Below are 57,671 nucleotides of genomic sequence, written 5' to 3' on the forward strand. Positions count from 1 at the left end.
CTTCGAGCGCACCGACCCGATGCGCGGCGGGCGGCCGACCAAGGCCGCACCAGACAACTCGATCGTCTATCCGGACACCGACGGCACCGTCTACTACGTGGTCGGGGGAGGCGGCGCGGCGCACGGCACCTTCGCCGCGGGCGACACCTACCGCGGCAACGAGCAGCCCGACACCTTCGTGCCGGAGAGCACCCTGTGGGGCTCCGACGGCAAGGAGGGCAAGGAGGCCGTCGCCTGGTCGCGGGTGCGGTTCAGCCGCTACTCGTTCATTCGCGTGGACGTGCGGCCCGGCGTTTTCTCCAGCGAGATGGACGTGGTCGCGGTCGACGAGCACGGGCGCGAATTCGACACCGTGACCTACCGTCGCCTGGTCTCCCGCTAGCCGCGCACTGCCTTCCCGGGAGCCGTGCCGTCCCCCGCGGCGGCACGGCGCATACTGGGTCCCGTGCTACAGACCCGAACACCGCTGCAGCTGAGCAGTGTGGTGAGCTCCTGGCAGTGGGACACCTCGACCGTGCTGGTCATCGCACTCCTGGGACTCGCGTACGCGGCCTGCTTCCTCAAGGGGAGACAGCGCGGCGAACAGCTTCCGGTGAGTCGGGCCCTCTACTTCGGGCTGGCCGGACTGGGCGTGTGGCTGTACACCGGCGTCGGCATGATCGGTGTCTACTCCGACACCCTGTTCTGGGTGCGCGCGCTGCAGGTGCTCCTGCTGCTCTACCTGGTGCCCTTCGCACTCGCGGCCGGTGCGCCGTTCACCGTGCTGCGCGCGGCGCTGGGCCCGGCGGGCCGGAAACGCCTGGACGCCATGCTCTCCGGCAGTGCCGCCCGGCTGCTCACCCACCCGGCCACCGCCTCGATGCTGATCCTGCTGCTGCCCTGGGCGCTGTTCCTCTCGCCCTGGTACGAGTCGGTGCTGCGGCACGGGGGCGTCGACGCGGTCACCCGAATCATCGTGGTGGCCATCGGGTTCCTGTACTTCTACTCGCGCCTGCAGATCGATCCGGTGCCCAAGCACTTCACGCAGGGGCTGTCGCTGCTCATCACCATCGCGGAGTCCCTGGCCGACGGCATCCTCGGCATCGTGCTGTGGCTGGGGCCGCTGGTCGCCGCCGGCTACTACGGTTCGCTCGGCCGCACCTGGGGTCCGGACGCGCGCCTGGACCAGACCATCGGCGCGGGCATCCTGTGGCTGCTCGGCGATTTCCTCGGGCTGATCTACTCGCTGGTCGTCATGCGGGCCTTCGCCGCCGACGAGAAGCGCAGGGCCGGGGAGATCGATGCCGAGCTGGATGCCGCCGAGGCGGCGCGGGCGCGGCGGAAGGCGGTGTCGCGCACCGCGACCCGGGCCGCGGAGGCGGACGACGAGCCGGTGTCCACCGGACTGTGGTGGGAGAACGACCCGCAGCTGCGCGACCGCTTCCGCCGCTGATCCACTGAAAGGTGACCTGGCGCCCCGGTGGGGGTGTGAGCCGGGCCTCTTCATCTGCCGAAAGGTTGCCTGGGTCACTCATAAACGGCTCAGCGAACGCTGTCTTTACGCAAAACATACTTCAAGGAGTGTTTTCGCTACGGTTTGGCAACAAGTAGGCAACATTTGCTGACTTATCTTGATCCGGGTGCTCGATGAGGACCTCGCTCCCAGGAGGGAAGCGCCCGATCAAGAAAGCGACGAGAAGTATGCGTTTCACGAAGTTTGCCGCCACCTCGGCCCTGGCCATCACGGCGGTCGGTATCTCCGCAGGTACCGCCTATGCCGATCCCGCGGCCGCCGCTCCCGGGATCCACTGGGACACCAGGATCGACGGCGCTTCGGTGGTGCTGAAGACCGATGCGGGCTCGCTGACCACCCAGGACGGCCAGTTCCAGGTGCGTGACAACAACGGTGGCCTGGTCACCCAGTTCCCGCTCAATATCATCACCGGTGACGTCGCCCACCCGGTCGCCGCCGAGATCGACGGCAACACCGCCACCTTCACCCCGAACATGGACCCGGCCGCCGGCTTCCCGGCTCCGGCTCTCCCGGCCCCCGTGGTCAAGGACGTGGCCAGCCAGGCCGACCAGGACGCCGCGTTCGGCGCCGCGGTCAACCAGTTCGGCATCGCCAGCTCCATGGGCACCCTGATGGGCACCCTCATCGGCGGTGTGGCCGGCTGCGCCATCGGCGCGCTGGGCGGCGCCATCGCCGGTGTCGTGATCATGTCGGTTCCGACCGGCATCGCGGGCTGTGTCGCCGGCGCCGCGATCGGCATCCCGCTGGGCGCCGCGGCCGGTCTGGTCGGTGTCGGCGGGCCCGCCGCCATCGCGGTCGGCATCGGCCTGTTCAATCGCCTGAACGCGCCGGACTCCACCCCGGCCAGCTAGCCGGTGAACGACTGCCGGACCGGGGCCACCACGGTCCGGCCGGGGCGCGGCAGCGGCGCGCCCGCCGCGGCGAGCAGCAGTGCCGGTGCAGGAGGCATTGCGTGACAGCAGAATTCGGGCCGGATCGCTCGGGGGCGATCCGGCCCGAATTCGTCGGTGCTGCCGAAAGGGTCCGGCAAAACCCGAATGCCCCACGGACGTTGTCCGTGGGGCAAGGGATTCCGTTTCGAACTAGCGCGGGCGGCGCGACACGATGGAGTCGCGGATCAGCACGAAGGCGATACCGACCGCGAACAGCACCAGGAAGATGTAACCGACATTGCCGGTGCCCGAGGAGCTGCCCTGCTGGTTCTCGAACAGCATGGCCAGCAGGATCACGACGACGACCCAGCCGGCGGCGCGAGCGGCACGGCGCGACTCGCCGCTCCAGCCCCACGCGGCGGACGGAACCTCGGCGGTGTCGACCTTGGTGACAACCTCAGAGGGGTGCGCGGGTTCCAGTTCCGTGGCGGCCACTGTGGCTCCTTTACGGCTCGAATCGATTGCTGGCCAATATCGTGACATACGACCCAGCGTCGTAGCGAGCAGGGGGCAGGGGACAATGGATCCGTGTCCGACGTTGTGAGAGTTCTGCTGCTGGGCAGCACCGGTTCGATTGGTACGCAGGCACTGGAGGTGATCGCCGCCAACCCCGACCGCTTCGAGGTGGTGGGTCTCGCGGCGCGCGGGGGCAATGCGGACCTGCTGGCACAGCAGATCGCCGCCACCGGGACCGGCAACGTGGCGGTGGCCGATCAGGCGGCGGCCGCGAAACTCGGTGTGGCGCTGTCGGGTCCGGACGCCGTGACCGAACTGGTGCGGCGCACCGACGCGGACGTGGTGCTCAACGCGCTGGTCGGCTCGCTCGGGCTGGAACCCACCCTCGCCGCGCTGGAATCGGGGCGGCGACTCGCCCTGGCCAACAAGGAATCTCTGGTGGCGGGCGGCTCGCTGGTGACCCGGGCGGCCAGGCCGGGACAGATCGTGCCGGTGGACTCCGAACATTCGGCGCTGGCCCAGTGCCTGCGCGGCGGCAGCGCCGACGAGGTCGCCAAACTGGTGCTCACCGCCTCCGGCGGACCCTTCCGCGGCTGGACCACCGAGATGCTGGAGTCGGTGAATCCGGCCGAGGCCAAGACCCATCCGACCTGGTCCATGGGACCGATGAACACGCTGAACTCGGCGTCGCTGGTGAACAAGGGCCTCGAGCTGATCGAGACGCACCTGCTGTTCGGCATCGACTACGACCGCATCGACGTCACCGTGCACCCGCAGTCCATCGTGCACTCCATGGTCACCTTCACCGACGGCTCGACCCTGGCCCAGGCCAGCCCGCCCGATATGAAGCTGCCCATCGCGCTCGCCCTGGGCTGGCCGGACCGCGTTCCCGGCGCGGCCGCCGCGTGTGACTTCTCCACCGCCTCCACCTGGACTTTCGAGCCGGTCGACAACACGGTCTTCCCGGCCGTCGAGCTGGCCCGCCAGGCCGGTAAGGCCGGCGGCTGCGTGACCGCGGTCTACAACGCGGCCAACGAGATCGCCGTGCAGGCATTCCTCGACGGGCTCATCCGATTCCCCGATATCGTGCGCACCGTCGCGCGCGTCGTGGAGTCCGCCGACCGTTGGAGCGCCGAACCCGGTAGCTTGGACGAGGTGCTCGCGGCCGATACGTGGGCGCGCGACACCGCACGCACGATCGTGCGCGGCTGACAGCAGGAGGGCTCGGAACCGGATGGTCTACGCGATCGGCTTCGTACTGTTCGCCCTCGGGATCACGGCCTCGGTCGCCCTGCACGAATGCGGCCACATGTGGACCGCGCAGGCCACGGGCATGAAGGTGCGGCGCTACTTCATCGGTTTCGGGCCCAAGGTCTTCTCGTGGCGGCGCGGCGAGACCGAATACGGTCTCAAGGCGCTGCCGCTGGGTGGGTTCTGCGATATCGCGGGCATGACCGCCCTCGACGAGCTCGAACCCGAGGAGCTCGACCGGGCCATGTACCGGCAGGCCACCTGGAAGCGGCTGCTGGTGATGTCCGGCGGCATCCTGATGAACTTCCTCATCGGCTACCTGCTCATCGTGCTGCTCGCGGTGGGCTGGGGGCTGCCGCGTTTCGACCAGCCGCCGGCCACCCAGCTCGGGGCGATGAGCTGTGTGGCCAATATGGGCCCGGACCAGAAGGCGCTGCCCTGCACCGGCGACGGTCCTGCGCAGCTGGCCGGATTGCAGCGCGGCGACCGGGTGACCGCGGTCAACGACGTCAAGATCAAGACGTGGAACGAATTCCGCGCCGAGACGGAGAAGCAGACCGGCCCCTTCACCTACACCGTCGAGCGTGACGGCCGGACCCTCCAGATCCCGGTCACCCCGCAGATGGCCGTGGTCTACCCGGAGAAGAACGGCACCCCGAAGACGGTCGCCAAGGTCGGTGTCGGCCAGGACTATTACGCGCCGGTGCAGCACAACATCCTGTCCGCCATCCCCGCAGCGGGCGCGTTCACCGGCCAGATCGCGGTGCGCACCGTGGAGTCCCTGGCCCAGATGCCGTCCAAGGTGGTCGACCTGTGGCACGCCGTCACCGGCGGCACCCGCGACCCGGAGACCCCCGTCAGCGTCTACGGCGCCTCCAAGATCGGCGGCGAGACCGCCGAACACGGCCTCTGGTCGATGTTCGTCCTGACCCTGGCCAGCCTGAACTTCTTCCTCGGCGCCTTCAACCTGCTCCCGCTGCTCCCCCTCGACGGCGGCCACATGGCCGTGGTCATCTACGAGAAGCTCCGCAACCTCTTCCGCAACCGCAAGGGCCTCCCCGACGGCGCCCCGGTCGACTACCTGAAGCTGCTCCCGGCAACCTACGTCGTGGTCGTCATCGGCGGCGCCTACATGATCCTCACCCTGGTCGCCGACATCGTGAACCCGGTCAAGCTGTTCCCCTGATCCTGAAAACGGCTGGCTTCCAACGGAACCGGCGTCGGTTGACCTGAGCGGTCCGCGGCTGGGTGTCGGTGCGGCTGGGTAGTCTGTCTCGCCAAGGCCGCAACTGGGCTCGGGTGCGGATCGGAAATCCAAAGTTCCTGGCGCAGAGCGCGGCTCGGAATCGACTGCGCACGAGGAACGGGGTCTGGGTCGTGGAGTTGGCGCGTGGTGCAAATGCGCTCGTGGCCGCGTCGGCGGTATCGCTGGTGGTGGAATGGGATGGCGATCGGGAAGTCGACCCGCATGCTCTGCTGCTGGCCACGACGGGGAAGATCCGATCCGACGATGATTTCGTCTTCTTCAATGCGCCCCGCCATCCGTCCGGTGCCGTTGTGCTGGAACAGATCACGACCGGGCGGGCCGGACTGGCGGTGCACCTGAGCGAGATCGATCCCGGGGTGGACCGCGTGGTGATCGCGGGATCCGTCGCGACCGGTTCCCTCCAGGATGTTCCAGCGCTGAAGATCAGCGTTCAGGATGCCGGCCGCCGGCTGTTCGACTACCGCGTTTCGAGCCCGGAATCGGTGCAGGCCATGGTGTTCGGTGAGTTCTATCGCCGTGACGGCGGCTGGAAGTTCCGCGCGGTCGGGCAGGGCTGGTCGAGCGGATTACGTGGCCTCGCCGAGGAGTTCGGCGTTGCGGTGGACGACGATCAGCCGCCGCCATCGCCACCGGCCGTTCCAGCGGTAACGCCTCCCACGGCAGCGGCCCCGGAGCCCGCGCCCGCCATGGCGCCCGGCTGGTACGTGGCGCCGCAGCACCCGGGCCAGGTGCAGTGGTGGAACGGGGTGGCCTGGACCGAGGACCGCCGTCCGCAGCATTCGCCGCACGATCCAGCGACCTGCGGGCGCTGTGGTCGGCCGAGAGCGGTGCGTCGAATGGGCGGTGCGCCGCCGTGTCAATGGTGCCTGCGCGAGGTCCACCAGCTGATGGAGACCTGGCGGGGCCGGGCCTGGCAGGTGTTGACCGCGGACGGGCCCCGAGGGCGGCGCTGGGACGAACTGTGGGTGATGCTTCGGTTCCACATGGTCAGCGAGGACACCGGGCGCGAGGCGTTGCGGCCGCTGGCCATTGCCCACCTGGAGCGGATGGTCGCCTTCGCTTTCGCCGACGACCAGATAGACCAGGAGGAGCTGGACGAGTTCGACCGGACCGTCTCGGAGTTGCAGGCCGCCGCCGATCTGTCCGCCGCGGGATCGCTCATCCACGGTTTGCGGCAACGGATGCTCCGCGGCCGGTCGCTCACTCAGGTGCGGGCCGGGGATCTACCTCGGGTGAGTCGGCCCGATCTGCATATCGAGATGGACGAGCTGCTGCACGTGGACGTCGACGCGGAGCAGATCAGATACCTGGCCAGCGGTCCGAAACAGAGCTCGGGGCGGTTGATCGGCAGCAGCCGGAAGCTGCGTTTCATCGGCGCCGGTGCGGGGAGCGAACTGGCGTGGGCCAAGATCGTGTCCGTTCGGCACGAGTACGACACGGTGGTGATCGATGCGACGACGGCCCGGGGTGGCGGTCGCTACCGCGTGCGGGATGCCGAGTACGTCGCCGCCGTGCTGGAGGGCTCGCTGCGTGTCGCCAAACGTCTGGTGCTCGCGCCGGGACAACGCGACTCCCGTGCGATTCCGCAGGACGTGAAGTCACAGGTCTGGCAGCGTGACGGCGGGAAGTGTGCCGAATGCGGCGCCCAGGAGTACCTCGAGTTCGACCACGTCATTCCCTGGAGCCGAGGCGGTGCGACAAGTGTCGACAACCTCCAGATCCTGTGCCGGGGCTGCAACCTGGCCAAGGGCGCACGCATGTGACGGTGCCCCGCGCCTCAATGCCGTGAAGTTGTTCCGGTAGCGGAGATTTCGCGGAGGAGCCGGCGGCAGAGATGATCGGCGCGGCGTGTGGTTTCGGGCTGTCGGAATTCGGGGGTCAACGAGAGGACCTCGCTACAGGCGGTATCCAGGTCGATCAGGTGACCGACCGAGACGTAGACCGGTTTGACGTCGGTGCGGGTGCGCAGGGCGCGGCCGACCGGGTCGCCGTCGATGGTGATGACGCTGGAGGCGCCACGTTCGCGGGCGGGCTCCTCGAACTCGCCCCAGGCGTTCTTGGCGACCCCGATGGTCGGCACGCCGGTCAGCAGGCCGAGGTGGCAGGCGAAGCCGAAACGCCGCGGGTGGGCCAGGCCCTGTGAATCACAGACGAGCAGATCCGGTGTGACGGTGAGGTTTTCGAGGGCGGCCAGGGTGGTGGGGAGCTCCCGGAAGGCGAGCAGGCCCGGCACGTACGGGAAATCGGTGGTGCCGCGCGCGGTGGCGGTCTCGACGGTCTCGAGCGTGGTGGCGTGCAGCACCACAATGGCGGCCGCCACATTGCCGTCGTCGTCATAGGCCGAGTCGAGCCCCGCGATCGTCCGGAATTCCGGTGGCCGGGGGTTGGCGGCGATCACCCGCGCGCGCAGCCGATCTTGCAGTGCCACGGCCTCTTCCGGCGTCGCCGGCCACGGATCTGGATTCGCTACCTTCACTTTTCGGAGCGTAAACCCCGGCGTCGATTGCAACGAATATGAACCGTAGGCCCAGGGCCGATTCCGAGTCCCGCAGCCCGCGCGGGTACCCTTGTCGCCGCCGTCACAGGGCGACCGGTATTCGAGTCTCGGTAAGCTCGGAGCCGGTAAGGGTGAGGACTTAGTCGAAAGTAGGCAGCCGATCGTGAGCAGTGCCATCGCTTTGGGGATGCCGGCCGCACCGGCGGCCGTCCTCGCACCGCGGCGCAAGACGCGCCAGCTGATGGTGGGCAATGTCGGAGTGGGGAGCGAGTTCCCCGTCTCGGTCCAATCGATGACCACCACCAAGACCCATGACGTCAATGCCACCCTGCAGCAGATCGCGGAGCTGACCGCGTCCGGCTGCGACATCGTGCGCGTGGCCTGCCCGCGTCAGGAGGACGCGGACGCGCTGGCGACCATCGCCCGCAAGTCGCAGATCCCGGTGATCGCCGACATCCACTTCCAGCCGCGCTACATCTTCGCCGCCATCGACGCGGGCTGTGCCGCGGTGCGCGTGAACCCGGGCAACATCAAGGAGTTCGACGGCCGCGTCAAGGAGGTCGCCAAGGCGGCCGGTGACGCGGGCATTCCGATCCGCATCGGCGTCAACGCCGGCTCCCTCGACAAGCGGATGCTCGAGAAGTACGGCAAGGCCACCCCCGAGGCGCTGGTCGAGTCCGCGCTGTGGGAGGCGGGCCTGTTCGAGGAGCACGGCTTCGGCAATATCAAGATCTCGGTCAAGCACAACGACCCGGTGATCATGGTCGAGGCCTACCGCCAGCTCGCCGCGCAGTGCGACTACCCGCTGCACCTGGGTGTGACCGAGGCCGGCCCGGCCTTCCAGGGCACCATCAAGTCGGCCGTCGCCTTCGGCTCCCTGTTGAGCGAGGGCATCGGCGACACCATCCGCGTCTCCCTCTCCGCACCGCCCGCCGAGGAGATCAAGGTCGGCACCCAGATCCTGCAGTCGCTCAACCTGCGCCCCCGCAAGCTGGAGATCGTCTCCTGCCCGTCCTGCGGTCGCGCTCAGGTCGACGTCTACACCCTGGCCAACGAGGTCACCGCGGGCCTCGAGGGCATGGAGGTCCCCCTGCGCGTCGCCGTCATGGGCTGCGTCGTGAACGGCCCCGGTGAGGCCCGCGAGGCCGACCTCGGCGTCGCCTCGGGCAACGGCAAGGGTCAGATCTTCGTCAAGGGCGAGGTCATCAAGACCGTTCCCGAGCACCTCATCGTCGAGACCCTCATCGAGGAGGCCATGCGCCTCGCCGAGGAAATGGGCGACACCACCGAATCCGGCGCCCCGGTCGTGACCACCGGCTAGCCACACCCCGGCCCGGCCCGGTCCGCTCCGGCATCACTGCCGCTGCCGTCCGGGCCGTTCGTCGTTCACGCCTCGGCCCGGGATCCGTACCGGCCGCCGTGTGCGGTGGTGTGGGGCGGATGTGTACCGAGGGGTTGGATTGGGTTGGGGGGTTTGGGCTTTTGCCTGATGGGTCGGCGGTTGGGGACAATCGTGCGGCGCGGGGCGGGAAGTTCTGGCAGGCTGTCAGCGTGCGGAGTGTGCTGGAGCCGACTCGCAGGGGCCGGGCGTCCGGGGTCCGTCAGCTCGCGAACCGCGATCTGACGCAGGTCTTGCGTGTGCTCGACACCGATCCGGTGGCGACCTGTATGGTCGCCGCGCGTCTGCAGGAGTACGGGCTGGACCCGCGCGGGGTGTACGGCGAACTGTGGACCCGGGGCGGGCCGGCGGAGTCGCTGTGCTTCTCGGGCGCGAATCTCGTTCCGCTGCGCGGTGGTCTCGACGACATGAAGGCCTTCGCGGAGCGTGCGATCAAGGGGCCGCGCCTGTGCTCGTCGGTGGTGGGGCGGCGCGAGCTGGCTCTGCCGCTGTGGGAGTTGCTGGCCGAGCACTGGGGGACGCCGCGGGAGGTTCGCGAGGATCAGCCGCTGCTCGCGCTGGAACGGCCCGCGAGTATTGCGCCGGATTTGCGGGTGCGCCGAGTGCGGCCCGAGGAGATCGACCGGTATCTGGTCGCGGCGGTCGCCATGTTCACCGAGGAGATCGGGATCGACCCGCGCACGGGCGACGGCGGGCGCAGTTATCGCCGCCGGGTGTCGGGGCTCATCGAATCCGGCCGGGCCTGGGCGCGATTCGAGGACGGTGAGGTCGTCTTCAAGGCGGAAGTCGGCGCGTTGTCGCGACGCACCGGACAAATTCAGGGCGTATGGGTCCATCCGGACAAGCGCGGCCAGGGCTACGGCACCGCGGGGACCGCGGCCGTGGCCAATGTGGTGGTCTCCTCCGGGCGCACGGCCAGCCTGTATGTCAACTGCTACAACACAATTGCGCGCCGCGCGTACAGCAAGGTGGGCTTCCGTCAGGTTGCCACCTTTGCGACAGTGCTGCTGGATTGAGTTTAAAACCGCGCGCGGGGGGCGGAGCGGGATGTCAGCGTGAAATCCGTTCCGGTGCAGTGTGTCGCGCCGGTTTGCCGATAGTTGGCTCTAGCATCTGACTTGATGTCAACACGGGTCTTCACCACGCTGATCGCCGCCGCGGTCGCCCTCCCTGTCACCGTCGCCGCGGCCGGTTGCTCGTCGGGTCCGCAGGGTCCCGCGCAGGCAGCCGAGGCCTTCGTCTCCGCCTTCGCCGACCATGAGGTGCAGGCGGCGGCCGACCGCACCAGCCAACCCGAAAAGGCCGGTGCCGCACTGGCTTCGGCGTGGGACCAGCTACAGGCGGAGAAGCTGGTGGCCACCACCGGCGCCGCCCGCGTCACCGGCGACACCGCCATCGTCGACTACACCTACGAATGGCATCTGCCCAAGGACCGCGTCTGGAAATACCAGGGCCAGCTGCAGATGGGCCGCGCCAACGGGCAGTGGCAGGTGCGCTGGTCCTCCGCCGACATCCACCCGCAACTGGGCAATACCCAGACGCTGCAGCTGCGTTCGAATCCCGCGCCCCGGGCGCGGGTGAACGAACGCTCGGGCAGTGACGTGATGGTGCCGGGCTCGCTGTACCGGGTGCTGTTCAAACCGTCGGCATCGGCCGACCCGGCCAGGGTCTCCGCGGCGCTGGCCAACGCCCTGCACCGCTTCGACGAACACCTCACCCCGGACTCGCTGTTGCGCGCGGCCCGCAAGGACGACGGCGCCTACACCGCGGCGCTGCTCTCGGAATGGGAGTTCGGCGAGGTGAATTCGCAGCTGCTGGGGCTGTCCGGGGTCACCTTCAGCAAGGAATTCGATCTGGTCCCCACCGACCGCCGCTTCGCCCCCGACCTCATGACCCAGGTCCGCAAGACCGTCATCGACGAGGTGGACGGCAAGGCGGGCTGGAGTGTGGTGACCGTGAATGCCAATGGCGTCGACACCGATGTGCTGCAGGAGGTCGATCCCCAGACCTCCCCGTCGTTCTCGCTCAGCGTCGACCGCTACATCCAGAACGCCGCCCAGAGCGCGGTGGATGCCCGCACCGAGCAGACCATGATGGTGGTGCTGCAACCCTCCACCGGCGCGGTGCTGGCCATCGCCCAGAACGAGGCGGCCGATGCCGACGGCCCGGTCGCGGCGATCGGCCTCTATCCGCCGGGCTCGACCTTCAAGACGGTGACCGCGGCCGCGACCATGACCGCCGGCCACGCCACCCCGGACACCGTGGTGCCGTGCCCGAGTCGGATCGTGGTGGGGGAGCGCACGATTCCCAACTACGACCTGTTCAGCGTCGGCAATGTGGCCATGGCGACCGCCTACGAGCGTTCCTGCAACACCTCGTTCGCCAAGCTCGCCTCGGAGCTCGGCGGCCAGGATCTGCGTACGGCCGCGGCGGCGCTGGGGCTGGGCCCGGACTACACGGTGGCGGGCCTGCCGACGGTGTCGGGTTCGGTGCCCTCCGACGATGATCCGGTGCAGCGCGCCGAGGACGGCATCGGTCAGGGCAAGGTGCTGGCCAGCCCGTTCGGCATGGCGATGGTGGCGGCAACGGTGGCGCACGGTTCGACGCCTGTGCCGTATCTGATCGCGGGCCATCCGACCCAGGTGTCGGGTGATCGGCCGCAGCTGAAGCCCGGGGTCATCGACGGGTTGCGGTTGATGATGCGCAAGGTGGTGCTCGGCGGCACGGCCGAGCGCATCGTCGATCAGGGCGAGGTCTACGGGAAGACCGGTGAGGCCGAGGTGGACGGCGGTTCGCACTCGTGGTTCATCGGCTACCGCGGCGATCTGGCCTGGGCGACCCTGCTGGTGCGCGGTGGCAGTTCGGACAATGCGGTGGCGGTGACGCGGGACATGCTCGTGGCCCTGCCTCCGGGCTACTGAGGACCATCGCCCGGCAGGGTCAGCGCTCGCTGTAGGTGTCGAGTCGCGAGCAGGCGACGGGATGGATCACGCCGACGTTGTCGGTCACGAAGCGCTGGTCGGCAAGGGCTTGCACGGGTGGTCCGGCACTGGACGCGTCGCCGAGGATCTCGGTGACGCCGGCGCCGGCGAGGATCATGCCTGCGGTGGTGATCAGCAGAAGGGCCGAGCGCTTCATGTCCCTCTCCCTTGTTTGGGGATGAGTTGGGAGACCCGAACGTTCGCCTCCAGCGGCGAACACGGTGGTGATCCGGTGCTCATTAAGGGTTGGCTGATTATTTGCCAATGGAAGAAACGGTAATCGGTCACTTATGCCGAGGCAACCCTCAAATGTGCTGCCGCACTCCGGTTATCCGGAGATGCGGCAGGTCACGGGCGAGGTTGGAACGCGAAGTTCAGTGTCAGTTCGCACGCTGCATGGTCGCCGCGAGGTGGTGGGTCAGCGGTTGCTCGACCGCGGCCATGCGCAGCGAGTACTCGAGGGTGTCGCCCGCGACGGTGATGCTGCGGCCCAGCGCGGTTACCGATTTCGCGGTGCTGCTCAGGCCGATGGCGGTGGAGTCGAGTTCCAGGCGCAGTTCGCCGTCCTCGGTCACCAGGGTCCCCTCGCAGATCTCGGTGATGCCGGTCGGGTGGGCCAGGATCAGCTCGACGCGGTCGGGGCTGATGGCCCGCAGATAACCCGCCTCGCTGTGCATGGGCCGGCTGCCGTCGGCCGCGCGGGTGCGCTGCCGGTAGGTGAGGAAGGGCCGGCCGACGTGGCCGAAGTGCACTTCCTCCAGGTACTCGAACGGTTCGATGGTCGGGTATTCGCCACGGCCGCGGCCGCGCCAGGTGCCCAGCAGCGGGGCGAGGTGGGCGATATCGGGGTGGGGCGCGACGGCGGTTTCGGGTTCGAGCACGGCGGACAGCTTAATCCGCTCGGCGCGCGGTGGCGGGAGGTCCACCCGTCCGAGCGCCGACATTCCCGGTAAGGGGTATTGATCTCAGCGCCGGCTGGCCCGGCGGTAGCCGTAGGCCGCGGGGATCGCGAACACGACGATCAGGCCGACGGTCCAGGCCAGGGTCTGGACGAGTGGGCGCGCCACCGGGCCGCCCTCCGACAGCGCGCGCATGGTGTCGACGGCCACCGACATGGGCTGATTCCGCACCACCGGTTGAATCCACTTCGGATAGGCCACGAGGGGCACGAATCCGGTGCTGAAGAACATGAGCAGTGAGGACAGCAGCGCGACGGCCTCGACGAGCGTGGACTTGGCGGTGAACACGGCGATGGCGGTGACCATGGTCGCGAACGCCAGCCCGAACAGCACCGGAATCCACAGGTAGGCGAACGTCTGCAGCGATCCCTGGCGGAAACGGAAGCCGAGGGCCATACCGAACAGGATGATCACGACGGTCCCCGCGAAGATGCGGCAGCCCTCGGCGATGATGCGGGCGGCGAGCCCGGAGGCGCGGTGCACCGGCAGCACCCAGAAGCGCGACAGGATGCCCGCCTCGCGTTCCCGCCCGAGCATGATCCCGCTGGCCACGGTTCCCGACAGCGCGCCGACGAGAGTCACCATGGGCGTGGATCCGTAGAGCGCGCTGTGCCCGGAGAACTTCTGGATCTGCGAGCCGACCACGATGTTGAGCATGAGCAGCAGCAGGCACGGCACGACCAGGGTTTCGAGCAGCGTGACGGGGTCGCGGACCCAGCGCAGCAGCAGCCGCTGGGTCTGAATCCAGGTGTGCCGCAGCAGGGCCGGGGCCGAGGCTTCGGCGAAGACGAGAGTGTCGGCGGTGCCGGGGCGTTGGAGGGTGGCCATGTCATGACCTCTTCAGGTTCTGCCGGGCGAGGAAGTAGCAGGACACCGCGGTGCTGCCCACGAGCCACAGCACCGTCGGCGTCATGAGCGACCAGGTCACGGGACTGGCCTTGCCGAGGGTGTCGCTGCCGAGGGCGCGCAGCCCCTCCGCGTATTGGGAGACGGGCTGGTTGCGCACGAAAGGCTGGACCCAGTGCGGGAATTGGTGCGCGGGGGCGAGGCCGGTGGAGAGCATGCCGAGGATGAGGGGTGGCAGCACCAGCATCTGGCTGGTGGCTTCGGGGCTGCGTGTGGCGGTGCCGATGGCGTCCGCGCCGAGGCAGAAGGAGGCGCCGATGAGCAGTCCGAGGGCCAGGAATCCGAGGGTGTGCGCGGTGCCGCCGACGAAGCGGAACCCGATCACGTGGGTGCTGATCACGGCCGAGACGAGCCCGATGAGCAGCCGGAAGATGTTGGAGGACATGCGCGCCGCGGCCGGGACGAGCGGGTGCATGGGCATGGCGTCGAAGCGCCGGTCGAGGCCGGAGACCGCGTCGGCGGCGGCGCGGAAGGCGGCGGAGACCGCGGTGAAGGCGCACGCCTGCAGGATGACGATGGGCGCCATGAACTGCGCGTAGCTGCTGAATCCCAGTCCGGCGAAGGACATCACGCGGTTGAGCGGGATGTAGAAGCTGGCGGTGAAGGTGATGGGTGCCAGGACTGCGGTGATGATTTCGCCGGTTTTGACCGAGGGCACGATGAGCCGCACCGTGAGCACCCACCACTGGGCGAGGGTGGCGGGGGTGGCGCGGACGTTGGTGAGCCACCCGGCGGGTGCGGCCTCGACGGCGGTCATGACCGGGTCCGATCCTCGGCGCTGAAGCGACCGTCCGGCGTCCGGAACCGGACGGACGGCGAATCGTCTTCGGCTTCTTCGGATTTGGCGATGTGCCCGGTGAGTTCGAGGAAGACGTCGTCGAGGGAGGGCCGCCGCAGCGCGATGTCGACGAGTTCCATTCCGGCCGTGTCGAGCCGGCGCAGCGCCTCGGCGAGGGTCTTGGCGCCCTCCGGTGCGGGGATGGCGATCCGGTCCGAATCCCCGGTCAGCGCTTCACGATTGGCGGCGGGCAGCAGGTCGCCGAGGGCGCGGGCGATGGCGGGCAGGTCCTCGATGCGCAGCGGCACGATCTCGCAGTAGCTGCCGCCGGTCCGGGCCTTGAGTTCGTCGGCGGTGCCGTCGGCGATGACCAGGCCGTGGTCGATGACGATGATGCGGTCGCAGAGCGCGTCGGCCTCTTCGAGGTACTGCGTGGTGAGCAGGGTGGTGATGCCCTGCTTGCGGAATCCGCCGACCAGGTCCCAGACGCCCTGGCGGCTGCGCGGATCCAGGCCGGTGGTGGGTTCGTCGAGGAAGACCACCTCGGGCCGCACCACGAGTCCGCAGGCGATGTCGATGCGCCGTCGCATGCCGCCGGAGTAGGTGCCGACGCGGCGTCCGGCGGCCTGCACCAGGTCGAATTCCTCGACGAGTTCGTCGGCGCGGGCGCGGGCGGCGCGTTTGCGCAGGCCCATGAGGCGGCCGAACATGACGAGGTTCTCGTACCCGGACAGGGCGTCGTCGAGCGCGGCGAACTGCCCGGTCAGCATGATGGATCGGCGGACCGCGGCGGCGTCGGCGACGACGTCGTACCCGGCGACCAGGGCGCGCCCGCTGTCGGGGGCGATGAGGGTGGACAGGATATTGACCATGGTCGTCTTGCCCGCGCCATTGGGTCCGAGGATGCCGAGTACCTCGCCGGGCGCGGCCTTGAAGGTGACGCCGCGCAACGCGCGGACCGTGCCGAAGGATTTCTCGACGTTTTCGACGACCACGCCGTCGACGCCGGTGTGCACGCTGCTCGGGGGTGCGACCGTCCTGGTTTCCACGTTTGTTGTATCGGGTTTGCCACTGTCGGTGTTCACGGCGTCCCTCCCAGATGTGCGTCGAGAATGCGTGCGATGGCCGCGAGCGCGTGCGGTGCGGTGAGTTCGTCGTGGCTGACGTCGATGTCGTGGTTGCTGATGGTCCCGGTGATCCAGGGTCGCCAGCCGGCGGGCCCGAAGATGTCGGAGGTGTGCACGGTGGCGCTGAAATACAGTGCGTCGCCGTGGAATACGGGCCGCTGGTAGCCGGTGCGGGTGGCGGCGGAGGCGTTGTAGGAGGCGGCCATGCGTTCCAGGGTCTGGGCGTCGACCAGGCTGACGCCGCCCATGCGGTCGCGGATCACGGCCGCGGCCTGTTCGGCGCTGGTGTCGGCGGGAATGTCGGTGATCCCGAAGACCGAGCCGAAGGCCGCGACGAAGGAGCCGGCGGTGAGTGTGTCGATGCTGTCACCGTCGATATCGGTGCTGTCCGCGTCGAGCAGGGCCAGGGTGCCGACCTCGTCTCCGGTTGCCTCCAGCTGGGCGGCCATTGCGTGTGCGATCAGGCCGCCGAAGGACCATCCGAGCAGATGATAGGGGCCGTGCGGTTGCAGTCGGCGAATTTCGGCCACGTAGCGCGCGGCGAAGTCGGCGATGCTGCGGGCGTGCGGTTCGCCGGACAGGTCGGGGGCCTGCAGGCCGTAGATGGGACGGCCGGGGTTCAACGTGTCGGCGAGGCCGAGGTAGGTCCACGCGATGCCGGAGGACGGATGGATGCAGAACAGGGCGGGCTCGTCACCGCCGGGCCGGATCGGCAGCACCACGTCCAGGCCGAGGCCCGGCGGCGAATCCGCCCGGATGGCAGCGAGTTCGGCCGCGGCCTGCTGGTCGCGCAGATACTGGCGTTCGGCCTCGGCGGCGAGCTCGGCGGCCGGCGAGGTGGCGAAATAGGCTGCGGCGGCGAGCGCGTCGGTCCACAGGTGGGCCAGCATGGAGATCTCGTGGCGGGGCAGCAGGGTTTCGGGGAAGGTGAAGGCGGCCTGCAGGCGGTCCCCGACCACGACGGCATTGATCTCGATCTCGGCGGTGACGGGCACATCGGCGTGCTCGGTGGCGTGCAGGTCGCCGAACTCGTCGGTGGGCAGCCAGCCGAGATCTTCGAGCCCGGCCGGAATGTCGGCGGTGGCGTAGCGGCCGAGGTAGTTGAAGCCGATGCGGCCGGGCACCCGGTCGGGCAGGTCGGCGGCGGTCTCGGGGTTGAGGTAGCGCAGCATGCCGTAGCCGATGCCCTTGTCCGGCACGGACATCAGCTGGTGTTTGACCGCCCGGATGGCCGTACCCATGGCCGGTCCGCCGGCGAAGGCGTCGCGAATCGGGATGTCGGACAGGGCGAGTCGCACCGGGTACACGGTGGTGAACCAGCCGATGGTGCGGGACAGATCGGTTCCCGGAACGACTTCCTGCTGTCGCCCGTGCCCTTCGAGGCGGATCAGCACCGCGTCTCCGGGTTCCACGCGCCAGCGCATGACGGCCAGGGTGAGCGTGGCCAGCAGGGTGTCCTCGACGGTGCCGTCGAACAGTGCGGGCAGGGTGGTGAGCAGGGCTGTGGTGACGTCCGTATCGAGCTCGACCTCGACGGTGCGGACGGCCGGCACCCGGTCGACGGCGGGATCGAGCGCGCGCGGCCCGATCGGCGGGTCGGGGGTGGCGGCCACCTCGCGCCAGTAATCCAGTTCGGCCGTGCGGGTTTCGCGTTGCGCGGCTTCCTCGAGCGCGTGCGCCCAGCGGCGCAGGGAGGTGCCGGTCTCCGGCAGGATCGGTGGCGTGTCCGCGCTGATCTGCGCCCAGGCGGCGATCAGGTCGGGGATGAGGATGCGCCAGGATACGCCGTCGATGACCAGGTGGTGGGCCACCAGGATGAGGCGGCCGCGGCGGTCGGCGGGGCTGCCCGGGGCCGGGTCCAGCCACACCAGCTGCAGCACGGTCCCGGTGGCCGGATCGAGGCGGCCGAGCGCGGAATCCAGTTCGGTAACGGCGTATTCGCGCAGTTCGACGGCGTCGGCGGTGTCGAATTCGATGCGATGCAGGAGCGTGTCGACATCGATCGCGCCGGGTTCGCGGATGCTCATTCGCCAGTCGCCGTCCGCGTAGGCGAGCTGGGCGCGCAGTGCGTCGTGGTGGTCCACGACGGCGGTGACGGTGGCGACGAGCTGGTCGCGCCCGATGCCCTGCGGCAGTTCCAGCACCGCGGTCTGCGCGAATCTGCGGTGGTCGCCGCCGCGTTCGAGCATCCAGCGCACGATGGGGGTGAGCGGCAGCTCGCCGACTCCGCCGCCGGGCAGCTCCTCGAGGACGACGGTCTCGCCCGCGGCCGCCGCGAACGCGGCCAGCGCCGCGACGGTGCGATGCTCGAAGATCTGCAAGGGCGTGAGTTCGATGCCGCGCAGCCGGGCGCGGGAGACCAGCTGGATGGCGAGGATGCTGTCGCCGCCGAGAGCGAAGAACGAGTCGTGCACGCCGACCCGGTCGCGGCCGAGCAGTTCGGCGACGAGCTCGGCGAGCACGGTTTCCAGCTCGGTGCTCGGTGCCCGGTATTCGGTCGCGGCCTCGAACACGGGCGCCGGCAGCGCCTTCCGGTCGAGCTTGCCGACGGCATTGAGCGGGATGGCGTCGAGCACCACGAACGCGGTCGGCACCATATAACCGGGCAGCCGGTCGGCGGCGTGGGCGCGCACGGCGGCCAGATCGATCTCGCGCCCCGGCTCCGGCAGCAGATACGCCGCCAGCGCGGTGGCGCCGCCGGGTCCGGGAACGCCCAGGGTGACGGCGAATTCGACGCCCTCGGCGGCGGACAGCGCGGCATCGATCTCGCCGAGTTCGATGCGCTGGCCGCGTACCTTGACCTGGAAGTCGGTGCGGCCCAGGTACTCCAGGCGCGGCTTGTCGAGGTAGCCGGTCCAGCGCACCAGATCGCCGGTGCGGTAGAGCCGTTCACCGGGCCGCCCGTACGGGTCGGCGACGAAGCGGGCCGCGGTGAGACCCGGGCGCGCCTGATAGCCGCGGGCCAGGGCCGGTCCGGCCAGGTACAGCTCCCCGGCGACGCCCATCGGCACCGGGCGCAGGTGGTCGTCGAGGACGAGGGCGCCCGCACCGCGAATCGGAGTGCCGATGGTGACCGGCTGCCCGGCGGTCAGGGGTTCGGAAGCCGTTGCCCAGATGGTGAATTCGGTGGGCCCGTAGAGGTTGACCAGCGTGCGCCCGCTCGACCACCGGGCCACCAGGTCCGGGCCGATGGCCTCGCCCGCCACGGCCAGCACCCGCACGCTGGACACCGCCTCCGGGTCCAGGGTCGCCAGCGCGGAGGGCGTGATGACCAGGTGTGTGACGCCCTGTGCCGCAATGAGATCCGACAGCGGCGCGCCGCCGAAGACATCGGGCGGGGCGACCACGGCGGTGCCGCCGGAACCGAAGGCCATGAGCGCCTCGAAGGCCGACGCGTCGAAACTCGGTGAGGCGACCTGGAGTACGCGGCAGTGCTCACCGAGGCCCAGCAGTTCCCGCTGGGCCCGCACGAGGTCGGCGATGCCGCGATGGGAGACGGAGACGCCCTTGGGTGTGCCGGTGGACCCGGAGGTGTAGATGAGCCATGCGGGCTGATCCGGGTACGTGGTCATGGCGCGGATCCGGCCCTGCCCCACTGTGATCCGCACGCTGGAGGCGGCGGGATCGTCGAGCACCAGCCAGCCGACGGTGTCGGGCAGCAGCGGCCGGTGGGTGCTCGTGGTGAGCCCGAGCACCGCGCGTGAGTCGGTCAGCATGTGATCGATGCGGTCCAGGGGGTGACGCGGGTCGATCGGCAGGAAGGCCGCCCCGGCCTTGGCGCAGGCCCAGATCGCGGTGATCAGCTCGACGCCGCGTGAGAGGGCCAGTGCCACAATCGTTTCCGATCCGGCTCCGGCGGCCGAGAGCTGCATGGCCAGACGCTGGGAGGCGGTGTCCAGCTCGCGGTAGGACACCGCGCGCCCGTCGACGATGATGGCCGGGCACATGCGGTGGGCGGTGGCGGCGTCCCGGAAGACCTGGGCGAGTGTCGTGATCCGTACGTGCCCCGGGCCGCGCAGCGGCACCAGCGCGGTCCGTTCGGCGGCGTCGAGCAGGTCGATATCCGACAGCCGGACCGCGGGGTCGGCGGTGGCTGCGGTGAGGATCCGCTGCCACCTGGTCGCCAGCCGCGCGGCGGTGGCCTCGTCGAACAGGTCGGTGGCGAAGGTGAGTGTGCCCTCGAGTCCGGCTGCCTCGGTGCCGGGCAGCGGGGTGCGCAGGTCGAAGGTCAGGTCGAACTGCGACGCGTCCCGCTCGATGGGTTCCACCGTCACTCGCAACCCGGGGAATTCGACGGTCGGTGGCTGGAAGTTCTGCAGCGACAACGACACCTGGAACAGCGGATGCTGGGCCGTCGACCGCGGCGGGTCCAGGACCTGCACCAGCCGCTCGAACGGCACCTCCGCGTGCGCGAAGGCATCCAGATCGGTGGCCCGCACCTGTGCCAGGAACTCCCGGAACCCCATGGCGGGATCCACGGGTGTGCGCAGGGCGAGCGTGTTCACGAACATGCCGACCAGGTCGTCGAGGGCCGCCTCGCCGCGCCCGGCCACGGCGGTCCCGATCACAATGTCGGGCGTGCCGGACAGCCGCGACAGCAGCACCGCCAGCGCCGCGTGCAACACCATGAACAGGCTGGTGTCGGTCGCGGCCGCCAATTCGGTGAGTGCACTGTGCAATCCGGCGTCGAGCCGGAACTCCAGATCCGTGCTGCGCAGGCTCTGCACGGCCGGTCGCGGCCGGTCGGTCGGCAGCTCCAGCACGTCGGGCGTCGCCGCCAGCCGGTCCTTCCAGTACCGAATCTGCTGCGCGGCACGGGATTCCGCATCCGTCTCGTCGCCCAGCAGTTCCCGCTGCCAGATCGAATAATCGGCGTACTGCACCCGCAACGGCGGCCGCTCACCCTCCGCGCCGCCACTGCGCGCGAGATACGCCGTCACCAGGTCGGTGGCCAGCGGTGCCATGGAGGCCCCGTCCGCACTGATGTGGTGCACCACCAGCACCACCACGTGGACCTCGGCCGGGTCGATCAGCCGGAGCACGCGGACCCGCAGCGGGGCTTCGCGGGTGAGATCGAAACCCGCCCCGGTGCTTTCGGCAATGGCCGCGCGCAGGTCCGGGCCGTCGTCCGTCTCGGCGAAGCTGATCTGCGGCGCGGCCGCTTCGGCGCCGAGCACCACTTGGCGGGGGCCGTCGGCGTCTGCGGGGTAGATGGTGCGCAGCGATTCGTGCCGGGCGACCACGTCGGCGACCGCCGCGCGCAGGGCCTCCATATCCAGCTCGCCGGTCAGGCGCAGGGCCGCGGTGATGTTGTAGGCGGCGGAGGCCGGGTCCAAGCGGTTGAGGACCCACATCCGTTGCTGTGCCGGGGACAACGGGATTCGGTCCGGGCGGATGCGAGGGGCCAGTGCCGGCAGACCGTGAGCCTCGGTGCCGGGCACGATGCGGGACGACAGTTGCGCGACGGTGGGCGCGTCGAAGAGGTCGCGCAGGGCGATGGTGGCGCCGAGGGCGGCGTTCACCCGGGCCACCACGCGGGTGGCGGTGAGCGAGTTGCCGCCGAGGTCGAAGAACGAGCGGTCGATGCTGACGCGCTCGGCGTCGAGGACGTCGGCGAAGACCTGGGCGACGGCCGTTTCGACGGCGGTGCGCGGGGCCAGGTAGCGCTGGTCGAGGGTCGCGAAATCCGGTGCGGGCAGCGCATTCCGGTCGAGCTTGCCGACCGGGGTCAGCGGCACGTCGTCGAGTGCGATCAGGAAGCTCGGCACCATGTAGCCCGGCAGCGCGGCGGCGACGCGAGTGCGCAGCAGTTCGGTGTCGAGGGTGTGCCCGGCCGCGGGGACCACATAGGAGACCAGCACCGTCTGCCCGCCCGGGCCGGGGCAGCCCAGGGTGGCGGCGTAGTCGACCTGCTCGTCGGCGGCCAGCACCGCGTCGATCTCGCCGAGTTCGATGCGCAGGCCGCGGATCTTGACCTGGAAATCGCTGCGGCCCAGGTATTCCAGCTCCAGCTGTGCGCCGTCGGGTGTCTTGACCTCCACCCAGCGCACCATGTCCCCGGTGCGGTACATGCGCGCGCCGGGCGCGGTGTGCGGGTTGGCGACGAAACGGGCGGCGGTGAGCCCGAATCGGTTGAAGTAGCCGCGGGCCAGTGCGGGCCCGGCCAGATACAGCTCCCCGGTCACCCCGATGGGCACCGGCCGCAGCCAGCCGTCGAGCACCAGGGCGGCCGCGCCGCGAATGGGCGCGCCGATGGTGATCGGTTCCCCCGCCAGCAGCTCACCCGGTCCGGTGGCCCACACGCTGAATTCGGTAGGGCCGTACAGATTCACCAGGCGCCGCCCGGTGGACCAGGCGGCCACCAGTTCGGGCCCGGCCGCTTCGCCGGCCACCGACAGGCAGCCGAGTTCGTCGAGTCCCGCCGGATTCATGGTGGCCAGCACCGACGGCGTGATGACCGCGTGTGTCACCCCTTCGGTGCGCAGCAGTTCCTCGAGTGCGCTGCCGCCGTACACATCCGGCGGCGAGATGACCAGCCGCCCGCCCGCGCCATGTGCCATGAGCAGTTCGTGCACCGAGGCGTCGAAGCTGGGCGAGGCCACCTGCAGGGTACTGGAGGTCTCGTCCAGGTCCAGCAGACTCTGCTGCGACGCAACGAGATTGGCGAGCCCGCGATGGCTCAGCAGCACCGCCTTGGGCTTGCCGGTCGAGCCGGAGGTGTAGATGAGGTAGGCGGTCTGGGCGAGGTTGATGGGCCCGCCGCGTTCGGCGTCGGTGATGTGCGCGTCGGACACCGTCATGACCCGCCGGATGGTGTTGAGGTCGTCGAGCAGCAGCCAGTCGATGCTGCCGGGCAGGGTGTCGCCGACCGCGCACACCGTCACCCCGATGGGCGCGCGGGAGTCGCTCAGGATGTGCTCGATGCGCTCGACCGGATAGCTGGGGTCCAGCGGCAGGAACGCCGCCCCGGTCTTGGCCAGCGCCCACACCGCCACCACGGATTCCACCGACCGGGTCAGGGCCAGCACCACGAAGCTCTCGCGGCCGACCCCGCGCCGCAACAGGACTCGCGCGAAGCGGTTGGACCAGGCGTCGAGGTCGCGGTAGGTCATGCTGAGGGCGCCGGAGCCGAGGGCGATACCGTCCGGATTGATACGCGCGCCCGCGGCCAGGATGTCGGGCAGGGTGCGCAGGGGGGTGGGCGGGCCGCCGCGGACGGGCAGCAGCTGGGTGCGTTCGATCGGATCGCAGTGCTGTAGTTGCGCGGTGCGGCGCCCGGGATGGTCGGCGATCTGGTCGAGCAGCAGTACGAACCGGTCGAGCAGCCGGCGCGCGGCGGCCTCGGGCAGTTCGTCGGCCATGAATTTGACGGTGATGGTGAGGCTTTCGCTGCCGTCTGCGGCGCGCTGCGGGATCACCATGAGGTTCAGCGGGTAGGGGGTGGCGTCGGTGCCGGATACGTCCAGGATCCGCATGCCCGCGATATCCAGTGCGCGCGAGAGGGTTTCGCGATCGATGGGATAGGACTCGAAGACGGTGAGGGTGTCGAACAGCTCGGGCAGCCCGACCGCCCGGTGGATGGCGGCCAGCCCGACGTGCTGGTGGTCCAGCAGTCGCGCCTGCTCGGCCTGCACCCGCGCCAGCAGATCGCCCACACGCTCACCGGGATCCAGCCGCACCCGCACCGGCAGGGTGTTGATGAACAGCCCGACCATCTCCTCGACGCCGGCCAGCTGCGGCGGCCGCCCGGAGACGGTGCCGCCGAACACCACATCGGTGCGGCCGGTGAGCATGGTCAGCAGCAGCGCCCACGCGGCCTGCACGGCGGTGTTCACCGTGGCCCCGGCGGTGCGCACGGTGTCGGTCAGCCGTTCCAGTCGCGCCGCGCTGAATTCGGCCGAGACCATGCCGGATTCGGTCGAGGTGATGCCCGCGAGGGTGGGCACCGCGCGGGTCGGCGCGTCGACCCCGGCCAGCGCCTCGGTCCAGGCCGCCAGGGACGCGGCATCGTCCTGCTGGTCGAGCCAGGCCAGGAATTCGCGATACGAGTGTGCCGGAGCCTGCGCGATCTCGTGCCCGGTGACCGCGGCCAGATACCCGGCCAGCAGCTCGCGCACCACCAGCGGCGTGGACCAGCCGTCCAGGGCCAGATGGTGATTGGTCATGAGCAGCGTGTACGCCTCGGGTTCGGTGCGTATGAGGCTGAAGCGCAGCAGCGGCGGCCGGGCGAGGTCGAAGCGGGTGCCCGCGTCCACGGCGATCAGCCGGGCCAGTTCCCGCTGCCGCTCGGCCGGTTCCTCGATGGTGGTGAGATCGATGTCCTGCCAGGGGATCTCGGTCTCGCCGAGCACCAGTTGCCGGGGGCCGTCGGTGGTCTCGACATAGGCCACCCGCAGCACCTCGTGCCGAGCCGTCAGCGCTGCCGCGGCGGTGCGCAGCCGCCCGGCGTCGACCCGTCCGGCCAGCGACAGCCGGGTCTGGACGGTGTACCCGTCGGCGGTGTCGGTGTCGTAGCGGGCGTGGAAGAGCAGTCCGTACTGCAGCGGCGACAGTGGCCAGACCTCGGTGAGGTCCGGGTACTCCCGCTCCCAGGCGTCGATCTGCGCCTGATCCACCGTGACCAGCGGGAAGTCCGAGGGCGTGTGCCCGCCGGCTCCGGCGTGCCGGGCATGGGTCACCAGCGCGGTGACCGCCCGCCCCCACAGCTGCGCGAACTCCCGCACCTGCCCGGGGGTGAGCACCCGCGAGGCGTAGGCCCACGTCACCTCGAGCCCGGCGGCGGTGTGGAAGGCATTGATGTCGACGACCGCCGCCAGCGGTGCGCGATCGTCCTGGGTGGCCGCGAATCTGACCGGCACCCACGGGGTTTCCGCGCCGCCCGGATGCTCCACCCCCGCGCCCGTGCGGCCGAGGTAGTTGAAGCTGATCTGCGGCGTGGGCGAATCGTCGAGTCGGCCGGGTCCCGTGCCGAGGTAGCGCAGCATGCCGAAGCCCACGCCCTTGTCGGGAATCGCCCGCAGCTGTTCCTTCACCGCCTTCAGTGCCGCGCCCGCCGCGGGCCCGCCCCGGAAGGCGTCGTCGAGGTCGAGGTCGCCGAGGTCGAGTGCCACCGGGAACACGCTGGTGAACCAGCCGATGGTGCGCGAGATGTCCGCACCGGGCAGCACCGATTCCTCGCGCCCGTGCCCCTCCACGGTGAGCAGGGTCCGGCGGGTGCGTCGCCAGCGGCTCGCCGCCAGGGCCAGTGCGGTGAGCAGGGCGTCGTCGAGTCCGCAGTGGAAGCGCGCCGGAATGAGTTCCTGTGCGGCCGTGGCGGTATCGCTGTCGATGACGGTCCGCAGCTGCCCCATGGTGGCCACGGTGTCGAGCTCCGGATCCAGGGCCCGGGTGCCCAGCCGCGGGTCCGGTGTGGTGAGGATCCGCTGCCACCGCGAGATCTCCGCCGCGCGTGCCGGGGTCTGCTCGACCTGTCCGTGCGCCCAGCGCCGGAACGAGGTCGCCACCGGCGCGAGCGGCTCGCCCGCCCAGGCCGTGGCCAGGTCCGGTAGCAGGATCCGCCAGGACACGCCGTCGGTGACCAGGTGGTGCAGCACCACCCACAGCAGTGGCAGGGCGTCCTCGCGGTCGATGAGCACGAAGCGCGCCACGATCCCGGCGGCGGGATCCAGCAGGTCGGCCGCGCGCTGGAGTTCGTCCTCGCCGTCGCTGCCGGGTGCGGCGGTCACGATATCGATGAGGGCCCCGGCCTCGATCGTGCCGGGCGCGCCGACCCGCCACTCCCACGGGCGTCCGCCGTTCGCGGGCCGGTGGGTGAGGGTGCTGCGCAGCAGGTCGTGCCGGTCGAGCAGGGCCTGCACCGCGACCGTGAGCCGGGATCGGCCGGCTTCGCCGCGGGCGAAAGTGTCCGCTTCGCCGGAGGCGAAAGTGTCCCGTGCGCCGGAGGCGAAAAAGTCCTCACTGCGGGGGAGTGGAATCAGCACGGCCTGACCGAATCTGGGCCAGGTCTTGCCCTGCTCGAGCATGGCGTGCACGATCGGCGTGAGCGGCACCGGGCCCACCGCGCCGCCGGGCAGTTCCTGGACCACCGGGGCGGTCACCTCGGTGGCGACGACGGCCAGCGCCGCGACCGTCTTGTGCTCGAACACATCCCGGGCCCGCAGCCCGAGTCCGGCCGCCTTGGCGCGCGCCACCAGCTGGATGGCCACGATGCTGTCGCCGCCGAGGGCGAAGAAATTGTCGTCCGCCGCAACCGATTCCACCCCGAGCACCGCGGCGAAGACCTCCGCGAGCACGCGTTCCCGCTCGGTGGCGGGCGCGCGACCGGCGCGGGGGCCGGATCCGAAATCGGGTCTGGGCAGCGCGCGGCGATCCACCTTGCCCGCCGGGGTGAGCGGCAGCGAGTGCAGCACCATCACGACCGACGGCACCATGTGCGCCGGAAGCGACTGGGCCACAGTGGCTTTCACCTCCTCTGGCGCGACCACCGAATCGGACGCCAGCACGTAGGACACCAGCGCGGTCGCACCGCCGGGCGTGGTCGCGCCCACCGTGACCGCCATCTCGACCCCCGGATACCGCGCCACCGCGGCGTCCACCTCGCCGAGTTCGATACGGAACCCGCGCACCTTCACCTGGGTGTCGCCGCGGCCCAGGTACTCCAGTTCCCAGCGGCCGCCGCGCGGGCGCCACCGCACCAGGTCCCCGGTGCGGTACATGCGCGCGCCCGAGGCGACCGGGCTGGCCACGAAACGCTCGGCGGTCAGGCCGATGCGCTGGTGGTAGCCGCGCGCCAGACCCGGCCCGCACAAATACAGTTCACCTGTCACGCCCGGCGGCACCGGACGCAGCCACGGATCGAGCACGATCGCCCCCATGCCCCGCGAGGGCGCGCCGATAGTAATGGGATCGCCCGGGGCGAGCGGAGCGCTCAGGGTCGCGGTGACGGTGGCCTCGGTCGGGCCGTAGCCATTGATGACACACCGCCCGGCCCAGCGGACCGGCAGCTCGGGCGGGCAGGAGTCGCCGCCCACCACCACGGTGCGCAGCCGCGGCAGCGTGTCCGGTTCCAGCGAACCCGCGACGGCCGGCGTCACATTCAGGTGGGTGACCTCCAGGTGCCGCAGCACCCGCGCCAGCTCTTCGCCCGCGTAGGCGGCCGGCGGCACCACGGCCACTGTCGCGCCGACCGCGAGGGCGACCAGCAGCTCCTCCACCGAGATGTCGAAACTCGGCGAAACCGCGTGCGCCACCACGGCATCCGCGCCGACGCCGAACGCGGCCCCGGAACCGGTGACCAGATTCGTCAGGCCGCGATGGGTGACGGCGACGCCCTTGGGCAGCCCGGTCGAGCCGGAGGTGTAGATGAGGTAGGCGACCTGGTCCAGGTGCAGGGGCGCGCGGTCGGCGTCGGTGATCGGACCGGAATCGCTTGCGGCGATGAGCTTCTCGGTCGCCGGGTCGTCCAGCACCAGCCACTCGACCCGATCCGGCAGGGCCGCCCGGGAACCCGCCACCGTTACGCCCGCGACCACGCCGCTGTCGGTGAGCATGTGCTCGATGCGGTCGATCGGATAGCCGGGGTCGACGGGCACGAACGCCGCGCCGGTCTGGGCGACCGCGCACATGGCCAGCACCGACTCCGCGGAACGCGGGATCGAGATCGCCACCGTGCGCTCCGGTCCGGCCCCCGCCGCGATCAGCACCCGGGCCAGCCGATCGGCGAACTCGGTGAGCTCACGGTAGGTGAACGCGGTCCCGTCCACCCGCAGAGCGATGGCCGACGGGTCCCGGCCCGCCCCCGCCGCGAGGATCTCGGGCAGCGTGCGGGGACCGGTGCCGTCGCGGCCCCGCGCGGGGGCCAGTTCGGCGCGTTCCGTGCCGGAGAGCGCGGTCACCGCCGCCAGCGGCTGCTCGGCGCCTTCGGCCAGGAAGCGGTGCAGGAACTCCAGGAAGCGTGCGTGCAGCACCGCGAGCTCGGGCTCGTCGTAGCGGTTCGGATTGGCCTGGAAGTCGATGTGCGTGTGTTCCCCGCCGCCGCCCGGATAGACGTTCACGAACAGGTCGTCGATGAGGCCCGAGGTCAGCACGTGCAGCTGCCCGGTGACCCCGCCCAGGCGGATGCGGGTGTCGGCGAGCATGAGATTGACCGTCGGGCCGAAGCCCGCCACCTCGTCCATGGCCCAGCCGAGATCGCGGATGATGTCCTCCTGCCGGTACCGCTGGCGGCGCAGCGCGGCGGTGAGCTCACCCTGGGTGGCGCGGACGAGATCGCCGACCGTGGCGGTGGGGGAGGGACGCAGCCGCAGCGGCACCACATTGGCGACCATGCCGCCGGAGCGGCGCAGGACGGCGGTGGTGCGGCCGGACACCGGCAGGCTCAGCACGATCTCGCCCGCCCCGGTCATGGCGCCGACATAGGCGGCGAACGCGGCCACCACGACCGGCGCCGGACTGGTGGACAGGGCGGTGGTGAGCGAATCCAGCAGGGCCGCCGTGGAATCCGGCAGCGTACCGCTGAGCAGGCGGGGGTGGGCGTCGACCGCGCCGGTGCGCTTGCCCAGCTGCGCCGGTTCGGGCAGGCCCGCCAGATGCGCGCGCCAGTACTCCCGGTCGGCCTGGAGCTTGTCCGAATCCCGGTATGCCGCATCGGCTTCCACGATGCGCTGCAGGGGCTCGGCCCGGCCGGGCGGAATCTCGTGCCCGGCGGCGGCCTCGTTGTAGATCTCGGAGGTGCGCTGCAGCATGGTGAGCGCGCCGACGCCGTCGATCAGGATGTGGTGGAACCGCGAGTACCAGTACCAGTGGTCCGGGCCCAGGCGCAGCATGGCGACCAGGCACAGCCGGTCGCGGGTCAGGTCCAGAGGCGCGGTGTACTCGGCGTGCATCCACGCCCGCGCGGCGGCCACCGGATCGGGCGCGCCGCTCAGGTCGACGGTGTCGATCGCGTCGTCGAGCGAGGTGTCCACGAGCTGCCAGGGCAGCTCGTCGATTTCGATCAGGCGCAGGTAGCCGGTGCCGAACTCGCGCCCGGCGCGGCGGACCGCGTCGGCCAGCAGTTGCACGTCGACGGGGCCGGTGAGCTCTACGTACTGGGCGATCGATACGGGCGTGTCACCCGCCAGCTGCTGGGCGAACCAGATGCCGCGCTGGGCCGCGGAGAGGGCGAAGGCCGCGGACGAATCAGGGGTGGATGAGGACAGGGTGCTGAAAACCATTCTGAAACATCCTGCGGGCGATGATGATTCGGTACGGTCAGGCTGCAACCTCCCGTGCCGGTTGCAGTTCCGCCGCGGTGAGCGGGGCGTCCGAGCCGGTGAGGTACTGCACCAGCGTGGAGCGGTCGTCGAGCACCAGCCAGCGGCTCGGATCGGTGATCAGCTCCCGGCCGTCCTTGGTGGTGACGCCGAAATCTGCTCGGGCCACCGTGGTCTCGGTGGTGAGCGGCACCGGAATCGCGCCGATCTTGGTGATGGCCAGACGGGACACCGCGGCCTCCAGCTGCGGGGTCTCCGCGATCGCGATGCGGGCGCCGGGGTGGGCTCCGAGCCGCAGCAGCATGCGCGCGAGGCGGTTGCTCCAGCGATCCAGTTCGGCGTAGCTCAGTTCGCAGTCGGCGGCGGTCATCGCGATGGCGGCGGGCGATTCGACCGGCTTGCACATCGAACATCATCCTCTCGGAGGGGCGCTTGCGGTGGCGTTCGGTATGTATCTACTGTCGCCGCCGCGTGCCGTGGCCGATAGCGACCACAGTGCTGCCGGAACCCGCTCCGAGGGTGCGGATGAACCCACCCTGGGGTGGGTGGAAGATCAGCCGCCCAGGCCCTCCATGGTCTGGGAGATCATGGCGATGGAGTCGCGCGGGCTCAGCGCCATGGCCCGGAGCTGATCGAACATCACGCCGTAGCGGCGCACCTCCGGGTGGCCCTCGATGAGCTCGTCGCTGGCGATGCCCTCCACGTAGACCAGCTCCGGGTCCGCGGGGTCCGGGAAGTCCAGCAGTGTGAACGAGCCCAGCATGCCCGGGTGCGCGCCGGCGTCGAAGGGCAGGATCTGCAGGATCACATTGCGCTTCTCGGTGTGCTCCAGCAGCAGGGTGAACTGCTGGAACATCACCTCCGGGCCGCCCACCAGGCGGCGGATGACGGCCTCGTCCAGTACCACCCACAGCTCCAGCGGATCGTCCTTGGTGAGTACCTTGGCCCGCTCCTGGCGTGCCCGGATGCGTTGCTCGATAACCTGATCCGAGATCTTGGGCATGGTGGTCTGGTAGACCGCGTTGGCGTACGCCTCGGTCTGCAGCAGGCCGGGGATATAGGTGGACTGGAAGAACCGAGCCGAGAGCGCCTCGGCTTCGAAGTTGATGTAGGCGCCGTAGACCTCCGACACCGCATCCTCGAAGGACCGTGCCATGCCTGGGCGGAGCGCATCCACCAGCAACTGCAAGGCATCTGAACGTTGCGGCTCGCCGATGCCGTAGAGGTCCAGCATGGCCGTCAGGGTGCGACGCTGGGGCCTGGCCTGAGCGGTTTCGATGCGGTAGAGGGTGGTCACGTTGATGCCGGTCTTGGCGCTGACCACTTCTTTGCTGAGTTGCGCGTTCTCGCGCATCTCGTGCAGCATCGCGGCGAGCCGCCGCAAACGGACGGTGAGCACGGTGCGCTTGCCTGCCATGACAACCCTTTCCCTTGTCGCACTTGCAAGAACGCAGTATTGCGTTCTTGCATTTGTAAGAGCATGATCCAGCTAGCCTATTCGTGAACAACCGATCCGATGACCGGTATAGCTGAATCCGGAGACCAATCATGTTGGTGCGATTAGTGATGCTGTCGGGTGCGTATAGGGAGTCTCGATGACCATGTCGATAGCCGGCGTCCTTCCGACCGCTCCGCAATTGCTCTGTGCCTTCCAGGGGAGGCGATTTCAAGATCGAGTGTTGCTACGGTCGGCGCACGCTCTCGCCGAACTGCACGAACGTCGCGGCCAGCTACGGGATCCCATGATGGTCAGCGAGATCGATTGTCGCCGCAGTGAACTCGTTGACGATATCAATGATTGGGTGGGACAGGAACTGCCGCAACACCGCAACGGCGCCACGCTGCACACCGAGAGCCTGGGCGCGGTCGTCGACCGCATGGCCAGGAGCTGGGTGGAGGCCAATCAGGTGATCGATCACGAGGGCGCGGCCAGTGACAACACCCATAAACACTGGTACCACCTGGCCGAACTGGTGGACGGCTACACTGATCTCGTAATCGACGTGGCCGGTGGCCGCCGCCGTTTACCAGAACAATGATTCCAAATGCATTGACACAATTGATGTATTGCCACCGAATCGTTGATCGTCAGCGGTGACGTCAGCCGAGTCGTGCCATCGGACCAATAGGTCGCTCGAACCGCAGGACGTCGCCCGCCCGAGACGGCGGGCGCAACGGGGCGCCCCGCCCGGCGTGCCGCGTGGTCGACTGGCGCGGCACGCTCGCCCGGGATAAATCGCGGAGCGCCCCAGAACCATCCGCGCGGTTTTTTATTAACGCCATTTTTCATTCACATGGCGGCGGATTCACAACAGTGCGGGTGTAATACGGCGTTTCACAATTCGAGGGAGGGAGTTCGTCATGAACACGGGCGAGGGCACGGTCGCCGAGCTCTATCGGCGGGCCCAGGACGGCACGTTCCGCCTGGAGGTGGGGGCGGCGCGCACCTGTGCCGCACACTTCCTGCGGTTCGCAGACACACTGGACCCGCAAATCGAGCGCAGCCGCGATGCCCACACCCTCACCGGCTTCGGGGATTTCGACTCCGCCCACCAACTCCGGCGCGGTTTCGAACACAAGGGTCGCCAGTTCACCGCGGCCCTGACCGCCCTGCAGCACTCCGCCCTCGACATGGCCGCCGCCTACCTGTTGGCCGCCGGCCTGATCGAGGCCACCGACGCCACCTACTCGCGCACCCTGCTGGCCGCCACCGCCGGCCTCTGAGACTTCGGGTCTTGTTGATCCCTCACCCGGAGAAGGTTGGGCCGGTATCCGCCAAACGGGTACCGGCCCAATTCTTGTCGTCCGGACCCGGCGCTGTCGGCGGAGCGCCGACCCGTTCAGCCGCAGCCGATCTCAACCGACAACACCGCCGCCCGCCGCCCCAGCACCAACGCCCGCCCCACCGCGAACATCACATTGGGCCCCGGAATCACAATCAGGATCACCGCCGCCACCCCGAATGCCACCACATGCGACACAGGCACCATCACCCCAGGGTAACGGCCCGCAACGGTCGTGAGTGTCGAAAACCGTTGGCCCGCTGATGATCTATCCCGAGCGGCACGGGGCATCCCGAGCTCACCGATTGAGATGGGTTGGGGTCAGCGGGTTTTCCAGTAGTTGTCGGGGCCTACCAGGTTGAGGATGGTTCGGGAGGGGGCCTCGAGGTTGGGTTCGAGGGAGGAGTCGACTGCGAGGTTGATGTAGAGGGAGTAGGACTCGTAGAGGTAGCGGTATTCCTGGCTGCCCCAGCTGGAGTAGGTGGCCTTGAAGAGGGTGTCGGTGTTGGCCTGGCAGACGCTGGAGCCGACGCCCTGGGTGGGGCACCAGACGTCCCAGATCTGGTCCTGGCCCTTGAGACCGTTGTAAAGGGTCTCGGCCTCGGTGTTGGAGGGGAAGGCGAAGACCTCGATGGAGGTCAGGATCTTCTCGGAGGAGTCGAGGTAGACGCCGGTCATCATCTGCTGGCACTTGTTGTTCTGCAGCGCCGTCTTCACGTTCTGCGACATATTGCTGGACACGCAGTCCTTGGGCCCGAAGGAGCGGCGGGTGAACATCACGCCCTTGCTGTCGGTGAAGCTCTGCGGCAGAAGGGCGTCCGCGGTGAACGGGGTCTTGTCGGTGGACTGCTTGTTGAGGGTGTTCTTGTCGAAGCCCGCGGTGGTGCTGGTCGGCGGGGCCGTGGTGGTCGTGGTCGTCGTGGAGGTGCCGGCGGCCGAGTTCTTGTCGGAGTCCTTGCCGGTGAGCACCACCGCACCCACCGCTATGGCGATGACCAGCACCACCAGCAGGACGCCGAGGATCACCTTGAGTGCCGTGTTAGCCGAATTGGACTGCGGTGCAGTCGAATACGCTGCCGGCTGCTGCGGGGCGGACCAACCTGCCGGTGGACCCGGCGTGGTCGGCGAGCCGAACGCCACCGTCGGAATGGCGGGCGCACTGGCCTGCTGCCCGGCGTGCCGATCCAGCACCGCCAGCGCCTCGGGCACATAGTTCGCACCGTCGGGCGTCAGATACACCGCCCGCAGCGTGTCACTCCACTCCGTCGCGGAGGGCCGGGCGTCCGGCCCGAATCCGCCATTGCCGAAGGCCCGGTCGAACAGCGCCCGCACCCGCGGATCGAGATCGGCGGGCACCCCGGACGGCTGCCACGGCTGACCGGGCGCCCCCGCCCCGGCATCCGGCAGCAGCGTCCGATACACCAGCACCGCCAGGTCGTACCGATCCTTGAACCGCTCGTAGGCCGCGTCGAGCGTCGTCGGCCCGGCCGTGTCGATGAGGTACGCCAGCGGCGCGGCCGGCTGCCACAGCACGTTCTTGGCGGACAGGTCCCCGTGCACGAATTGCCGCTCCTCGAGCACCCGCGCGATGTCGCTCAGCCGGATCGCCAGTCCGGCCCGGAAATACGACGCCACCTGCCCGGGCGCGGCCCACAGCTGATCCAGCGTGCGCGGCCGCCCGTCCTGCTGCAGGAAATCCATGGGAATCAACGGCAGCACGGTCCCGGCCAGCACCCCCTCGTGCAACACCAGATCGATCGGCCAGTTCACCGCCTGGGCGGCGTCCCCGGTGGATCCGCCGGCGGCCTCGGCGGCGAGGACGGTCTGCCGCCCGAAGAGCATGGCCTGCCTGGCCGATTCGATGGCGTCGGGACCGGTGACCGGAGTCCGGTACAGCTTGTAGAGCCGCTGCTGCCCACGCGGATCCCGGCACAGGTACTGCACCGACCGGCTGCCCGCGGCATAGAACGGTTCGTTGTCCACGTCATAGGACTCACCGGACAACCCTGCTACGACCACCAACGAACTACCCCCACCCGAGCAGTGACTCCGACAACGCGAACGAACCCGACGATGCGGCGAGCCTAACCGTTCAACTGTCCGCCACGCCCGGCAATAAACGCAAGACACCGCTGACCGTCCCCTCATTGGCAGCGGTCAGCGGTGTGGTGCGGTCGACCCGAAGGCTGACCCGGCGGTCAGCGAAGCGCCGCACGACCTTTCAAGCGGCCCAGGATCACCAGGGCGAGGAGGGTGACCAGCACCAGCAGCGTGGTGCTGGCCGCGGCATCGAAGACCGCGCCGCGGTCGGTGGCCGCGAAAATGGCCACCGGCAAGGTTTTCCAGGTCGCGGGATAGACCATGATGGTCGCCCCCAGCTCACCCATGGACAGTGCGATGGCCAGCCCCGCCGCCGCGCCGAGCGCGGGCAGCAGCAACGGCAGGGTGATCCGGAACAGGACCCGCGCCGGCCCGGCGCCGAGCGATTCGGCGGCCTGCCGGTAGCCGGGGTCGAGCCGGTCCAGCGCCGCGGAGACCCCGCTGAAGGCGTACGCCAGCACGAGCACAGTATGCGCCAGGATCACGATCCATTTGGTCCCGCCCAGCAGCAGCGGCCGCTCGTTGAAGGTGATGAGCACACCCAGGCCGATCGCCACCGACGGCACCGCGACCGGCACATGGAACACCGCGTCGGTGATCCGCCGCAGCCACCCGGGCGCCTCCATCGACGCCAGCGGCGCCCAGGTGCCCAGCGTCAACGAGAGCAGTCCCGCCAGCAGCGCGGTCTGCAGGCTCACCGACAGGCTCGCGGACTGCTCGCCCGACAGCGCCCGGGAGAAGTTCGCGAACCCCAGCTGCGAGGGCAGCGGGCCGTTCCAGCGTCCGGCCAGTGCCGCCGCCACCACGGTCGCGATGGGCGCGACGAACACCACGGTGACCACGACCCCGAACACGGCGAGCACCGCGGCCCGCCCGCGCCTGGTCCACACCAGCATGGTTCAGCTCTCCTTCCGCGCACCGGTGAGGCGCGCGAACAGCAGTCGGTATCCGAGGTACAGGCCGAGCGACAGCAGCACCTGCACCGAGGCCAGCACCGCGGCTCCCGGCAGATCGAAGGTGACGATGCCGCGCGTGTAGATCAGCGCGGGCAGCGTGATGACACCCTTGGCCCCGGTGAACAGCACGATGCCGAATTCGTTGAGGGTCAACAGCAGCGTGAGGCTGCCGCCCGCCGCCAGCGCGGGCCACGCCTCCGGCATCACCACCTGCGCCAGCACCCGCCAGGGCGAGGCGCCCAGGCTGGAGGCCACGTCCAGTTGTTCGCGCGGCAGCTGCGCGAACGCGGCCAGCAGCGGCCGCACCACGAACGGCGTGAAGAAGGTGACCTCGGCGAGGATCACACCCCAGGGCGTGCTGAGGAAGTTCACCACCGGCCGCGTACCACCGGTGATCTGGTTGATGAGCGCGTTCACCGCCCCCGCTGTCCCGTACAGGAACGTGAAGGCCAGTGTCACGAGAAAGGACGGCAGTGTCAGCACCGAGTCGATGAGCCGACCCACCAGCTGCGAACCCGGAAACGGCACGAATGCCAGCACGATCGCCAGGAATGTCCCGAGCAGCAGACAGCCGATGGTCGAGCTGACCGCGATGGTCACGGTGCGCATCAGCGCATTCCGGAACGACTCTTCGGCCAGCACCGCCGACCAGGTCCCGACCCCTCGCCCGGACTTGGTCTCGGTCGACTCCAGCAGCACCCGCACGATCGGATACACCGCGATCAGCAGCACCGTCAGCACCGGTGGCAGTGTCCACAGCACCGGCCGCCACGACCGTCCCGGCTCGCGCGTCCCGGGAGCCTCTGCCGCGGAGGGAGATTCGAGCAGCGCGGTCACGACGGCCTCCCGTCCCGCGGCCCGGTCGCCCCGGCGAACAGGCCGGACCCCTCGTCGGCGGCCACCGCGCGCCGTCGCGGCACCGTCCGCCGTTCCTCCCGCAGCGGGCTCGATGTCACTGCGGCGTAGGCGAATTCACCCGTGGCTCGACGGGTCGGGGAGGCGGTCATGCGCGGACCTCGCCGTCGGCGGCGGAGTCGGTGCCGATGCCCGGCGGGATGAGCACCCCGGCCGGGTCGGGGAAGCGCACGCCGATGTGGTCGCCGGGCGCGATCTCGGTGTGGCCCAGGACATCCGCGGTGAGCTCGGCGGGGATGCCCGCCACATCGAGGTGCAACCGGGTCGAAGCGCCCTTCCAGACGCTGGTGATCACGGTGGCGCGCAGCGCATCTCGTTCGGTGAGCGGCACGATGCGCACGGTGTGCGGCCGGACGCACAACTGGGCGTCGGCATTCGGGGCCCAGTCCGGGCGTCCCACACCGGGCGGCGGCGCGTCGGCGCGCAGTGTGTGTTCGCCGACGGTCACCAGCGCCGCGGTGCCGGAGACGTGTTTGACCGCGCAGGCCAGCAGATTCGCGCCGCCCAGGAAGGAGGCGGTGAATTCGGTGGCCGGCTGCTGCCACAGTTTGTGCGCGGTATCGATGTCGACCAGCCGCGCGTCGCGCATGACCGCGATGCGGTCGGCCAGCGCGAGCGCCTCGGCCTGATCGTGGGTCACGTACAGCATCGCCGTGTCCGGCAAGGCCTTTCGCAACTCTTGCAGCTCGCCGAGCATGTTCTGGCGCAGCTGCGCGTCCAGCGCCGCGAGGGGCTCGTCGAGCAGCAGCACCCGGGGGCGGATGGCCAGCGCCCGCGCGATCGCGACGCGCTGCTGCTGCCCACCGGACAGCTCGCGCGGCAGCCGTTTGGCGTAGGCGCCCATGCCGACCATGTCCAGGGCCTCGGTCACCCGGGCTCCGATCTCGCTGCGCGACACGTGATGTGCCTTCAGTCCGAAGGCCACATTGTCGTGCACCCGCATGTGCGGGAACAGTGCGTAGGACTGCACCACCACCCCGATGCCGCGCTTGGCGGGGGAGAGGTCGGTGACGTCGCGGCCGGCCAGCCGCACCGCGCCCGAGGTGGGCCGGACGAACCCGGCCAGCGCCTTGAGCGCGGTGGACTTGCCGGAACCGCTGGGCCCCAGGAGCGCGACCGTTTCCCCCGCGGCCACCCGCAGGTTGAAATCGGCCAGTGCCACAGTGGATTTACGGCCGCGGCCGTAGGTGACTCCGACTCGGTCGAACACGATGGCCGGTTCGTCGGTGGTCGCGCCGGCCACCGTGGATGTCGTCAACGCGGAGGACATGGTTGCTGCTCCTGGGGCTGGTATCGGACTGACGCCGTGCGCTAGCTACCGGTGGCCTTGGTGTAGGCGGCCACGTCGGCGTCGAGGTTGTCGAGCACGGAGGTCCAGTCGGGGTGCAGGACGGTCACGTCCTTGATGGTCGAGGCCGGGGACGGACCGTTGCCGGTGGCCGGGGCGCTCGCCAGATCCGTGCGCGACGGGATGGCGAAGGTGTCGGGCAGCGACTTCTGCACATCGGCCGAGAGCAGGAACTCCATCAGCTTCTTGGCCGCGTCCGAATGCGGCGCGCCCTTGGCCATGCCCATCAGGTAGGGGAGCGAGACGGTCGACTTCTTGCCGTCGGCGGACGCCGGGAAGAAGACGTTGAACTTGGAGCCGTTCTTGACGCTCTGCAGGTTCATCTGCACATCGCCGTTGGCGATGAGGATCTCGCCCTTGTCCACCTTGGCCTGCAGCTTGCCGGTGGAGGAGGACGGGCCGACATTGTTGGCCTGCAGTTTGGACAGGTAGTCGAGCGCGCCCTGCTTGCCCATGAGCTGCTGCAGCAGCACCAGCACCGCGGTGCCGTCACCGGCCTGGCCGGGGGTGGAGTACTGCAGCTTGCCCTGGTAGTCGGGCTTGAGCAGGTCGTCCCAGGTCAGCTTGGCGGCGTCGACCGACGGGTTGGCGATGAAGCACAGGTAGTTGCCCGCCAGGGAAACCCACTTGCCGTTGGCGTCCTTGTCGGCGGCGGCGACCGCGCCGGTGTCCACGCCGCTGGCCTGCAGCAGCCCGGACTTGTCGGCCTTCTGCATGAACGGCGGCAGGGTGACGACGACGTCGGCCTGCGGGTTGGACTGTTCCTTCTCCACCCGGCTGACGACCTCGCCGGAGCCGGCCTCCACCTCGTTGACCGTGATGCCGGTCTGCGCCTTGAACTTCTCGAAGACGGGCTTGTACCAGTCGCCGAGGCCATCGACGGAGTAGACGGTGACCGTCTTGCCGTCCTTCGAGTCGCTGCCGGTGCCGCCGCAGGCGGTCAGGCTGAAGGCGACCGCGGTGGCGGAGGTCAGGATGAGAGCGGTGCGGGCGATGTTGCGTGCGAGGCGGTTGTTCGAAATACGCACGGTGACTGCACTTTCAGTTCAGGGGACGGTCGAGTCGAAGACTGGGTGGAATTGAAGGGATGGGGGTACTCCGCCGCCCGGGCAAGGCGCGCCCGGGCGGCGGAATTCTCTAGCCGCGCTCGGCCAGCAACAGCTGCGCGAATTCGGTGACCGATGGCACCACGTGGGTCGCTCCCGCGGCCCGCAGCTGCTCCTCGGTGTGCGCGCCGGTCAGCGTGCCCGCGACGATGCGCGCGCCCGCGGCCAGGCCGGTGGCGATATCGCTGGACGTATCACCCAGCACCGCAACGCGATCCACGGCGTCGGCCTCCAGCCGCAGCACGGCGGTGAGCACCATGTCGGGGTAGGGGCGGCCGCGCCCGGCGTCGGAGGGGACCAGGGCCAGATCGGCGATGTCGTTCCAGCCCAGCGCTGTCAGCAGCTTGTCCTGGGTCTCGCGGCTGAACCCGGTGGTCAGCGCCACCTTGATGCCCGCCGCCCGGAGCGCCGAAATGGCCTCGGCGGCACCGGGAATCGGGTTCACGCCCGCCTCGGCGAATTCCGCGTAGGCGGCCTCGAAGGCGCGGTTGGCCAGCTGGGCGCGGTCCTCGTCGCCGAGCAGGGTGCGGAAGCACCAGATCTTGGACTGGCCCATGGTGTCCTGCACGAACGTGCGGGCCGCCTCGCGTTCCGGACCCTCGGCGGGCACGCCCGCGGCGGTGATGGCCGCCTCGAACGCCCGCTCGACCAGCCCGTCGTCGGCGACGGTGGTGCCCGCCATATCGAGGACGGCGAGTTCGATCTGCTTGTCGGACACGGTGATTCCTTTGATCGAGGAGGTCTCGGATGATCGAGGAGGTCTCAGAGCGAGAGGAGGTCGGCGGTCTCTTCGCCGAGGGCGGGGCCGAGTGTCATGCCGCGGCCACCCGGACCGGTGACGACCCAGACGTCGTCGGACGCCTGCGCGCGGGTGACGATGGTGCCCGGATCGATGGACTGGCTGTACACGCCCGCCCAGCGCCGCACGATCGGCGGCAGCTTGCGGCCCAGCAGCTCCTCCATCACGCCGGTGAGGTGCTCGTAGGGGGCCTCGTCCACGTCGAAGGTGAACGGCTCGTCGTACTCGTGGGTGTCGCCGATGGTGAGTCCGCCGTGCAGGCGCTGCACGGCCAGCAGCTGCATCTTGTGCTGGGCGGCCGTGAACGGCTGCGCCTCTTCACGATTGAGCCGGTCCAGTTCCGGGCCGGCGAAGGCCGGGTAGTAGCGGAAGCTGTCGCCGTCGGCGATGGCGGTGGTGAGCGGTTCGCCCAGGGGAGCGGTCTGCATCATCTGCAGCCGCACCCGGCGCACCGGAATGTCGCCCACCAGTTCGCGGGTCAGGCCGGTGTGCGCGGCGCCCGGGCAGACCAGCACCAGATCGCCCTCGTGGCGGCGGCCGCGGTCGTCGATCACGGTGGTGCCGGTGACGGCGCGGGCCTCGGTGCCGGCGACGAAGGCGTAGCGTTCACTGGCCTCCATGTAGCGGCGCAGCGCGGGCAGCGCCTGCCGGGACTCCACGGCGGCATCGGTCGAACAGTGCAGGCCCGCAAGGAATTTGCCGCGCAGCGCGGGGTTCAGCGCGCGCACCCGATCGACGTCGAGCAGTTCGAAGCCGCGTTCGGCGGCCGACGGGTGGGCCGCGGCGGCCTCGGCCACCGCGAGCTCGTTCTCCGAGCGCACCAGCGTGAGGGAACCCGCCGGGCGGAAGCCGACGCCGGGGACCTGGCCGCCGATCTCCTCCCACAGCTGCCGCGAGCGCAGGGTGAGCTCCAATTCGTGTGCGCTGCGCCCCGATACCCACACCAGACCGAAGTTGCGCACGGTCGCGCCGCGGGCTTCGACCTCGCGTTCCAGGTGGATGACGTGGTGGCCGCGCCGGATGGCGGCCAGAGCGTGGGCGGTACCGAGGATCCCTCCGCCGATGATGACCAATCGCATGGGAATCATCCTGAGCAATGGTCTAGACCTACGAGTGTTTCGTGTGGAAACGGTAGGTTAATAATTGGTATAGACCAATTCTGTGTAGGCTGGGGCCATGGACACGAGGGAGGCTGCCGGGGTGGGAGACCAGGTGGAGCCAGGCCGTTCGCTGGGCGAAATGCCCGGCGCTGGAACCGATTCCGCGTCGAATGCGCGACTGCCGAAGTCGTACCGCGTGCGCGCCGAACTCGAGGCGCTGCTCAGCGAACTCTCCGAGGGCGACCCGCTGCCCTCGGAACGCGAACTGGCTCTGCGCTGCGGCGTCGCCCGCGAAACCGTGCGTCAGGCCGTGCGAGAACTCTTGGTGGAAGGCCGTATTCGCCGTCAGGGCCGCGGCACGGTGGTCTCACGCCCGAAGATGGTGCAGCCCCTGTCGCTGCGCTCCTACACCGAGGGCGCGATCAAGTTCGGCCGCAAACCCGGGCGTCTGCTCGTCGAATGGACCGATATCCCGGCGGACAAGGACACCGCCCGGGACCTCGCGCTCGAGCCCGGCACGCCGGTCATGCATCTGGAGCGCATCCTGCTCGCCGACGGCGAGCGCATCGGTCTGGAGAGCACCTGGATGCCGCTGGACCGCTTCGCCGTGCTGCGCGAGTTCTACAACCCGGAGACCTCGCTCTACGCCGCCACCCGCGGCATGGGCGTGGTCTACGCGGTCGCCACCGAGCGCATCGAAACCGTCCTCGCCTCACCGCGCGAGGCCGCCCTGCTGGAATGCACGACGGCCCTGCCGATGCTGCTGCTGCACCGCCGCAGCGTGGACGGTGAAGGCGTGCCCATCGAACGCGTGCGCTCGCTCTACCGCGGCGACCGGATCGCCTTCCAGGCCAAGCTCACCGACTACTGACGCCGATCATCCGAGCTGCGGGGCCACCTTTCCGCCCAGCAGCTCGATGGTGTGCAGCACCTTCTCGTGCGGCAGCGTGCCCACGCTGGCGTGCAGCATGAACCGGTCCAGCCCGAGCGTGTCGCGGACGCCGGCGATCTTTTCCGCGACATGGTCCGGCGTGCCCACGAACAGCGAACCGCTCTGCGAGCGCAGCGCATCGAACTGCTGCCGGGTCATCGGACCCCAGCCGCGCTCGCGCCCGATCCCGGACATGGCCCGGGCGTACGGCGCGTAGAAGTCCTCGACGGCTTCCTCGTCGGTGTCGGCGACGTACCCGTGCGCGTGCACCGCCACCGGCTGCGGCTCGTGCCCGCCTTCCTCCAGCGCCCGGTGATACAGATCCACCAGCGGCTTGAACCGCGCCGGCTGCCCGCCGATGATGGCGATGGCCAGCGGCAGGCCCAGAAGCCCCGCGCGCACGACGGATTCGGGGCTGCCGCCCACCGCGATCCATACCGGCAGCGGCCGATTCTCGGTGCGCGGGTAGACGATCGCGTCGGTCAGCGGTGCGCGGAACCTGCCGGACCAGGTGACCGGCTCCTCCTCGCGGATCTTCAGCAGCAGCGCGAGTTTCTCCTCGAAGAGCTCGTCGTAGTCGCTGAGGTCGTACCCGAACAGCGGGAACGATTCGATGAACGACCCACGCCCGGCCATCAATTCGGCCCGCCCGTTCGAAATCCCGTCCAGCGTCGAGAAGTCCTGGAAGGCCCGCACCGGGTCGGCGGAGCTCAGCACGGTCACCGCGCTGGTGAGCTGGATCCGTTCGGTGCGAGACGCGATGGCCGCCAGCACGACGGCCGGCGAGGACGCGGCGAAGTCCTTGCGGTGATGCTCGCCGACGCCGTAGACGTCCAGCCCGGCCTGCTCGGTGGCCACTGCCTCCTCGACCACCTGCCGCAACCGCTCGCCCGCGGTCGGCACCGGCCCGTCGCCGCCGACGGGATGAGTTTCCGCGAATGTCGTCAGTCCCAGTTCCACGGCCGGAACCCCTCTCGAGTCTTGTTTCCAAGTCAACCGAGAGCATAAACGGACCACGGTCCGGAAGAATTCCCCCGTACCCCGGACCTGGGGATCTCGCGATCCGGACCGGCAGATAGTCTGGTACCCATGTCTGTGCGCACCCGCAAGCCCCTCGTTCCCGGCACGCAGTCGCCCATTCGCGAGGTCCCGAATAACATCGAGCGACCCGAGTATGTCTGGAAGAAGACCGCCAAGGAGGGGCACGAGCCCTGGGTGCAGACCCCGGAGACCATCGAGAAGATGCGGATCGCGGGCAAGATCGCGGCCCAGGCCCTGGAAGAGGCCGGCAAGGCCGTCGCGCCCGGCGTCACCACCGATGAGCTCGACCGGATCGCGCACGAGTACATGCTCGACCACGGTGCGTACCCGTCGACCCTGGGCTACAAGGGATTTCCCAAGTCCTGCTGCACCTCGCTGAACGAGGTCATCTGCCACGGCATCCCGGACTCGACCGTGATCGAGGACGGCGACATCGTCAATATCGACGTGACCGCCTTCATCGACGGCGTGCACGGCGACACCAACAAGACCTTCCTCGCCGGTGATGTGGACGAGGAGGTGCGCCTGCTGGTCGAGCGGACCGAGGAGGCCACCATGCGGGCCATCAAGGCGGTCAAGCCCGGCCGCGCGCTCAATGTCATCGGCCGCGTCATCGAGGCCTACGCGAACCGTTTCGGCTACGGCGTGGTCCGCGACTTCACCGGCCACGGCGTCGGCCCGACCTTCCACTCCGGCCTGGTCATCCTGCACTACGACCAGCCCGCCGTGGAGTCGGTCATCGAGCCGGGCATGACCTTCACCATCGAGCCCATGATCAACCTGGGCGGCATCGACTACGAGATCTGGGACGACGGCTGGACCGTGGTCACCAAGGACCGCAAGTGGACCGCCCAGTTCGAGCACACCCTCGTCGTCACCGACGACGGCGCCGAGATCCTCACGCTCCCGTGAGAGTCGCGATGCCCCAGCGGGGTACCAGAACTCGGGCGATCGGCTCCCGCGGCCCGCGGCGGCAGAATTCGCGGGTCCTCCCGCCCAACCCCCGCGACGAGGGCCTGGGCGCGCTCCGCGCCACCATGCGACGCCACGTCGAACTCGCCGCGGGACGGCAGGTGCCGGAAGCGGACGACGTCCTCGGCGAGCAGCCCGGCGTCGAAGTGACCAGCGGCGCGGACACCGAAGCGGACGACGGCCGCGACGTCTACACGAGCCGGGACGCCTACACGAGTAGCGGCCGCGACTCGTACAGCAGCCGGGACGCCTACACCAGCGGTGCGCGAGCGGGGAACAGCCCGCGGTGACGGGTGCGCCGCCGGTCGCTGATGCCGCCTCGCATGTCGGGAAAGGCGTTGTGGTGGCTGGGTTTTGCCGCCTGCTCACGCGGCGGGGAGCGCGGAAGGGATCCGGCGACTCCATCCTCGCCCGCAGCTGCCCGGAGAGCGCTGGATGGCAGGGGTGAAGGGCGCTCTGCTGGTGGCGGGCACCACCTCCGACGCGGGAAAGAGCGTTGTGGTTGCGGGGCTCTGCCGCATGCTGGCGCGGCGCGGGGTGCGGGTCGCACCGTTCAAGGCGCAGAACATGTCGAACAACTCCGTCGTCACCTTGGACGGCGGGGAGATCGGCCGGGCGCAGGCGCTACAGGCCCGGGCGTGCGGGCTGGAGCCGAGCGTGCGGTTCAACCCGGTGCTGTTGAAGCCGGGGAGTGACCGGCGCTCGCAACTCGTGGTGCGGGGCAAGGCCGTCGATACCGTCGGAGCGAAGGACTACTTCCGCCATCGCCGGCAGCTGCGGGCGATCGTTGCCGAGGAATTGGCTTCGCTGCGAGCCGAATTCGATGTGGTGATCTGTGAGGGCGCCGGATCGCCCGCCGAGATCAACCTGCGGGCAACGGATCTGGCGAACATGGGATTGGCGCGGGCCGCGGAGCTGCCGGTGCTGCTGGTCGGGGACATCGATCGCGGAGGTGTGCTGGCGCACCTGTTCGGGACCGTCGCGATCCTGGAACCCGAAGACCAGCACCTGATTTCCGGGTTCGTCATCAACAAGTTCCGTGGCGACGTGGACCTGCTGCGGCCCGGGCTGGACCAGCTCATCGAGCTCACCGGCCGCCCCACCCTCGGCGTCATCCCGTTCGCCGAGGACCTCTGGATCGATGCCGAGGACTCCCTGGGCACCGTCGCGGACGCACCGGTGGGCCGCTCCAGGCCGCCGCTGGGCGGAGACTGGCTGACCGTGGCCGCCATCCGGCTGCCACGCATCTCCAACTCCACCGATGTCGAGGCCCTGGCCTGCGAACCGGGCGTCGCCGTCCGCTGGGTGAGTGACCCGTCCCGGCTGGCCGGCGCCGACCTGGTGGTCGTTCCGGGCAGCAAGTCCACCGTGAGCGATCTGGAGTGGTTGCGCCGCACCGGAATCGGTGATGCCCTCACCGCCCGCGCGGCCGCGGGCGCCCCCATCCTCGGCATCTGCGGCGGCTACCAGATGCTGGCCCGCACCATCGTCGACCCGGTCGAATCCGCTGCGGGCACCGTCCCCGGCCTGGGCCTGCTGGACCTGGAGATCGAATTCGCCGACCCCAAGGTGCTGCGCCGTTCCAGCGGCCGTGTCCCGAATCATGGTGTGCCGGGCCGCGACAGCGATCTCCCGGTGCACGGCTATGAGATCCACCACGGCCGCGTCACCCGGCAGGGCGACGACCCATGGTTCGAACTCGACGGCGCTCCCGAAGGGAGTGTGCGCGAGGCGATCTGGGGTACCCATCTGCACGGAGCCCTGGAGTCGGACGAGTTTCGCCGCGCCTGGCTGCGGGTGGTCGCCGCGCGGGCGCGTCGCACCGATTTCGTTGTCTCCGACTCCGTTTCGGTCGCCGAGGTGCGTTCCGCCCAGCTGGATCTGCTGGCGGACCTCATGGAGAAGCACCTCGACCAGGACGCCCTCGAACAGCTCATCACCGCTGGTGCGCCCACGGATCTCCCGATTCTGACCGTAAATAAGTGACCGGCGTCACAATAATCCGCCAGACTCGCGTTCGGCTCCTCCGGCGCTCCTGTAGCGTGATCGAACATGGAATCTCGGCGGATCACGGTCGGTGACCGCGAGTGGGCGGTGCGAGTCGGCGGACCCGAAACCAGGCACCACGTCCTGCTGCTACCCGATGCGGGCGATCCGGCCGACATTTACGACCAGGTCTGTGCACGGTTGCAGACCTCGGACCTGCACACCATCGCGATCGAATCGATCGACGGCCTCGACGCCACCACCGTTTTCGCCATCCTCGACCAGCTGAAGGTCCCGTGGGCCAACCTGGTCGGCAGCGGCGCGGGCGCGGACCTGGCCTGGCAACTGGCCGCCCGCGGCTTCGGCCGCTTCATGAGCCTCATCGTGGCCGGCGGCGGTCACCCGGCCGCGCCGGGCGCGGACGGCGCCGTCAAGGACCCTTCCTGCCCGCCGGTGGAGATCCCCACCACCCTGCTGGCCACCAAGCGCCTGCCGCGCCCGGTAGCCGAGGGTTCCAGCCGGTTCGTCTACGGCGAATTCCGGCTGGTCCCCATGGATGTCACCGATGTGGCCGCCGAAGCGGGCCACGAGCTGGCCACCGAAGTGGTGCTACGCACCAGCTTCTGGTGAGTCGGCCAGCCACTTCAGCCAGGAATCCAGCTCCCAGAACGCCTGGGAGCGCGGCGTCTCCGACGACAGGAACACGTCGTGCCGCGCACCCTCGATGGGCACGATATTGGTGCGCTCGCCCAGGCAGCCCGACCAGCGCTGGATCTGCTTGACGTCGAGTACCAGATCCGCCAGTTCGGCGGCGGGCCCGTACTTGCTCATGAACTTGGTGGCCTTCGACCGCAGGATCAGCGCGGGCACACCGATGTCCAGGCCCTTGTGCAGCCGGAGCTGACCGCGGCGAATGGCCCGCAGCCAGCCGGCGTGAACCGCGTAGCCGCTCAACGGTTTCCAGTCCAGGTTGTAATCCCACTCGCCGGAGACGCTGTGGTGCAGGCTGTCACCGTACGCGGTGGAGACACCGAGTGGCAGCTTCGCGAACCCCCGCAACCGGCCCAGGCCCTCCAGCAGCGGCGTGCCCACCGAGCGGTAGTAGCCGGGTCCCTGCAGGTCGAACCAGGGGCTGTTGAGCACCAGGCCCGTGATGCCCCGCGCGCGAGCGCCGCCGGTGGCCTGCAATCGATTCAGCCACAGCGAGGTCACCAGGCCACCGGTGGAGTGCGCCATGATCAGCACCGGCAGTTCGGTCTCCTCACGGATGACCTGCAGCGACCGGTTCAGCTCCGTGTCGTAGAGCGCCAGGTCGCTCACGTAGTGCGGGGTCTGGCCGGCCCGCTGCGAGCGCCCGCATTTGCGCAGATCCAGCGCGTAGAAGGCGTAGCCCTGGGCGGCCAGGTGCTGGGCCAGGTGCTCCTGGAAGAAGTAGTCGGTGAACCCGTGCACGTACAGCACGGCCCGGGTGGCGACCGGGGCGTCGGCCGGGGCGTAACGGACCAGGGTGGCGACCACGTCGCCCTCACCGTCCGGATCCGGACCCATCGGGATGGTCAGCTGCTGATAGTCGGCACCCAGCACATCGGGCTGCCAGGCGGTGGTCAACGACGTGGTGGATGACGTTTCGGAGGTCACACGCCCAACATAGACCGCGTCCCGACGATGTCCATTTGGGAGGGATCTCTCACATTCGGGGATTTCGAAGCAGGATTCGGGAATGGTCAGGGGCAGAATTGAGTCCAAGTGAACGACGGGTAACCTAACCCCCACCTGGTGACCCACAAATGACAAGGAAGTCGATCAACGCCGTGTCGAACGCTGCCACGATTGAAAAGACCGATGTAGTACTCATCGGTGCCGGCATCATGAGTGCCACCCTCGGTGCCTTGCTTCGACAGGTGCAGCCGGACTGGTCGATCACCGTCTTCGAACGCCTGGAGGCCGCGGCCGCCGAGAGCAGCGACCCTTGGAACAACGCCGGCACGGGCCACTCCGCCCTGTGCGAGCTGAACTACACGCCGCAGAACGCCGACGGCTCGGTGGAGATCACCAAGGCCATCGACATCAACGAGCGCTTCCAGGTCTCGCGCCAGTTCTGGTCCTACTCGGTCGAGAACGGCGTGCTCGCCAACCCGTCGAACTTCATCAACCCCATCCCGCACGTGAGCTTCACCCACGGCCCGGACGGCGTGGAGTACCTGCGCAAGCGCCACGAGGCGCTGTCCAAGCACCCGCTGTTCGAGGGCATGGAATTCATCGACGACGCAGCCGAATTCAGCCGTCGCCTGCCCCTGATGGCCAAGGGCCGCGACTTCTCCGACCCGGTCGCCCTGAACTGGACGGACTCGGGCACCGATATCGACTTCGGTGAGCTCACCAAGGAACTGCTGGCCTACCTGGGTGCGTCCGGCGCGGACATCGCCTTCGGCCACGACGTGCTGAACCTGACCAAGCAGTCCGACGGCTCCTGGCTGGTCAAGGTGCGCAACCTGCGCAGCAACAAGGTGCGGGTCATCAATGCCAAATTCGTGTTCGTGGGCGCGGGCGGCGGCGCGCTGCCGCTGCTGCAGAAGTCGGGCATCAAGGAGATCCGCGGCTTCGGAGGCTTCCCGGTGTCGGGCCTGTTCCTGCGCTGCACCAACCCGGACCTGATCGCCCAGCACGAGGCCAAGGTGTACGGCCAGGCGTCGGTCGGCGCGCCGCCGATGTCGGTGCCGCACTTGGACACTCGCGTCATCAACGGTGAGAAGGGCCTGCTGTTCGGCCCCTACGCCGGCTGGACGCCGAAGTTCCTCAAGGACGGCAAGCTGACCGACCTCATCAAGTCGGTCAAGCCGAACAACCTGTTCTCCATGCTGGGCGTGGGCGTCACGGAGATGGGCCTGGTCAACTACCTGGTCTCCGAGCTGCTCAAGTCGCAGAACGGCCGCATCGGCGCCATGGAGGAGTTCATCCCGCGCGCCGACAGCGACGACTGGGAGCTGATCATCGCAGGTCAGCGCGTGCAGATGATCCGCCGCAAGGGCATCGGCGGCGTGCTGGAGCTGGGCACCGCGGTCGTCTCGGCCGAGGACGGCACCATCGCCGGTCTGCTCGGCGCGTCCCCCGGCGCGTCCACCTGTGTGAGCGCCATGCTGGATGTCATGAAGAAGTGCTTCCCGCGCGAATTCTCCACGTGGGAGCCGAAACTCAAGGAAATGGTGCCGTCGCTGGGCGTCAAGCTCTCCGAGAACCAGGCCCTGTACCGCGAGGTCTGGGACTGGTCCACCAAGGCTCTGCAGCTGGATTCGGTGGAATCGGACAACACGCCCACACCCGTCGGTGTCGCTTCTCACGCCTAGATGTGATAGCAAGACGCGATGATGTCAACGGTTGCTCTCAAACGGTCGTGGTCCCAAGACCTGGACACCGCGACGCTGTACAAGCTGTTGAAACTTCGCGTCGAGGTGTTCGTCGTCGAGCAGAAGTGCGCGTACCCGGAACTGGACGGGTTCGACCTGCTGCCGGAAACCCGGCACTTCTGGCTCGACGATGAGGGCGAGGTCATCTGCACCCTGCGCCTCATGGAGGAGCACGACGAGGGCGTGAAGTCCTTCCGCATCGGCCGCCTCTGCACCACCCCCGAGGCCCGCGGCCACGGCTACACCACCCGCCTGCTGCAGGCCGCCCTGGCCGAGGCCGGCTCGGCGACCGTCCGCCTGAATGCTCAGACCTACCTGCTCGACATGTACACCAAGCACGGCTTCAAGCCCGACGGCGAGGAGTACATCGAAGACGGCATTCCGCACATCCCGATGCGCCGCGGCTGACCCCGCACCCACCGAACAACCCCGCGCCCGCTGTGAAACCCACAGCGGGCGCGGCTGTTTCATCCAGTGGCCCGGGTCGGCCGGCGCGACCGGGAAGGGGTGCTCGGGGTGGGGGACGGTGGCGCGCTTAGAGTTGGGGTCGTGTCCATTTCTCCTGTGGCTTACTCCGAGAGTGTTCGTGCGGCCGGTGATGAGGCCGGGTTTCCGTTCTCCGCGGTGGTGGGGCAGGAGCGGTTGCAGCTGGCGCTGATCCTGTGCGCGGTGCATCCGGGGATCGGCGGGGTGCTGGTGCGCGGGGAGAAGGGCACCGCGAAATCGACCGTGGTGCGGGCACTGGCGCAGTTGCTGCCGCCGGTGGTGGACGAGTCCGGGGCGCGGCCCGCGCGCCTGGTGGAGCTGCCGGTGGGCGCCACCGAGGACCGGGTGGTCGGGTCGCTGGATCTGGAGCGGGTGCTGCGGGACGGGGAGCAGGCGTTCAAGCCGGGGCTGCTGGCCGCCGCACATCACGGCGTGCTCTACGTCGACGAGGTGAATCTGCTGCACGACCATCTGGTGGATGTGCTGCTCGACGCGGCTGCCATGGGGCGGGTGCACATCGAGCGCGATGGTGTCTCGCACACACATCCGGCGCGATTCGTCCTGGTGGGCACCATGAATCCGGAGGAGGGCGAGCTGCGGCCGCAGCTGCTGGACCGGTTCGGGCTCACCGTGGACGTGGTCGCCTCCCGGGATGTGGACGTGCGGATGGCCGTCGTGCGCCGCCGCCTGGACTACGAGGCGGACCCCGGCGCCTTCGCCGGCCGCTATGCCGCCGCGGATCGTGAAGTCGCCGAACGCATTCTGACCGCCCGCGACAAGCTCGCCGACGTCGGTCTCGACAATGTCGAGCTGCGCCGCATCGCCGCCCTGTGCGCGAGCTTCGATGTCGACGGCATGCGCGCCGACCTGGTGGTGGCGCGCACCGCGACGGCCCATGCGGCCTGGCGCGGAGCGACCGCGGTCACCGAGTCCGATGTGCGCGTGGCCGCCGAACTGGCGCTGCCGCACCGCCGTCGCCGTGATCCCTTCGACGAACCCGGCATCAGCGAGGAGCAGCTCGACGATGCCATGCGGAACGCGGCCGAGGAAGCGGCCCGCGCCGAGGAGGACGACAGCCTGGGAAAAGGTGAAGCGGTCCCGCCGAACAACGGTGCGGGACCGCAGGATCCGGTGGACGGGGCCGAGGATTCCGGCCTGAACCCGGAACACACCGATTTACCTGGCGTCGAACCGGACTCGCACGATGGCGGTCCTGGGTCGTGCGATGGCTCGGACCCTTTGCCGAGTGACTCCGATTCCCCGGGTAGCGGCCCGGATCTCTCTGGGGGAGGCCAGAATCCACCGGGTGACCCGCGCCCGGACGACGATCGGAGGGACCGGAACGACCCGGCCGGCCGTCCCGGACGTGAGGGCCGTGTCGCCGCCCCCACCGCCGCGCTGCCCAAGCCCCCGCGCTGGGAGGTCCCCGGCGTCGGCGAGGGCGCGCCCGGCCGCCGCTCCCGTGCCCGTACCCGCCAGGGCCGCGTCGTGCGCACCACGGACGACACCTCCACCGGCCTGCACCTGCTGGGCACCATCTTCGCCGCGGCCCCGCGCCAGTTCGAGCGTGGCCGCCTGTCGGGCCCCCTCGCCTTCGCCCCCGACGACCTGCGGGGCGCGTATCGCGAAGGCCGCGAAGGCAACCTGGTCGTCTTCGTCGTCGACACCTCCGGCTCCATGGCCGCCCGCGACCGTCTCGCCGCCGTCACCAACGCGGTGGTGGCGCTGCTCCGCGACGCCTACCAGCGCCGCGACAAGGTCGCCGTCATCACCATGCGCGGCCAGGACGCGGAGCTGGTCCTCCCGCCCACCTCGTCGGTCGACATCGCCGTCCGCCGCCTCGCCGACCTCCGCACCGGCGGCAAAACCCCACTCGCGCACGGCCTCCTGAAGGCCCGCGACCTCATCCGCCGCGAACGCACCCGAGACCCCCACCGCCGCCCCCTCCTCGTCCTCCTCACCGACGGCCGGGCCACCGGCGGCACCGACCCGCTGCCGCGCGCCCGAACCGCCGCCCGCATGCTCGCCGACGACGCCGTCACCGCCATGGTCATCGACTGCGAACGCGGCATGATCCGCCTGAACCTCGCCCGCGACATAGCCACCGCCCTCCGCGCCGGTTACCTCCAATTGACCGCCCTCACCGGCGATTCCGTGGCCGGCATCATCCGCGCCACCCGAGCCGCCTGACCACCCACCCGTTCCTCCGCCGCCGGTTGCGGCCGGTGGACCAACCGCGAGGCCATGACCACAACCGGTGACCGGTCGTCGCGCTGGACCGGGGCGCGGATCGGCGTGCCGGGTGCGTATGGCACCGTGATTCACCGACGAGTCGGTGTGGAAGGAGCTGGAGACGATGCCGAAGGGTGTGCCGCTGCCGGAGAGCATTCCGGATGACGGGCTGACGACGCGGCAGCGTCGGAATCTGCCTGTGCTCGCGGTGCACACCGGGCCCGGGAAGGGGAAGTCGACGGCGGCATTCGGGATGGCGCTGCGGGCCTGGAATCAGGGGTTCGATGTCGCGGTGTTCCAGTTCGTGAAGAGCGCGAAGTGGAAGGTGGGGGAGGAGGCCGCGTTCCGGACGCTCGGGAAGCTGCACGACGAGACCGGGGTCGGTGGGGCCGTGGAGTGGCACAAGATGGGGGAGGGCTGGTCGTGGACGCGGAAGCAGGGGTCCGATGAGGATCATGCGGCCGCGGCGCTGGCGGGATGGCAGGAGATTCGCCGCCGCCTGGAGGCTGAGCAGCATCGGTTCTATGTGCTGGACGAGTTCACCTACCCGCTCAAGTGGGGCTGGGTCGACGTGGACGAGGTCGTCGAGACGCTGCGCAACCGGCCGGGCAACCAGCACGTGGTGATCACCGGCCGCGACGCACCGCAGGCGCTGATCGAGGCCGCGGACCTGGTCACCGAGATGACCAAGGTGAAGCACCCGATGGACGCGGGCCGCAAGGGCCAGCGCGGCATCGAATGGTGAACACGCCCGCGGTCGTCATCGCCGCGCCCGCGTCGGGAAGCGGGAAGACAACCGTCGCCACCGGTTTGATCGGGGCACTGCGCCGGGCCGGGCACCGGGTCGCGCCGTTCAAGGTGGGCCCGGACTACATCGACCCGGGATATCACGGGCTGGCGGCCGGACGGCCCGGGCGGAACCTGGATCCGGTGCTGGTCGGGGCCGACCGCGTGGTGCCGTTGTACCGGCACGGGAGCCAGGGCTGCGATCTGGCGGTCGTCGAGGGCGTCATGGGCCTGTTCGACGGACGCATCGACGAGCACCACACCGAACCCGTCGCCGAGGGCTCGACCGCCCAGATCGCCGCCATGCTGGGCGCGCCGGTCATCCTGGTGGTCGACGCGCGCGGGCACAGCCAGAGCCTGGCGGCCCTGCTGCACGGATTCGCGACCTACGACAGCGGAATCCGGCTCGGCGGAGTGATTCTCAACCGGGTCGGCAGCGAACGCCACGAGCAGGTGCTGCGTGCGGCCTGCGCCCGCGTCGGGCTGCCGGTACTGGGCGCACTGCCGCGACTGGCCGAATTGGCGGTGCCGTCACGGCATCTCGGCCTGATTCCGGCGGTGGAGCACGGCTCGGCGGCCCAGGCCGCCGTGGATGCCATGACGGATCTCGTTGCGGCACATATCGATCTCGCGGCGGTGGCCGCCTTGGCCGCGTCGAGCGCACAGGGGCAGGACTGGGATCCCGCCGCCGAGGTGACGGCGGCGGAATCCGGGCCGGTGGTGGCGATGGCGGGCGGACCGGCCTTCACCTTCGGGTACGCCGAACATCGCGAGCTGCTGGCGGCGGCGGGCGCTCAGGTGCGAGTCTTCGACCCGCTGCGCGACGAATTGCCGTCCGGTGCAGCCGGGCTGGTTCTTCCGGGCGGCTTCCCCGAAGAGCACGCAGCCGAACTCGCCGCCAACACGGGCCTGCTCGCCGCCATCGCCGAACAGGCCGGCCGCGGTCTCCCGATCCACGCCGAATGCGCGGGCCTGCTCTACCTGACCCGCACCCTCGACGGCCACCGAATGGCCGGGGTCATCGACGCCGACGCCGAATTCGGCCCGCGCCTCACCCTCGGCTACCGGGATGCGGTGGCGCTCACCGATACTCCGCTCTGGAGCGCGGGCGAACGCGTGCGCGGCCACGAATTCCACCGCACCCACCTGGTCACCCCCGGGTCCGCCGCCGCTGCCTGGGCCTGGCGCGCTCCCTCCGGAGAGACCGTCCGCGAGGGCGCGGCAGTGCATCGCGTCCACGCGTCCTACCTGCACACCCACCCCGCCGGCAATCCGACGGCTGTCGGCCGATTCGTCACCACCGCCGCTGATTTCGCCCGCACCCATGCCCCGGCCTGAATTGGCTGTCGGGGTCGGACTACGCCCTGGAACGACCGCCGACGCCATCCTGGTCGCGATTCGGAACGCGGTCGGCGACAGGGCGATTCGCTGCTTGGCGACCGTCGAGCGGCGCATCGCAGAGCCGGGGATCAGGTCGGCTGCCGACCAGCTGGGCATTGAGCTGGTGGGATTCACGCTCACGGAGTTGGGGGCCGTTTCCGTACCCAATCCGTCGGAGCGGGTCGCGCTCGCTGTGGGGAGCGCGAGCGTTGCCGAGGCGGCTGCTGTGCTGGCCAGCGATGGCGGGAATTTGGTTATCGCCAAAACTGTTTTCGCTGAGGTCGTTATCGCTGCGGCAGAAGTAAATTCGTAGTCATAAATGTGAAAAGGTAAGGGATACTGGACATTTCGGGTTCCTGACATCTCCAATCGGCGGTAAAATCAAAGCATGAATTCGACGGGGGTGACACTCAACGCATGCGGTATCGCCGAATTGGCGGCCGCTGTCGAAACCCTGTCGGCTTCTGTCCTGCACGGCAGCCTGAACCGGTTCTCCGACGGTGATGTCGTGGAATTGATGCAGCGCCTGGAAACCTGCAAACGGCAACTGTCCGCGCTGGATTCACGCCTGATCATCGAAGCCTGTAATCGCTCGCTGCCCGAAGGCAGTGGGGCCAAGGATGTGGTGCCGTTCCTGCGGCAGACGTTGGGATTGTCGAGGTACGACGCGTCGGTGCGAGTGAAGATCACCCGCCAGTGCGGAGAATTCTTCGAACCCACCGGACACCTGCGCCCAGCGACGTTGGCCAAGACCGCTGAAGCCTATGAGACGGGCGATATCTCGCGTGATCATGTCCGCAACATCGTCGATGTCATGAACCACCTGCCCGCCGATATCCCCGCCGGGACGCGCGCCGAGGCCGAGGACATCCTGGTCGGCCATTCCCGTATCGGGTGGCCCGACGATCTGCCCAAGATCGGTCGCGACATCCTCGCTCGTGTCGACCCGGACGGCAAGGTCGTCTCCGACGCCGACCGCCGTCGCAAGCGCGGAATCATGCTGTGCCGACCCGGCATCGATGGCATGTCCTGGATCGAGGGCTGGATCACCCCCGAACTGCGGGCCCTGCTCGATGCCGTCTTCGCCAAGTTCGCGCGTCCGGGCATGTGCAACATCGAAGACCCCGAAAGCCCCACCGCGACTGGCGGTGTCGTTGATTCGAAGGTGTTGGAGGCCGCCGCCCGTCGCGACCGTCGCGATGCCGGTCAGCGCACCCACGACGCCTTGTTCGCGTTGCTGCAGCCCGGCGTCGACCCCGCCAAGCTCGGCTCCCACCGGGGTCTGCCGGTACAGGCCATCCTCACCATGAACCTCGCCGACCTCGAGCGCGGGGCCGGAGTCGCAACCACCGCCTCCGGCGGCCACGTCTCGATCAACGAGGCATTGAAGCTGGCCGAGGGCACCCGCCCGGTGCTGGCCGTCCTCGACGCCAACGGGCTGCCGCTGTACCTGGGTCGCTGCGAGCGCCTGGCCACTCCCGCCCAGCGGTTGGCGTTGATCGCCCGCGACAAGGGCTGCACCCGACCAGGATGTGATGCGCCCGCGTCGATGTGCGCGGTCCACCACGTCACCGACTGGGCCACAGGCGGACCCACCGATCTGACCAACCTGACCTTGGCATGTGATCACTGTCATGCGCTGGTCAACGATAGTGCCGACGGTTGGAAAACCGTGGTCATGGGCAAGGATTCCCCCTATCGGGGGCGGACCGGGTGGATTGCCCCGAAACGTCTCGACCCCACGGGCACCCCACACGTGAACGACAGACATCACGTCGGGCAGTGGGTCGCGGCTGCCATCGATTTCAGTTGCCGGAGGTGGGGTTCACGGGCGGCGTGATTCCCGGCTGCTCGTGTGCTGCTGGTGTGGGCAGGGACGGGGAGGTGTGGTTGCGTCGCCTGCCCTGCCGGACTTGGGCTGACGCCGAGTTCGGGAGCCGTCTCCCGCCGATCCCGGCCCACGGACTGCACGCATCACCTTCTACAGACACACCCACCGCAAACTCCCCGCTGATCCCCGAACCCCAACGCCCACAGTGACATTCCTGCCACCGCCACTGCCTCCGCGACCACCGCCGCCACTGCCACTGCCACTGCTTCGCCGATCCCAACCGCCACCGCCGCCACCACGACGCCGACAACCACGATGTGCCGACCCCAACCCCGTGATCTGAAGGATTACCTCCTGCAGCAACCCCACATGCGGCTTCAAAGGCGAGGGGGCTGGTAGGTGCAGGCGCGGACGTCAGCCCGGCCCCTCCCTTCTCCAGGCATCTTTGATCCTTTGGTCTTTTGTCTTTTGCGTTTTGTTCTTTATCTTTTGCCTTGTGGCCTATCCCACCCTGGTACCCGACGGCTGGCGCACCTTCCTTATATGGTGGCGTTTCTGGGGCACCGTGGGCCTCTGCGCCACAGCTTTCCTGTCCTTCCTCATCATCAGAGACCTGGACGGCATCCCAGAGTTCTGCGGCTGGCGGCACCCTTGCCCACCTCAGATCATCCTGGGCCTGGGCGCATTCCCTCTGTACACCTGGGCAGCCGGTGGAGCCGTCTCCTGGCTGCTCGGTCGCATAGCCCTACGCCACGGCTGGCGTCCGACCTGGGGAATCGCGATCGGTGCCCTGATCTTCATCGCAGGCTTCCTACTCAGCCTCTACATGGTCGCCAACTACTGGTGGCCCTCCACCTGACCGCTCCCTCGGCTGTCTGAGGGAGACCCGTCGCCGGGAAAGAGAATCGGGCTGAGGAGGTATGGTCTGCGGCCCGGCCCCGGCTTGTTCGCAACCAGTGGAGCGACGAGCTCGCGAAGTCCGGTGAGCATGGTGGCGAGCTCTTCCGGACTCAACCACAGCGTCCCCTGCCGATAGCTCACCGAATCGGCGTACGGTTCGGCATCCGGCCGGTCCAGGTAGGCGTTGAACTCGGCGATCAAAACGGCCATGGCAGCGGCGAATCCGGCGCGATGATCGTCGACCGTCATCGCTTTCCCGGCTTCGGGTGCGATGGTGCGCCGGTCGGCCCGCAGCCGATACGACCGCTCGACCGCGCCTCGCACGCGCCGCTCGTCGCCGATCTCGAGCATGCCGCCGTCCACGAGCAGCCCGAGCTGGCGGTAGATGCTGGTTCGTGGCACGTCGGGCAGCCGATCACACAGCTCGCTCGCGTTGCGCAGTTGCCCGCCGGACAGGGCGTGCACGATGCGCAGTCGCACCGGATGGAGTAGCAGCTCAGTGGGATCCATGGTCCAACTATCCCATTTCTGGTACCGTTCCCAAAGTTGGGATCGTTAGGGAGGTGGTCATGATGCGGAACATGGCGGGGAAACGACTGTCATTGCACGGCAACGAGATCTACGTCGAAGAGTCCGGTTCCGGCGACACCGCGGTGGTGTTCGAGTCCGGTGCGGGCGCCGGCCGCACGCTGTGGGATGCGGTGGTGCCGCTGCTGGGGGATGTCGCGACAACCGTCGCCTACGACCGGGCCGGCCGCGGACGCAGCGGTCGTGCCGAGCCACCGCAGCGCATCGACGACATGGCGGACACCCTCGTCGCCCTGATCGAGGCGCTGGCGCCGAACCGCGTGATCCTGGTGGCGCACAGCATGGGTGGCCTGATCGTGCGTCGTGCCGCCGATAAGCTGGCGCCGAGCCTGGCGGGGCTGGTGCTGATCGACCCGACGCCGGAGACGGCGCCGAACTACGACGACTGGGCACCGACGGCGCGCAAGACCGATCGAATTCTCGCGGTGCAGCAGTTCCTCGCCCGCAGCCGCCCGCTCATGCGCGTGCTGACCCGCTCCTACGGCCGCATGTTCGCCCCCGCCACCTACGACACCATGCTGCGCGAGGATTTCACTCCCGCCGGCCTCACGCATACCCGGCACGAAATCCGGGCCGTCGCGTCCGCGATCACCGAATTCCGCAGCAGGCCACCGGAATTGCCCACGTGCGACGTCACTCTGATCACCTCGTCGCGAGCGAACCGGCTGCAGTCCCGGAATCACGACATCATCCGTGAATACCAACGCC

The 57,671-nt window shown here is 69.3% G+C and carries 46 protein-coding genes and 1 pseudogene (2 of these 47 cut by a window edge); 25 read left to right on the plus strand and 22 right to left on the minus strand.

Annotated elements, in window-relative coordinates; translation table 11 throughout:
- The 3 genes from ACQP1O_RS10300 to ACQP1O_RS10310 form a co-directional block, all read left to right on the plus strand.
- On the plus strand, positions 1 to 382 hold the final stretch of the coding sequence (locus ACQP1O_RS10300) for a metallophosphoesterase (RefSeq protein ID WP_433565592.1). Its footprint begins 1,304 nt before the window's first position; only the last 382 of its 1,686 coding nucleotides appear in the window; the start codon falls outside the window, past its left edge; its stop codon occupies positions 380 to 382.
- Positions 383 to 445: 63 nt separating this feature from the next.
- Positions 446 to 1,432, plus strand: a complete 987-nt coding sequence (locus ACQP1O_RS10305) for a cytochrome c oxidase assembly protein (RefSeq protein WP_433565593.1) — start codon at positions 446 to 448, stop codon at positions 1,430 to 1,432.
- Positions 1,433 to 1,680: 248 nt separating this feature from the next.
- A complete protein-coding gene (locus tag ACQP1O_RS10310) occupies positions 1,681 to 2,364 on the plus strand; it encodes a hypothetical protein (RefSeq protein WP_433565594.1) in 684 nt (227 codons plus the stop codon).
- Between the two features lie 231 nt (positions 2,365 to 2,595).
- Here ACQP1O_RS10310 and ACQP1O_RS10315 read toward each other — a convergent pair whose 3' ends face one another.
- Positions 2,596 to 2,880, minus strand: coding sequence for a DUF2631 domain-containing protein (locus ACQP1O_RS10315; protein WP_433565595.1), 285 nt, complete (start codon positions 2,878 to 2,880; stop codon positions 2,596 to 2,598).
- Positions 2,881 to 2,973: 93 nt separating this feature from the next.
- Between ACQP1O_RS10315 and dxr the strand changes: the two genes are divergently transcribed.
- The 3 genes from dxr to ACQP1O_RS10330 all read left to right on the plus strand — a co-directional run bounded on the left by dxr (position 2,974) and on the right by ACQP1O_RS10330 (position 7,182).
- The gene (gene dxr, locus ACQP1O_RS10320) at positions 2,974 to 4,113 is read left to right on the plus strand and encodes a 1-deoxy-D-xylulose-5-phosphate reductoisomerase (protein ID WP_433565596.1); all 1,140 of its coding nucleotides are present in this window, start codon (positions 2,974 to 2,976) and stop codon (positions 4,111 to 4,113) included.
- Between the two features lie 22 nt (positions 4,114 to 4,135).
- Positions 4,136 to 5,338, plus strand: a complete 1,203-nt coding sequence (locus ACQP1O_RS10325; RefSeq protein ID WP_433565597.1) for a M50 family metallopeptidase — start codon at positions 4,136 to 4,138, stop codon at positions 5,336 to 5,338.
- 191 nt (positions 5,339 to 5,529) lie between these two features.
- Complete coding sequence (locus tag ACQP1O_RS10330; RefSeq protein WP_433565598.1) at positions 5,530 to 7,182, plus strand: TerD family protein; 1,653 nt, start codon at positions 5,530 to 5,532, stop codon at positions 7,180 to 7,182.
- 14 nt (positions 7,183 to 7,196) lie between these two features.
- Here ACQP1O_RS10330 and ACQP1O_RS10335 read toward each other — a convergent pair whose 3' ends face one another.
- Positions 7,197 to 7,895, minus strand: a complete 699-nt coding sequence (locus ACQP1O_RS10335; protein ID WP_433565599.1) for an endonuclease V — start codon at positions 7,893 to 7,895, stop codon at positions 7,197 to 7,199.
- 208 nt (positions 7,896 to 8,103) lie between these two features.
- Here ACQP1O_RS10335 and ispG point away from each other — a divergent pair, with 208 nt between their 5' ends.
- The 3 genes from ispG (at position 8,104) to ACQP1O_RS10350 (ending at position 12,236) form a co-directional block, all read left to right on the plus strand.
- Positions 8,104 to 9,237 (plus strand): flavodoxin-dependent (E)-4-hydroxy-3-methylbut-2-enyl-diphosphate synthase, encoded by a 1,134-nt coding sequence (ispG, locus tag ACQP1O_RS10340; RefSeq protein WP_433567640.1) that lies wholly within the window; start codon positions 8,104 to 8,106, stop codon positions 9,235 to 9,237.
- Positions 9,238 to 9,467: 230 nt separating this feature from the next.
- Positions 9,468 to 10,331, plus strand: a complete 864-nt coding sequence (locus ACQP1O_RS10345; protein ID WP_433565600.1) for a GNAT family N-acetyltransferase — start codon at positions 9,468 to 9,470, stop codon at positions 10,329 to 10,331.
- A 105-nt stretch (positions 10,332 to 10,436) separates the two neighbouring features.
- Complete coding sequence (locus tag ACQP1O_RS10350) at positions 10,437 to 12,236, plus strand: penicillin-binding transpeptidase domain-containing protein (RefSeq protein WP_433565601.1); 1,800 nt, start codon at positions 10,437 to 10,439, stop codon at positions 12,234 to 12,236.
- Between the two features lie 19 nt (positions 12,237 to 12,255).
- Here ACQP1O_RS10350 and ACQP1O_RS10355 read toward each other — a convergent pair whose 3' ends face one another.
- From ACQP1O_RS10355 to ACQP1O_RS10390, 8 genes are all read right to left on the minus strand, one after another.
- The gene (locus ACQP1O_RS10355) at positions 12,256 to 12,453 is read right to left on the minus strand and encodes a hypothetical protein (protein ID WP_433565602.1); all 198 of its coding nucleotides are present in this window, start codon (positions 12,451 to 12,453) and stop codon (positions 12,256 to 12,258) included.
- Positions 12,454 to 12,676: 223 nt separating this feature from the next.
- Positions 12,677 to 13,240, minus strand: a complete 564-nt coding sequence (locus tag ACQP1O_RS10360; RefSeq protein ID WP_433565603.1) for a peroxynitrite isomerase — start codon at positions 13,238 to 13,240, stop codon at positions 12,677 to 12,679.
- A gap of 21 nt (positions 13,241 to 13,261) precedes the next feature.
- A complete protein-coding gene (locus ACQP1O_RS10365) occupies positions 13,262 to 14,083 on the minus strand; it encodes an ABC transporter permease (RefSeq protein ID WP_433565604.1) in 822 nt (273 codons plus the stop codon).
- 1 nt (position 14,084) lies between these two features.
- Entirely contained in the window at positions 14,085 to 14,918 is an 834-nt protein-coding gene (locus tag ACQP1O_RS10370; protein WP_433565605.1) for an antibiotic transporter, read from the minus strand.
- Positions 14,915 to 15,988, minus strand: coding sequence for an ATP-binding cassette domain-containing protein (locus ACQP1O_RS10375; protein ID WP_433565606.1), 1,074 nt, complete (start codon positions 15,986 to 15,988; stop codon positions 14,915 to 14,917). The genes ACQP1O_RS10370 and ACQP1O_RS10375 overlap by 4 nt, the downstream gene beginning before the upstream one ends.
- 32 nt (positions 15,989 to 16,020) lie before the next feature.
- Positions 16,021 to 29,280, minus strand: a complete 13,260-nt coding sequence (locus ACQP1O_RS10380) for an amino acid adenylation domain-containing protein (protein WP_433565607.1) — start codon at positions 29,278 to 29,280, stop codon at positions 16,021 to 16,023.
- A gap of 37 nt (positions 29,281 to 29,317) precedes the next feature.
- Complete coding sequence (locus ACQP1O_RS10385; protein WP_433565608.1) at positions 29,318 to 29,725, minus strand: AMP-binding protein; 408 nt, start codon at positions 29,723 to 29,725, stop codon at positions 29,318 to 29,320.
- A 147-nt stretch (positions 29,726 to 29,872) separates the two neighbouring features.
- Positions 29,873 to 30,736 carry a helix-turn-helix domain-containing protein gene (locus ACQP1O_RS10390; RefSeq protein WP_379386563.1) on the minus strand — a complete coding sequence of 288 codons (864 nt, stop codon included), beginning with the start codon at positions 30,734 to 30,736 and terminating at the stop codon, positions 29,873 to 29,875.
- A gap of 262 nt (positions 30,737 to 30,998) precedes the next feature.
- On the opposite strand from ACQP1O_RS10390, the gene ACQP1O_RS10395 reads away from it, so the two are divergent.
- Together ACQP1O_RS10395 and ACQP1O_RS10400 are read left to right on the plus strand one after the other, a co-directional pair.
- Positions 30,999 to 31,358 (plus strand): DUF4254 domain-containing protein, encoded by a 360-nt coding sequence (locus ACQP1O_RS10395; protein WP_433567641.1) that lies wholly within the window; start codon positions 30,999 to 31,001, stop codon positions 31,356 to 31,358.
- A gap of 322 nt (positions 31,359 to 31,680) precedes the next feature.
- The gene (locus ACQP1O_RS10400; protein WP_433565609.1) at positions 31,681 to 32,043 is read left to right on the plus strand and encodes a hypothetical protein; all 363 of its coding nucleotides are present in this window, start codon (positions 31,681 to 31,683) and stop codon (positions 32,041 to 32,043) included.
- A 134-nt stretch (positions 32,044 to 32,177) separates the two neighbouring features.
- Here ACQP1O_RS10400 and ACQP1O_RS10405 read toward each other — a convergent pair.
- The 9 genes and pseudogenes from ACQP1O_RS10405 to ACQP1O_RS10445 all read right to left on the minus strand — a co-directional run.
- Positions 32,178 to 32,309: pseudogene (locus tag ACQP1O_RS10405) on the minus strand (LysE family translocator); the annotation flags it as partial.
- A 114-nt stretch (positions 32,310 to 32,423) separates the two neighbouring features.
- Entirely contained in the window at positions 32,424 to 34,124 is a 1,701-nt protein-coding gene (locus ACQP1O_RS10410) for a hypothetical protein (RefSeq protein WP_433565610.1), read from the minus strand.
- Positions 34,125 to 34,300: 176 nt separating this feature from the next.
- Positions 34,301 to 35,098 (minus strand): ABC transporter permease subunit, encoded by a 798-nt coding sequence (locus ACQP1O_RS10415; RefSeq protein WP_433565611.1) that lies wholly within the window; start codon positions 35,096 to 35,098, stop codon positions 34,301 to 34,303.
- A gap of 3 nt (positions 35,099 to 35,101) precedes the next feature.
- Positions 35,102 to 35,995, minus strand: a complete 894-nt coding sequence (locus ACQP1O_RS10420) for a 2-aminoethylphosphonate ABC transporter permease subunit (protein WP_433565612.1) — start codon at positions 35,993 to 35,995, stop codon at positions 35,102 to 35,104.
- Entirely contained in the window at positions 35,992 to 36,165 is a 174-nt protein-coding gene (locus ACQP1O_RS10425) for a hypothetical protein (RefSeq protein WP_433565613.1), read from the minus strand. The genes ACQP1O_RS10420 and ACQP1O_RS10425 overlap by 4 nt, the downstream gene beginning before the upstream one ends.
- Positions 36,162 to 37,343 (minus strand): ABC transporter ATP-binding protein, encoded by a 1,182-nt coding sequence (locus tag ACQP1O_RS10430; protein ID WP_433565614.1) that lies wholly within the window; start codon positions 37,341 to 37,343, stop codon positions 36,162 to 36,164. The genes ACQP1O_RS10425 and ACQP1O_RS10430 overlap by 4 nt, the downstream gene beginning before the upstream one ends.
- 41 nt (positions 37,344 to 37,384) lie before the next feature.
- Positions 37,385 to 38,449 carry a 2-aminoethylphosphonate ABC transporter substrate-binding protein gene (locus tag ACQP1O_RS10435; RefSeq protein WP_433565615.1) on the minus strand — a complete coding sequence of 355 codons (1,065 nt, stop codon included), beginning with the start codon at positions 38,447 to 38,449 and terminating at the stop codon, positions 37,385 to 37,387.
- 109 nt (positions 38,450 to 38,558) lie between these two features.
- Complete coding sequence (locus tag ACQP1O_RS10440; protein ID WP_433565616.1) at positions 38,559 to 39,245, minus strand: phosphonatase-like hydrolase; 687 nt, start codon at positions 39,243 to 39,245, stop codon at positions 38,559 to 38,561.
- A 44-nt stretch (positions 39,246 to 39,289) separates the two neighbouring features.
- Positions 39,290 to 40,405 carry a TIGR03364 family FAD-dependent oxidoreductase gene (locus ACQP1O_RS10445; protein WP_433565617.1) on the minus strand — a complete coding sequence of 372 codons (1,116 nt, stop codon included), beginning with the start codon at positions 40,403 to 40,405 and terminating at the stop codon, positions 39,290 to 39,292.
- A gap of 160 nt (positions 40,406 to 40,565) precedes the next feature.
- On the opposite strand from ACQP1O_RS10445, the gene ACQP1O_RS10450 reads away from it, so the two are divergent.
- Positions 40,566 to 41,297: a GntR family transcriptional regulator gene (locus tag ACQP1O_RS10450; protein ID WP_433567642.1), complete on the plus strand. Its 732-nt coding sequence runs from the start codon at positions 40,566 to 40,568 to the stop codon at positions 41,295 to 41,297.
- 6 nt (positions 41,298 to 41,303) lie between these two features.
- Here the strand turns inward: ACQP1O_RS10450 and ACQP1O_RS10455 are convergent, their stop codons facing one another.
- Complete coding sequence (locus tag ACQP1O_RS10455) at positions 41,304 to 42,317, minus strand: LLM class flavin-dependent oxidoreductase (protein ID WP_433565618.1); 1,014 nt, start codon at positions 42,315 to 42,317, stop codon at positions 41,304 to 41,306.
- Between the two features lie 129 nt (positions 42,318 to 42,446).
- On the opposite strand from ACQP1O_RS10455, the gene map reads away from it, so the two are divergent.
- The 4 genes from map to ACQP1O_RS10475 all read left to right on the plus strand — a co-directional run bounded on the left by map (position 42,447) and on the right by ACQP1O_RS10475 (position 45,986).
- The gene (gene map, locus ACQP1O_RS10460; RefSeq protein ID WP_433565619.1) at positions 42,447 to 43,310 is read left to right on the plus strand and encodes a type I methionyl aminopeptidase; all 864 of its coding nucleotides are present in this window, start codon (positions 42,447 to 42,449) and stop codon (positions 43,308 to 43,310) included.
- Positions 43,311 to 43,318: 8 nt separating this feature from the next.
- Positions 43,319 to 43,660, plus strand: coding sequence for a hypothetical protein (locus ACQP1O_RS10465; protein ID WP_433565620.1), 342 nt, complete (start codon positions 43,319 to 43,321; stop codon positions 43,658 to 43,660).
- Between the two features lie 154 nt (positions 43,661 to 43,814).
- Positions 43,815 to 45,356 carry a cobyric acid synthase gene (locus ACQP1O_RS10470; RefSeq protein ID WP_433567643.1) on the plus strand — a complete coding sequence of 514 codons (1,542 nt, stop codon included), beginning with the start codon at positions 43,815 to 43,817 and terminating at the stop codon, positions 45,354 to 45,356.
- Positions 45,357 to 45,422: 66 nt separating this feature from the next.
- On the plus strand, positions 45,423 to 45,986 hold the full coding sequence (locus tag ACQP1O_RS10475; protein WP_356997882.1) for an alpha/beta fold hydrolase: 564 nt from the start codon (positions 45,423 to 45,425) through the stop codon (positions 45,984 to 45,986).
- On the opposite strand, the gene ACQP1O_RS10480 is transcribed toward ACQP1O_RS10475, so the two are convergent.
- A complete protein-coding gene (locus ACQP1O_RS10480) occupies positions 45,966 to 46,904 on the minus strand; it encodes an alpha/beta hydrolase (RefSeq protein ID WP_433567644.1) in 939 nt (312 codons plus the stop codon). The genes ACQP1O_RS10475 and ACQP1O_RS10480 overlap by 21 nt on opposite strands.
- 239 nt (positions 46,905 to 47,143) lie before the next feature.
- Here ACQP1O_RS10480 and mqo point away from each other — a divergent pair, with 239 nt between their 5' ends.
- The 8 genes from mqo to ACQP1O_RS10520 all read left to right on the plus strand — a co-directional run bounded on the left by mqo (position 47,144) and on the right by ACQP1O_RS10520 (position 56,334).
- Positions 47,144 to 48,700 (plus strand): malate dehydrogenase (quinone), encoded by a 1,557-nt coding sequence (gene mqo, locus ACQP1O_RS10485; protein WP_433565621.1) that lies wholly within the window; start codon positions 47,144 to 47,146, stop codon positions 48,698 to 48,700.
- A gap of 18 nt (positions 48,701 to 48,718) precedes the next feature.
- A complete protein-coding gene (locus ACQP1O_RS10490) occupies positions 48,719 to 49,168 on the plus strand; it encodes a GNAT family N-acetyltransferase (RefSeq protein ID WP_354837578.1) in 450 nt (149 codons plus the stop codon).
- Between the two features lie 141 nt (positions 49,169 to 49,309).
- Positions 49,310 to 51,436, plus strand: a complete 2,127-nt coding sequence (locus ACQP1O_RS10495) for a magnesium chelatase subunit D family protein (RefSeq protein ID WP_433565622.1) — start codon at positions 49,310 to 49,312, stop codon at positions 51,434 to 51,436.
- Between the two features lie 166 nt (positions 51,437 to 51,602).
- The gene (gene cobO, locus ACQP1O_RS10500; protein WP_356997889.1) at positions 51,603 to 52,223 is read left to right on the plus strand and encodes a cob(I)yrinic acid a,c-diamide adenosyltransferase; all 621 of its coding nucleotides are present in this window, start codon (positions 51,603 to 51,605) and stop codon (positions 52,221 to 52,223) included.
- Positions 52,217 to 53,602: a cobyrinate a,c-diamide synthase gene (locus ACQP1O_RS10505; RefSeq protein ID WP_433565623.1), complete on the plus strand. Its 1,386-nt coding sequence runs from the start codon at positions 52,217 to 52,219 to the stop codon at positions 53,600 to 53,602. Before cobO ends, ACQP1O_RS10505 begins: the two co-directional genes overlap by 7 nt.
- Positions 53,589 to 53,957: a cobalamin biosynthesis protein gene (locus tag ACQP1O_RS10510; RefSeq protein ID WP_433565624.1), complete on the plus strand. Its 369-nt coding sequence runs from the start codon at positions 53,589 to 53,591 to the stop codon at positions 53,955 to 53,957. The genes ACQP1O_RS10505 and ACQP1O_RS10510 overlap by 14 nt, the downstream gene beginning before the upstream one ends.
- A 75-nt stretch (positions 53,958 to 54,032) precedes the next feature.
- Complete coding sequence (locus tag ACQP1O_RS10515; RefSeq protein ID WP_433565625.1) at positions 54,033 to 55,484, plus strand: DUF222 domain-containing protein; 1,452 nt, start codon at positions 54,033 to 54,035, stop codon at positions 55,482 to 55,484.
- Between the two features lie 487 nt (positions 55,485 to 55,971).
- The gene (locus tag ACQP1O_RS10520; RefSeq protein ID WP_433565626.1) at positions 55,972 to 56,334 is read left to right on the plus strand and encodes a hypothetical protein; all 363 of its coding nucleotides are present in this window, start codon (positions 55,972 to 55,974) and stop codon (positions 56,332 to 56,334) included.
- On the opposite strand, the gene ACQP1O_RS10525 is transcribed toward ACQP1O_RS10520, so the two are convergent.
- Positions 56,313 to 56,885 carry a helix-turn-helix domain-containing protein gene (locus tag ACQP1O_RS10525; RefSeq protein ID WP_433565627.1) on the minus strand — a complete coding sequence of 191 codons (573 nt, stop codon included), beginning with the start codon at positions 56,883 to 56,885 and terminating at the stop codon, positions 56,313 to 56,315. The genes ACQP1O_RS10520 and ACQP1O_RS10525 overlap by 22 nt on opposite strands.
- A 59-nt stretch (positions 56,886 to 56,944) precedes the next feature.
- Between ACQP1O_RS10525 and ACQP1O_RS10530 the strand changes: the two genes are divergently transcribed.
- Positions 56,945 to 57,671, plus strand: the 5' portion of a protein-coding gene (locus ACQP1O_RS10530) for an alpha/beta fold hydrolase (protein WP_433565628.1). Its footprint extends 113 nt past the window's final position; the window shows 727 of its 840 coding nt (coding positions 1–727); the start codon lies at positions 56,945 to 56,947; the stop codon falls past the right edge of the window.

The sequence above is a fragment of the Nocardia sp. CA-151230 genome (genome assembly GCF_050942175.1).
In the GTDB taxonomy this organism is placed as follows: domain Bacteria; phylum Actinomycetota; class Actinomycetes; order Mycobacteriales; family Mycobacteriaceae; genus Nocardia.

Coding starts and splice junctions, on each gene's coding strand:
- ACQP1O_RS10310 (WP_433565594.1), top strand. CDS start 1,681: ATGCGTTTCACGAAGTTTGCCGCCACCTCGGCCCTGGCCATCACGGCG.
- ACQP1O_RS10325 (WP_433565597.1), top strand. CDS start 4,136: ATGGTCTACGCGATCGGCTTCGTACTGTTCGCCCTCGGGATCACGGCC.
- ispG (WP_433567640.1), top strand. CDS start 8,104: ATGCCGGCCGCACCGGCGGCCGTCCTCGCACCGCGGCGCAAGACGCGC.
- ACQP1O_RS10350 (WP_433565601.1), top strand. CDS start 10,437: ATGTCAACACGGGTCTTCACCACGCTGATCGCCGCCGCGGTCGCCCTC.
- ACQP1O_RS10355 (WP_433565602.1), bottom strand. CDS start 12,453: ATGAAGCGCTCGGCCCTTCTGCTGATCACCACCGCAGGCATGATCCTC.
- ACQP1O_RS10360 (WP_433565603.1), bottom strand. CDS start 13,240: ATGTCGGCGCTCGGACGGGTGGACCTCCCGCCACCGCGCGCCGAGCGG.
- ACQP1O_RS10365 (WP_433565604.1), bottom strand. CDS start 14,083: ATGGCCACCCTCCAACGCCCCGGCACCGCCGACACTCTCGTCTTCGCC.
- ACQP1O_RS10370 (WP_433565605.1), bottom strand. CDS start 14,918: ATGACCGCCGTCGAGGCCGCACCCGCCGGGTGGCTCACCAACGTCCGC.
- ACQP1O_RS10380 (WP_433565607.1), bottom strand. CDS start 29,280: ATGGTTTTCAGCACCCTGTCCTCATCCACCCCTGATTCGTCCGCGGCC.
- ACQP1O_RS10385 (WP_433565608.1), bottom strand. CDS start 29,725: ATGTGCAAGCCGGTCGAATCGCCCGCCGCCATCGCGATGACCGCCGCC.
- ACQP1O_RS10390 (WP_379386563.1), bottom strand. CDS start 30,736: ATGGCAGGCAAGCGCACCGTGCTCACCGTCCGTTTGCGGCGGCTCGCC.
- ACQP1O_RS10400 (WP_433565609.1), top strand. CDS start 31,681: ATGAACACGGGCGAGGGCACGGTCGCCGAGCTCTATCGGCGGGCCCAG.
- ACQP1O_RS10415 (WP_433565611.1), bottom strand. CDS start 35,098: ATGCTGGTGTGGACCAGGCGCGGGCGGGCCGCGGTGCTCGCCGTGTTC.
- ACQP1O_RS10425 (WP_433565613.1), bottom strand. CDS start 36,165: ATGACCGCCTCCCCGACCCGTCGAGCCACGGGTGAATTCGCCTACGCC.
- ACQP1O_RS10430 (WP_433565614.1), bottom strand. CDS start 37,343: ATGTCCTCCGCGTTGACGACATCCACGGTGGCCGGCGCGACCACCGAC.
- ACQP1O_RS10445 (WP_433565617.1), bottom strand. CDS start 40,405: ATGCGATTGGTCATCATCGGCGGAGGGATCCTCGGTACCGCCCACGCT.
- ACQP1O_RS10450 (WP_433567642.1), top strand. CDS start 40,566: ATGCCCGGCGCTGGAACCGATTCCGCGTCGAATGCGCGACTGCCGAAG.
- map (WP_433565619.1), top strand. CDS start 42,447: ATGTCTGTGCGCACCCGCAAGCCCCTCGTTCCCGGCACGCAGTCGCCC.
- ACQP1O_RS10465 (WP_433565620.1), top strand. CDS start 43,319: ATGCCCCAGCGGGGTACCAGAACTCGGGCGATCGGCTCCCGCGGCCCG.
- ACQP1O_RS10475 (WP_356997882.1), top strand. CDS start 45,423: ATGGAATCTCGGCGGATCACGGTCGGTGACCGCGAGTGGGCGGTGCGA.
- ACQP1O_RS10480 (WP_433567644.1), bottom strand. CDS start 46,904: ATGGGTCCGGATCCGGACGGTGAGGGCGACGTGGTCGCCACCCTGGTC.
- mqo (WP_433565621.1), top strand. CDS start 47,144: ATGACAAGGAAGTCGATCAACGCCGTGTCGAACGCTGCCACGATTGAA.
- ACQP1O_RS10490 (WP_354837578.1), top strand. CDS start 48,719: ATGATGTCAACGGTTGCTCTCAAACGGTCGTGGTCCCAAGACCTGGAC.
- cobO (WP_356997889.1), top strand. CDS start 51,603: ATGCCGAAGGGTGTGCCGCTGCCGGAGAGCATTCCGGATGACGGGCTG.
- ACQP1O_RS10505 (WP_433565623.1), top strand. CDS start 52,217: ATGGTGAACACGCCCGCGGTCGTCATCGCCGCGCCCGCGTCGGGAAGC.
- ACQP1O_RS10510 (WP_433565624.1), top strand. CDS start 53,589: ATGCCCCGGCCTGAATTGGCTGTCGGGGTCGGACTACGCCCTGGAACG.
- ACQP1O_RS10515 (WP_433565625.1), top strand. CDS start 54,033: ATGAATTCGACGGGGGTGACACTCAACGCATGCGGTATCGCCGAATTG.
- ACQP1O_RS10525 (WP_433565627.1), bottom strand. CDS start 56,885: ATGGATCCCACTGAGCTGCTACTCCATCCGGTGCGACTGCGCATCGTG.